A 56,621-nucleotide genomic window follows, 5' to 3' on the forward strand; every position below is an offset into this window, starting at 1 on the left:
TACTCTATCAACGACGCTCACGACGGCCGCCTTCGCGGTCATCACGTTTTTGCATCTGAACCGACGGGCCTTCTTCGTGCGCGTCAACCTTGATGGTCAGCACGCGCATGACGTCGTCATGCAGACGGCACAGGCGCTCCATTTCCTGAACGGCAGCCGAGGGGGCATCCGTTTTCAGGAAGGCATAGTGGCCTTTGCGGTTTTTGTTGATCTTGTAGGCCATGGTCTTCACGCCCCAGTATTCGGATTCGACGACTTTGCCGCCGTTGTCCGACAGGACCGTGGAGAAATGTTCGACAAGGCCTTCGGCCTGCGCGTTGGACAGATCCTGACGCGCGATGAGGACATGCTCGTAAAGGGGCATGGCTTCTCCTGTTTCATAAGGCGGCTTCATAGGCAGGCACCACTTTCCGCACCCTGCCACGAGAGGCTACGCCGGTTCGATTGAACTGCGGAAGTCCGCGCGCTATACGCGATGGGAGGGTATTTGGCAAGGCTTTTGGTCCTGCCCGCCCTCCACTTACATTTCCAATATGAGATTTCTTCTAATGCGACTTTGGTTCAGACGCCCACCATCTATCCCTCAGCCTTTACACGTTGCGGTAGACAGCTGCCCGCCAAAACCTGAAAGCGCTGATAGCCTCTACAAAGCAACAAGCGACAAAATAAATTGCTTCTCAGATGGGTTTACTCTCGCGTCAAAAACAATCGCAGGCTGCGGCGCGCTCCTAACCGGACTTTCTGTATTTCTGGTATTACAGCATTCTCACTATAAACAGTTTGAATTCCCCATTCCTTCGCCAAGCGAAAGTTTAGCGTTGTTGGCGGCTGGTTTTTTCGCCTCGGTCGTTCTGATTTTTGTTTTTCTTGTCTCAATGTTAGGCATGACTGCTATATGCCTCACTATCAGCTTAATTTACTGGCTATGGAAAGACCGCGGCATACGCCGCATAAAATTTGAGCATCTCTTTCTGCTTCCAACCTCAGGCTACTTTTTATTCCTATTGGGAGTAGCCGGTTGGGGGAATATTTCTGCATCCATCAGTATCTCGATTTACGCTCTAGGTGCTTTTATTAGTGCCGTCGGTTTCACAGGCTTATTCTGGGAGCAGCGCGAGTATCACGCAAAATTTGTGCTAACAATCGTCTTAGGTTTTGTCGTTTTCCTATTTTCCTTATGTTTTTCGCCGTCAGACGAAAGTTCCTCTGTCCGAAATTCTCTATTTCAAGGCTTAGGCTTTACTTCAAAAACTGGCGACAAAATTTTAATTAACAACGACGTTCTGGCACAGCTTCAAGCAGTAGGAGCACACCCTCCTCTAATCGATAAAAAAAATGAATGGGCCGAAGTAGAAGGTGAGATCCTCTGGCAGCTCCCTCAAGGAACGGCAGTGTTTCGCTACACAGAAAAGAAAGCAGAAGAAGTAGGCGACAAAATCGTAACGAAAACCGCTGAATACACGTTATCAGTGCCGGCGGAGGCAATTCGCAAGTTACACGTCAGCGAGCAGGTGGAAGAAACTACGTCTCCCCTAAGCAGCGATCTTTGCCAAATTCTGCATGGCCTTCGCGCCGATCTCGAAGCTTTTTAGCCGCGCGTTGTGGTCGAAGATCTGGCCGTTGAGGATGACCTCATCGGGGCGGTAGCGCGCGATATAGGCGGCAAGCTGGCGCTCGACCGTCTCGGGGCTGCCGACAACCGACATGGACAGCTGGTGCGAGGCTTGGCGCAGCTCGGGCTCGGAGGCCACGGTCGACAGATCGGCCACGGGCGCGGGCAGCGGGCCGGTCTGGCCTCGGCGCAGGTTCACAAAGCCCTGCATCATCGACGAGCGCATCAGATGCGCCTCTGCATCGGTCTCGGCGGCAAAGAGATTCAGCGCCAGCATGAAATGCGGCTTTTCCGTCAGGCCGGGCTGAAAACGCTCGCGGTAGATCTGCGCCGCCTGATCCAAAGCATCGGGGGCGAAATGGCTGGCAAAGGCATAGGGCAGCCCCAGATGGGCCGCCAACTGCGCGCCGTAAAGAGACGAGCCCAGAATCCAGACCGGAATATTGGACCCCGCCCCCGGCACCGCCATCACCGGCTGGCCCTCCTGCACCGGCCCCAGAAAGCCGATCAGCTCGACCACATCTTCGGGGAAGCGATCCGCCTCCAGCCCGCGCCGCAGCGCCTGCATGGTGCGCGGGTCGGTACCGGGCGCGCGCCCCACCCCCAGATCGATCCGGTCGCCATAAAGCGCGTGCAGCGTGCCGAAGGCTTCGGCCACCATCAGCGGCGCATGGTTGGGCAGCATGATCCCGCCAGAGCCCACGCGGATGGTCGAGGTCTTCGACGCCACATGGCCGATCACCAGCGCCGTTGCCGCCGAGGCGATGCCGCGCGAATTGTGATGTTCGGCCAGCCAGTAGCGCGTATAGCCCAGGCGCTCGGCATGGGCGGCCAGCTCGCCCGAATGGCGCAGCGCATCCGAGGCCGTCTGCCCCTGCGCAATGGGCGACAGATCAAGAACGGAATAAGGGATCATCGGCTATCTCCTACAGTGCTCTTTAATCTGTGCAGGCAGGGCCCGCGCGAAAACCACCCGTACTGCGGAGAGATCACGAGTTCTGCGCAATTCCGCACAAAACACCTGTCGCGCCTATTTCGCCCCCTGCACCATCGGCTGTGCCGGTTTGGGACTGCGGGCGGCCAGCATAATACCGCCAAGGATCAGCGCAAATCCCGCCAGATGGTAAAGATGCAGGCTCTCGCCCAGAAACAGCGTTGAAAGGATCACCCCGTAAAGCGGGATCAGGTGGATCGCCTGCGAGGCCCGCCCCGATCCGGCCAGCTTGACGGCCTGCATATACAGCAAGAACGCCCCGAGCGAGGGCACGATCCCTACAAACAGCACGGCAAAGGCCGCTTGCGGCACCAGAACCGGCTGATGGCCCAGCAACAGATCCCAAAGCCAGAACGGCGTCAGCACGACAAGCCCGATCACGATCTGCACCGCAAGAAGCCCGACGCGGCTGATCTCGGCGGGCAGGCGCGTCAGCCAGAGGGTATAGAACGCCCATGCCACCATCGCCGCGAAAATCAGCAGGTCGCCCTTGTTGAAGGCCAGTTGCGCCAGACGCTGCGGGTCGCCGCCCATGATCACCACAGCCACCCCGACAAGCGACAGCGCCAGCCCCGCCGCCTGCCACAGCCGCAACCGTTGCCGGAAGACCAGCGCCCCGATCAGCATGACCAGCACGGGGATGGTCGAGTTCAGCAACATGCCATTGGTGGCCTGCGTGTAATGCAGCCCCCAATAGATCAGCGTATTGAAGGCAATGACCGAGGTTACACTGGTGCCCAGCACCAGCCACGGATAGCGCCAGTAGCTTTGCCAGTCACGCCGGACATGCCGCGCGGCAAAAGGGGCCAGCACGATCAGCGCAATCAGCCAGCGCCCCCAGACCAGCGATAGCGGCGGCACCAGATCACGGGCCGCGCGCGCCACAATGAAATTGCCCGCCCAGAACAGCGGCGGCAAGGCAAGCACCGCGATCATCTGCCATTTCTGCGTTTGGGGCTGCTGGGACATGGTTCCTCCGACCTGATATCTTGGCCTGTTCTGCAGCGCACAAAGAAACAGCAAATCCGCGCGACAACAAGATATCAGATGCTTATTCTAAGCCCGCTGAGCAAAATAATCGCGCGACAGGTGCTGCTGCATGATCGGGTCGGGCCTGTCGGCCCCATTCCGGCGCACGCTCATGCCGCCGTCACCGCAAGGATCCGGCCCAGATCCAGCCAGCCATAGGCACGGTCCTGCAAGGTGGCCTCGGGGCGGATCTCGATCTGCGTACCGCAGATCTCGCCGCCCATCGCCTGATAGAACCCGCAAGCGGACTGATTGGCCTCCAGCACCCACAGGGCGGCGGCGGCAATATTGGCCCGCATCAAGCCCTCGGCCGCCATCTGCAAAAGCCGTCTCCCCAGCCCGCGGCCTTGCACCGAGCGGTCGAGATAGAGCGCCTCGATCTCGCCCGCATAGCCCTTGCCGCGCAGATCGGATTCACGTTGGGGGCCATAGGACACAAAGCCCAGAAGCCGCGCCCCGTGACGCGCCAGAACAACCGCGCCTTCCGCCTGTCCGGCCTTGACCGCAATCACCCGTGTCCACAGATCGGTGCGCTGCCCGTGATCGAGACTGTCCAGCATATCCTGTGGCAGGATACCGCGATAGGTGTCATGCCATGCCGCAATGTGAAGGGCCGCGATCTCGGGCGCATCCTGCGGCGCGGCTTCGTGAAAACGGATATCGGCGTCGCGCATCTCTCTCCTCCCTCGCGCTTCTCGCAAGCGCGCTCCCTGCTGCGGCTGACAGAACGGGCGGGGGCTGGCCCGCCCGCAAGCGTCAGCACGCGGTCAAAGGGCCACAACCTCGTGGCGTTGCCGGCCCAGCCCCTCGATGTCCAGCTCCACCACATCGCCTGCCCTGAGGAATTGCGGCGGCTTCATACCGGCCCCGACCCCCGGAGGTGTGCCCGTCAGGATGACATCGCCCGGTTCCAGTGTGACGAACTGGCTGAGATATTCGACCAGAAACACCACCTTATGGATCATCGTGGCGGTGCTGCCGGACTGCCGTGTCTCACCGTTCACGCTCAGATGCATCGACAGGTCCTGCGGGTCGGCGATCTCGTCACGGGTCACAAGCCACGGCCCCAGCGGACAGAAGCTGTCATGGCTTTTGCCTTTGACAAACTGCCCCGCGCGATCTTTCTGCCATTCGCGTTCCGAATAGTCATTGGCCAGCACGTAACCGGCAATATGCGCCAGCCCCGTCCCCGCCGCGATTGCCTTGGCGCGTGTACCGATCACGAAGCCCAGTTCGACCTCCCAATCAAGCCGCGTCGAGGACGGCGGCAATTCGGTCACGTCATTCGGACCGCAGATCGAGGTGACGGCTTTCGAAAACAGCATCGGTTCTTTCGGCGCCACAGCCCCCGTTTCGGCAGCATGATCGGCGTAATTCAACCCGATGGCCAGCACCTTGCGCGTGCCCGCGACCGGCGCACCCAGACGGGTCTGCGCCGGAACCAGCGGCAGGGCGGCTGGATCAAGTGCCGCCAGACGCGCCAGCGCCTCCGCGCCAAGCTGCTCGGGCGTCAGATCGGGGATTACCCCGCTCAGGTCGCGGATCTGTCCGTCCTGATCCAAAAGCCCGGGTTTTTCCTGCCCGTCGGGCCCGTGTCGTAGCAGCTTCATGGTCTTTTCCTCATATGCGGCCAGCGCCTGAGGCTACGAAACCCCTGCGGGGGCAAAATGGCAAGAGCCGCTCCCGAAAGAAACCCCGCGTCACTGCGCGGGGTTTTGCCAAAATCTCCTCGGGCCGGAGGCAAACCGCCCATCGGAGGGGGGGCCGGTTGAAACCCTCAGGGTGTTTTCCGAAGATGCCGACTTTCGACAAACGTGTTCCGGCAGCTGCCGGAAAGGGACCGTTCCTACGGCAGCGGCTCTGTCGTGGCGGGGGCCGCCAGACCGGATATCCACGCCCCCAGCCAGTCGCGCAGATCAAGATCAAGCGGCAGGATCGCCGATTGCGGCGGCAGGCTCTGGTCCCAATGCTCGGGGCACCATCGATGCAGGCTCTCGTCGAAACAATCGATACAGATATACTGCCCGCCATCCTCCTCGCAAATCGGCAACAGCCCTACCGGCCAGTCACGGGCGGGATTGCCGTCGTCGGGATCGGCGTAAATCTGGTGCAGACGATCGGCAGTATGGCCCGCCCTGTCGGTCGCGCCGCCCCCCAGCCCAAGAAGGCCCAGAAACGGCCCGAAGCCCCCATTGGAAATCCCGCGATAGAGCTTGAGCAACAGCATCGGCGGCACCATACCAATGCGCGCCTCGGCCTCGGCCAACTGGCTGTCACACAGCTTCAGAACCTCGGGCGCAGGCTGTTTGCCCGCCGCAAGGAGGATCTCGCCGATCCTCGTGATGAAATCGTCATCCGTCATGGCTTCCCCTCGGTTGCCCCGATAGCGTCCAACGCCCGGGCCAACATCCCGGACAGGATCGCACGCCTGCCCGCAGCAGGCTATGTCTTTTCACGTAAAAACCCGCAAACATTCCGCTGCCGCTATTCCGCAGCGCGGGCGAAAAGCTGCCGCATCATCGCCTCGGCCTCGCGTAGGTGATCGGTCAGCGCCGCCGCCGCTCCTTCGGGGTCGGCGGCAATCACACGGGTCAGGATATGTTCATGCGAGGCGGCAATCCGGCGCGGACCATCCTCGACACGTCCGGTCTGGTTGATGCACAGCTTCACCTCATTGGCGATCTGCTCGAACACCTCTGCCAGCCGCGGATTACCCGAGAGCCGACAGATCAGACGATGGAATTCCAGATCGGCATCGACAGAGCGCGACCGTGCCACCCCCGTGCCCGACAGACCATATAGAAGATCAAGCTGGTGGCGTAGCTGATCGGCCAGATCGGGGTCCTCGCGCGCCACAAGCCGCCGGATCGCCGCCGTCTCGATGACGATCCGCAGATCATAAAGCGCCGCGATCTCGGCAAGATCCATCTGGTGCACGATAAATCCGCGATTGGCGCGGTAATCCACCAGACGCGACCGTTCCAGAAGGCGCAGCGCCTCGCGCACCGGCGCACGCGAGAGCGACATCCGGCGGGCGATGGCCGATTCCGCCAGCCTCTCGCCCGGTTTCAACGCGCCCGACAGGATCGCGGCGCTCAGTTCGCGGGCGATTTTCTCGACCAGATGATCGCCCGCCTCGGCTTTCGTGACAGGCGTTCCGCCCTTGACAGACGAGGCCGCGACACCGGACGGAAGGGCCTGTTTTTTCTTGTCGTTCATTCCTACCCCTATAAGGCCGGCCCCAAGACCGGACATTCCGGCGCTGGCCTGCGGATAGGGCAAATCTAGGGGGAAGGCGAGACAGGCAAATAGAAACCGCCGATTTTCATGCGGTTTCGGAATTTTTCATGACGATAGCGGGCCTTGCGGACCAAAACTGCCGAAAAGCCGTGCAGAATACGGACAGACCCGCTTGCTAGATGTGGTGCAGCACCAAGGGGCGGTCCGCATAGCGCAGAACCTGCACATCGGTCTCGTAAAGAGCCGCCAGCGTCTGCGGCGTGATCACCTCGTCCGCATCGCCTTCGGCCACGATCCGGCCGTTCTTCATTGCGATCAGATGATCGGCCCAGGCGGCAGCATGGTTGAGATCATGCAGCACGATCACCACCGACCGCCCCGCATCGCGCAGATCCGACAGCCGCCTCATCAGCGCGCGCGCATGCGCCATGTCGAGATTGTTCAACGGCTCGTCCAGCAGCATCCAGGGCGTGTCCTGTGCGAAGGTCATCGCCAGATGCGCCCGCTGCGCCTGCCCGCCCGACAGCTCGTCCAGAAAACGGTCGGCCAACCCCAGAAGGTCGAAATTGCGCAGCGCCGTCTCGCAGATCTCGAGATCTTTCGGACCGGGACGCCCATGACAATGCGGCCAGCGCCCGAAGGCCACAAGCTCGCGCACCCGCAGCCGCGAGGCCACGGCAAGGTTCTGGCTCATAAAAGACAGCTCGCGCGCAAGCCGCCCCGAATGCGTCTGCGCCAGATCGAGACCGTTGATCTGCACCCGCCCCGTCTGCAATGTCTCGATCCGGCCCAACAGCTTGAGCAGGCTGGACTTGCCCGCCCCGTTCGGCCCGATCAGCGCCGTCACCTGCCCCGAAGGAATGGTGCAGCAGACATCGCTCAGGATCGCGTTTCCATCGATCTGATAGGAGAGGTTTTCCACACGGATCATCGGATTTTGCCTTTCAGCAGAAGATAGAGGAAGAAGAGGCCGCCCAGAAATTCGACCACCACAGACAGCGTGGCCTGTTGCCCGGCCACCCTCTCGAACAGGGTCTGGCCAACCACCAGAATAGTCATGGCCACCAGCATCGACACGGGGATCAGATAGCGATGGCGCGCGCCCCCCGCATGGCGTTGCGCGATGGCATGGGTCAGCCCCGCCACGATCAGCCCGAAAAAGGCCACCGGCCCGACCAGCGCGGTCGAGACCGCCACCAGAACCGCCACCAGCACAAGCGCCCCGATCACCACGCGCCCGTGGCGCAGCCCCAGCGCGATGGCGCGGTCACGCCCCAGACCCAGAATGTCAAGCCGCGGCCCGATCCACCATGCCGCAAGGCAGGCCAGCACCGTTATGGCGCCGCCCAGCCCCAGAACATCGGTCTGCGCGCGCGAGAAATTGGCAAATGTCACAGATTGCACAGTGGCATAGGCATTGGGGTCCAGAAGCCGCCCCACAAGGCTTGCCCCCGCGCGAAACAGCGTGCCAAGGATCACCCCCGTCAGGATCATTCGCGCGATGTCACGTGCCCCGCGCCGCAGCAAGGTGCCAAACAGCATCAGCGCCAGCAGCGTCATCAGCAGCGTCTCGGTCAGAAATTTCGGCGTCGCCCCCAGCATGGCAAAGCCTGTTACCCCGAGCCCCGCCACCAGAAGCGACTGGATCAGCGCGTAGAGGCTGTCGAACCCCATGATCGAGGGGGTCAGGATGCGGTTGGCCGACACCGTCTGGAACACGATCGTGGAGACCGCCACCGCCGCGCCCACCGCCAGAAGCGCGCAAAGCTTCTTGAGACGCAGCATGAGGATAAACTGGTAATTTCCTGTTAACCCTTGAAAAAGCCAGATCGCGCAAGCCCCCAGCAACAGCAGCGACAGCCACAGGACAGGCGCGCGCAGGATCTGCCATCGGGTCAGGGACCTGCGCGGATCGGAGAGAGCCAGATCAGACATTCGCGTTCTCCGGCACAGGTTTACGCCGCTTGGGACGCTGCGGTTTCCAGAGCAGCCACAGGAAGACCAGTGCCCCGACCACCCCCAAAATCGTGCCCGCCGGAATTTCGTAAGGGGCCACGATCAGGCGTCCCAGAATATCGCAGGCCAGCACAAGCCCCGCCCCGCCAAGGGCCACAACCGGCAGGGATTTGCGCAGATTATCGCCCATCAGACGCGCCGCGATATTGGGCACGACCAGCCCGACAAAGGGGATCATACCGACAGAGACCACCACCATCGCGGTGACCACGGCCACCACCACCAGCCCCAGCCGCATGACCGCGCGCGGGCTCAGCCCCAAGGCGGTGGCCGCTTCGGGGCCAAGACCCAGAATGGCGAAACGGTCCGCGGCGAAAAAGGCCACCACAGCGGCAGCACCGGCAATCCAGAGCAATTCGTAGCGCCCCGCAATCACGCCGGAAAATTCGCCCGTCATCAGCCATGCCGCGATATATTGCATCATATCGGCTTCCCAGCCGACCCAAATCACCGCCGCCCCGATCACGCCCGAAAGCACGATCCCCGCCAGCGGCACCAGAAGCACCTCGCGCGGCGGCAGCCTGCGGATCATCTTCACAAAGAGCCATGTCCCCAGCAACGCCGCCACCGCAGCGGCCAGCATCTTGGCCCAGATCGGGCTGTCGGGCCAGAAGATCGAGGTCAGCAAGATCCCCAGCGCGGCGCTTTCGGCAGTTCCGGCTGTGCCCGGCTCGACAAAGCGGTTGCGCACGATCTGCTGCATCACCACCCCCGCCACCGCCAGCGCGGCGCCGGTCAGCAAAGCCGCCAGCGTGCGCGGGATGCGTGACACGGTCAGCACAAGCATCCCCGACGGATCGGCCAGATCCATGCGGGCCGCCCCGATACATACGGAGAGGCCCGACAGCACCACAATCGCCATCACACAGGCCAGAAGTGTCTTCGTGCGGGACATGGTGCCGTTACCGCCTTAGTTTGCGGAGGTTTTCGCCGAAGACGCCTCGAAGGCCTTGTCGACCTCGGTCAGCATCTCCATCATCGCCTGATAACCACCACCGGCGATATAGGCATCGGAAGCATTCAGATAGACGATATGGCCCTCTTTGGCCGCCGAGGTCTGTGCCACAAGCGGATTGTCCAGCGTGTCGGAGGCTTTCTGTTCATCCGCGCCGATCGCCTGACCGCGATCCACCACGAAGATCCATTCGGGATTGGTTTCGGCAATGAATTCGAAGCTGATCGCATCACCATGCGGCGCCACCGAAAGATCCTTGGCCGCAGGAGCCATGCCGATTGCCTGATGGATCCAGCCGAACCGCGAGCCCGGACCGAAGGCCGAGATTTTCGGACCATTGGTCATCACGACCAGCGCATCGCCCTGCCCCTTGGCATCGGCCTGCACTTTCTCCAGCTTGGTCTCCAGCGCCGCATCCAGCGCCTTGGCTTTATCCTGCAGGCCGAAGATCTCGCCATAGGCTTTCAGCCGTGCACGGCTTTCATTGACGATATCGGTGCCGATGGTCATATCGATGGTCGGTGCAACCTGCGCAACCTCGTCATATTTCGTCGAGGACCGCCCGCCCACAATGATCAGATCGGGGTTGAGACCGGCCAGCGCCTCCAGATCGGGCTCGAACAGCGTGCCCACAGGGGTGGCGCTTTGCAGATGCGAGAGGCGCTTGAGATAGGTCTTGTCGGGACGTCCGGCGGGGGTGACACCCAAGGCATCCAGCGTATCCATCGCCGCCATGTCAAAAACCGCAACCGTCTTGGGCTTGGCCGCAACCGTGGCCTCCCCGCGGGCGGTCTCTACCGACACATCGGCGGCAAAGGCCTGTGCCAAGGGGGCCAGCGCCAAAGGCAGGGCAAGGCCCAGAACAGATAGGGACTTCGTGAATGTCATCTCAGGCTCCTGATTGTCCAACCGCCCCCGCGCGTCGGGAGGTCGGGCAAAGTACGGACCTCACTCCCGCGCCGTTACCGGCGGTTCGCCCCTCACTTAAGCGAGCTTGGCAGGTCCGTCCAGACCAATGCCGATAAAAATAGTCGGATAACGGAATTAAGGGCGTGGCGTCGGGCGGATTTCACGCTATTGTGCGTTTATCCGCAGACCCCTCTGTCAGAATTCCCAATACAAACTGTCGGGTTCTATATTGTAGGTTAATTCATGCAGCATCGATCTGCCCAGTTTGCTCACATTTTCTCTTTCCGGGGCCGCGCGGCCATATCTGCCCGTCTCCGGCATGCTCCGTGCCCCCCAGCCCATAAGAAACGAAAGACAGGACCCGTGCCGAACGTCATTTCTTCCCCCACCTTTTCGATGACCGCACTCGCTCTTGTGCTCGGGCTTGTCTGCGCCCCCTCCGCAGTGCTGGTCTCGGCGGTCCCCGCTGCGGCACAGGCCGCCCCCGCACAAGGCCCCCAGAAGGTCGGCGTGATCACCGTCGCCGAAAGCGACGTGCCTTTCGTCGTCACCCTGCCGGGGCGCGCCGTGGCCTATGAGCAGGCCGATATCCGCCCGCGCGTCGAGGGGGTGATCACCTCGATCCCCTATCAGCGCGGCGCGTTCGTCCCCAAGGGCACCGTCCTTTTTACCATCGAACCAGATACTTACGAGGCAGAATTTGCCGCAGCCGAAGCCTCTGTCGCATCCGCACAGGCCGCTGTCGAAACGGCACAATCCACCTATGACCGTTATAACCGCATCCGCGATGTCGGGGTGACGCAGACCACGCTGGAAGATTCCGCCTCGACGCTGGCTTCGGCCAAGGCCACGCTGAAATCGGCACAGGCCAGCCTGCAGACGGCGCAGCTCAATCTGGACCGCACCTCGATCGAAAGTCCGATTGACGGCATCGTAGAGGTGCCCGAAACCTCGATCGGCACCTTGGTCACCGCCAACCAGACAGATGCGCTGACCACCGTCACGCGGCTGGATCCGATCTATGTGGATGTGTCCGAAAGCTCGGCCCAGATGCAGCGCACGCGGGATCTGGTCGAGGCGGGCATCCTGAAGCTGAATTCCGACGTGCAGACGACGGTCACGCTGGAGACCGGCGAACCCTATCCCCGTGACGGCAAGCTGATCACCCCGTCTTCGGTGGTGTCCGACACAACCGGCACCATTGATTACCGTGTGCAATTCGACAATCCCGATGCCAAGATCCTGCCCGGCCAGTTCCTGCGCGTGACCATGACGCTGGGCACCTCCAAGGCGATCCTGATCCCGCAAAACGCCACCTCGCGCGCCAGCGACGGCACATTGACCGCCTATATCGTCGGCGACACCTCCACCGCAGAGCAGGTCACGCTGACCACGCATGGCTCCTACCAGAACCAGTGGATCGTCACCAACGGGCTCAAGGATGGTGACAAGCTGGTCGTGGACGGGCTGATGAAGCTGCAAAACGGCGCCGAGGTCAGCACCGTTGCTGTCACCATCGACAAGGAAGGCGTGGTGCAGGAGACCCCTGCCACGGGGACCCCTACCACAGAAACACCGGCAGAGAGCGCAGCCTCCGGCGCGGCAAGCGAGTAAGGGCTGATGGTCAATTTCTTCATTCACCGCCCCATTTTCGCATGGGTCATCGCCATCACGATCATGCTGGCGGGGGCGCTTGGCCTGAGCCAGCTTCCGGTGGCACAATATCCCGAGATCGCGCCGACGACCGTGCGCATTCAGGCCACCTATACCGGTGCGACGGCGGAAACCGTGCAGAACTCGGTCACCGAAACGCTGGAAGATGCGCTGACGGGGCTGGACGGGCTTCTGTATATGGTCTCGCAAAGCTCCGAAGGCCGGTCGAGCATCACGCTGACCTATGATGAATCCATCGACCCGATCGATGCGCAGAACGATGTGCAGAACAAGATCAGTCAGGTGGAAAGCCAGCTGCCGGATTCGGTCACCCAGCAGGGCCTGACGGTGCGTCGGTCCTCGACCTCGATCCTGATGGTTGCGGCGCTGGTCTCGACGGATAACCGCTACACCCAGATCCAGCTCGGCGATATGGTTGCCAACCGGATCGAAAGCCCCGTGCAGCGGGTGCAGGGGGTCGGCTCGATCAACTCCTTCGGGTCGGGCTATGCGATGCGGATCTGGCTCGATCCGCTGAAACTGCGCCAGTACAACCTCACCGCCACCGATGTGACCGACGCGGTTCAGGCGCAGAACACCAATGTCTCGGTCGGCTCTCTGGGGTCGCAACCGACCACCGAAGGCCAGACCTTCACCGCCACAATCACCGCCCAGAGCCAACTGAGCACGGTCGAACAGTTCGAGAATATCCTGCTGAAGACCGATAGCAGCGGCGGCACCGTTTTTCTGGGCGATGTGGCGCGCGTGGTTCTGGGGCAGGAAGATTACGGCACCCGCTCGCGCTTCAGCGGGCAGAACGCTTCGGGTTTCGCGGTCAATCTGGCGACCGGCGCGAATGCCGTGGATACCGCAACCCTCGTGCGGGCGCAGATCGACCAGATCGCCAAAAGCCTGCCCGCCGGTGTCGAGGTGCGCTATGCCTATGATACCACGCCCTTTGTCGAGGCCTCCATCGGCAAGGTGGAGCATACGCTGTTTGAAGCCATCGGTCTGGTATTGCTGGTCATTCTGGTCTTCTTGCAGAAATGGCGCGCCACCCTGATCCCGATCATCGCGGTGCCGGTGGTGCTTCTGGGGGCGTTCGGGATTCTGTCGCTCTTTGGCTATTCGATCAACACGCTGACCATGTTTGCTATGGTGCTGGCCATCGGCCTGCTGGTCGATGACGCCATCGTGGTGGTGGAAAACGTCGAACGTGTGATGGAAGAGGACGATCTCTCGCCTCTGGAGGCGACCATCAAATCGATGGGGCAGATCGTGGGCGCCTTGGTGGGCATCGCGCTGGTACTGTCGGCGGTGTTTCTGCCAATGGCCTTCTTCGGGGGCTCGACGGGGGTGATCTACCGGCAGTTCTCGGTGACGATCATCTCGGCCATGATCCTGTCGGCTGTGGTGGCCATCATCATCACGCCCGCGCTTTGCGCCACCATGCTGAAGAAAAGCCACGGCGCGGCCCGCTTTGCTCCGGCGCGCTGGTTCAACCGCAATTTCGACCGCATGAACCATTTCTATACCGGTGCGGTCACCAAGCTCCTGAAAGCGCCGGTGATTGCGCTGGCGCTGCTGGCGGCGGCGATTGCCGGTGTGGTGGTGCTTTACAAGACCCTGCCCAGCTCGTTCCTGCCGACAGAGGATCAGGGGGCGGTGATGGTGATGATCACCCTGCAGGAAGGCGCCACGCAGGCCCAGACGCGCGATGTCATGGAACAGGTCGAGAGCTACCTGCTGAATGACGAGAAAGACATCGTGGTCTCGACCTTCGGGGTGCTGGGCTTTTCCTTCACCGGCACGGGGCAGAACAATGCGCTGCTTTTTGCCAAGCTGAAGGATTTCGACCAGCGCACCGACGCCAATGCCGCCGCATCCGCGCTGGCCGGTCGGGCGATGGGCAAATTCGGTGCCAGCCGCGCCGGACAGATCATCTTCCTGCTGCCGCCCGCCATTCAGGGGCTTGGCAACTCGAACGGGTTCTCGATGTATCTTGTCGATCAGGGCAATACCGGCATCGACACGCTGCGCAAGGCGGCCAACACCCTTGTGGAAACCGCCAATAAAGACCCGCGCCTGACGGCGGTACGCGTCAATAACAACGATGACGAAGCGGCGCTGAAGATCAATGTGGACCAGCAGAAGGCGGAAAGCTTCGGGCTGACCATCTCGGCGATCAACTCCATGCTCTCGACAATCTTCGCCTCCAGTCAGGTCAATGACTTCAATCAGGATGGCAACCTCAATCCGGTGATCGTGCAGGGCGATGCGCAATGGCGGATGCAGCCCGAAGACATCGGCAAATGGTATGCACGCAATACCGATGGGGACATGGTGCCGTTTTCGGCCTTCATGACCACCAGCTGGCAAAGCGTGGCCCCGTCGCTGTCGCGCTATGGCGGCACTCAGGCCATCGAAGTGCAGGGCAGCGCCGCCGAGGGCTATTCCTCGGGCGAGGCCATGATCGCGATGGAGGAGCTGGTGGCCGATATGGATGGCGGCTATGCCACCGCATGGACCGGCATGTCCTATCAGGAACGCCAGTCAGGAAATCAGGCCCCCATGCTTTACGCCTTGTCGGTTCTGGTGGTCTTCCTGTTCCTTGCGGCACTTTATGAAAGCTGGTCGATCCCCTTCTCGGTCATGCTATCGGTGCCGATCGGGGTGCTGGGCGCGCTGGCGGCGGCCAAGTTCTTCGGCCAGTCGAATGACGTCTACTTCAAGGTGGGCCTGCTGACTACAGTGGGGCTTGCCGCGAAGAACGCGATCCTGATCGTGGAATTCGCCAAGGATCTCGAAGCCGAGGGCAAGGGACTCTATGAAGCCACGATCGAGGCCGCGAAGATGCGTCTGCGTCCGATCCTGATGACCTCCGTGGCCTTCATGCTGGGCGTGTTACCGCTGGCGCGGGCGTCCGGAGCGGGGGCTGCGGCCCAGAATGCCATCGGCATCGGCGTGCTGGGCGGGATGATCGCCGCCACCTTTATCGGCGTGTTCCTTGTGCCAAGCTTCTATGTGCTGATCCGCAAACTGGCGGACCGGAGCGCGCGTAAGGAACGGCTCTAGGCCCGCCCGGCCCGAACGAGATCAAGGCTCCGGCATGTCCGGAGCCTTTTTCATGGCGCGACCCGAAGATGGCGCCGCTATAAACGAATTCTGAAGATCTCGCTGCCAAAGAGGAAGGGACATCCAGAGCTTCGGGATCTCTTCATGCGCCAGAACGGCCCCTTGCCTATCGTCCTGTCCCTGCTTCTTGCTGCGGGGGGTGCGGCCTCGTCCGCCACAGCGCAGCCGGTTTCGCTTCTGGCCGCGCAGGGGGCTTTTGTCGAACGCTCGCAGGCCCTGATCCCCGCCTTGCAAACACGCAAGCAAGCCGCCCAGCCTCTGGTGCAACTGGCCAGCCTGCCACGCGAGGACAGCGCCCCCGCCCCGACCGGTGCCAGCAGCAGCGGCAGCCTGTTTACCGGCGCGCAGGGCAGCAGCTTCTTTGCACCAAGCCCCGCCCGCCCCCGCGCCCTGTCCCCACGGGGTCTTTCTCCGCAGGCCCTGCCCGACCCTATGGCCCCGATCGCTTCTATGGCCCCCTTCCTGCGGCAGGGCTCGTCCGAGGCCGAATGGATCCGCCATCTGATTGCACAGGCCGAGGCGGGCCCGATGGGCTATGATGCGGTGCAATACGGGGCCAAACGCCGCCCCGCCCGCGTGCCCAGCCAGATGACGCTGGGCGAAATCTACGCATGGATCGAAGCCACGCCGGGACAGCCGCATGCCATCGGGCGCTACCAGTTCATTCCCACCACGCTGCGGCGTCTGGCCGCCAGCCTGCAACTGGGGCCAGAGGTGCGTTTCAGCCCCAATGTGCAGGACAGGCTTGCCGATCTGTTGCTGGAAGAGGCGGGGCTGAGCCAGCTTCTGGCAGGGGATCTGACGCGCAGACGCTTCATGAACAATCTTGCCAAAATCTGGGCGGGGCTGCCAACCTCGAATGGGCAGTCGCATTATGATGGCTATGCGGGCAATAAGGCGACGATGAGCTGGGCCAAATTCGACCGCGAGATGGCGCGCATCTTCCCGGGGTAACGCCCCGCGGACCGCCCCTACACCGACATAGCCATATGAAAAAAACGCGCAAGGTCAGGGGACCTGCGCGAAGAAACATGACGCTGACCTGATGTCTGGAAAAAAACGGACCGTATCGCGCCGCGCCTGTCCTCCCCGATCAGGGGCACGATACGGTCCTTAATGACCTGCCTTGCAGATCCACAGCAATCACACCGAAGGTCCTAGAACCACGCACCAACTCCCCTCCCCGAGAGCCAGCACAAATCCGGCATCATTGTCGTTCCTCCCACTCGATCCGGACCCAAGCACGACAGGTCCGAACCGTGTATCAACTTTGAAACAGATGCCGAGGGGCACGTCCAGAGATGTTCGTCACTTAATCTGATTTACCTAGCGGAAAGAAAAGCCGGTTTTTGCGCCCGAAACCTTGCGTCACAACACAAAGCGCGCCCGTGATGCGCGGGTCGCGTTCTGCAAATATTCCGATACAAGCCGCACCCTTGCCAGATCTTCCGTCGACTGGTGCGACAAGATCCACATGGTCCGTTTGAGCACATGGCGCGGTGCAAGGATCGGCACCAGATCGGGGTCGTCATGGATGACATAGGCGGGCAGAACCCCGATCCCCGCGCCTTCGCGGATCGCCTCGCGCTGCGCCAGAATGGAGTTCGACCCGAAGAGCACGGGATTGGTGATGCCCAGCTCGACCTGATAGCGCATGGCATCGGTGGGCAGCAGCTCGTCGACATAGCCCACATAGTTATGGTCCTTCACATCCTCCAGTGTCTTGGGGGTACCATGCTGCGCGAGATAATCGCGCGAGGCATAAAACCCCAAGTGGTATTCCGTCATCCGCCGTGCCAGAAGCCGCCCCGATGTTGGCAAAGCCATTGAAAACGTTAGATGCGCTTCCTGCCGCGACAACCGGAATGTCCGCGAACGCACCAGAAGCTCGATCTGGATATCGGGATAGTCTTCCTGAAACCGCGTCAGCACCGGCGCCACGAAGTGGATGCCCAGACCGTCAGGTGCCCCGACCCGTACTGTCCCCGAAAGCTGCCCCGCCTCGCCGCCGATCTCTTCGCGCGCACGGCCCGTGGCACGCTCGACCTCCAGCGCCAAGGGCAGGATACGCTCGCCCGCAGGGGTGATCTCGTAGCCCTCGGGGGTCTTGGTGAAAAGCTGCGCGCCAATGGATTTCTCCAGCTGGCGCACACGCCGTGCGATTGTGGTCTGGTCGATGCCGAGCGTATGCGCGGCCATCACCATGCGTTTGGATCTGTAAAGCGCCAAAAAGAACTTCAGATCATTCCAGTCGAATTCATGCTGCATATCTGCAAGATAGCTCTGCATATATATGCATGTCAATTTGTCGCAGGCAGGTCTTTTCCTGTCCGGCGAACGGGTGTTGACTGCGACTCAAGGGGCAAGTCGGGACAGGCCTGCCCCGCTCTTGCCGCGTCCAGCCCCTCTTCGACGGAGACAAAGATGTCCATTTTGCCACAGATTCCCGTATTTGACGGCCATAATGATTTTCTACTGCGCCTCCTGAACCACCCCCTCAGGCGGGAGGAGATATGGAACGGGCAGGACGGAACGGGGCATATCGACCTGCGGCGCGCGCGGGCCGGCAATTTTGCAGGTGGCTTCTTCGCGATCTACACGCCCTCGCCCATGTCCGGCGATCTGGGCCAGATGTTTGCCGCGATGGATACCCCGCCCTATTGCCTTGATCTGCCGCCGATGATGCCGATGAGTGAGGCGGTAGATGTGGCCTTGGCCGAGGCAGGTCATTTGATGCGGCTAGAACGCAAGGGCGATCTGCAAATTTGCAGGACATCCGCCCAGATTCGCGCCGCCATGGCCGCCGGAAAGATCGCGGCGATTCTGCATATGGAGGGCGCCGAGGCGATTGGTCCCGATCTGGATGCGCTGCATGTCTGGCATGCGGCGGGCTTGCGGTCTTTGGGGCCGGTCTGGTCGCGGCCTACGGTCTTCGGCCATGGGGTGCCCTTTGCCTATCCCTCCTCGCCCGATACCGGCGACGGGCTGACCAAGGCGGGCAAGGATCTGATCCGCGAGTGTAATGCGCTGAAGATCATGATCGACCTGAGCCACCTGAACGAGAAGGGCTTTGACGATGTGGCCCGCCTGAGTGACGCGCCTTTGGTCGCCACCCATTCCAACGCCCATGCCGTCACCCCTTCGGCGCGTAATCTGACCGACCGCCAGTTGCATCAGATCAGGGACACCGGCGGCATGGTCGGGTTGAATTATGCCACGCAATTCCTGCGCCCCGACGGGATGCGCGGCGATTGCGGCTGGGACGAGATGCTGCGCCATATGGACCACCTTTTGTCGATCCTGGGCGAGGATCACGTGGGGCTGGGGTCGGATTTCGACGGGGCGGATATTCCCTCCTGTCTGGGCGATGTCTCGGGGCTGCCGAAGCTGTTGCAGGCGATGCTGGATCATGGCTACGGGCAGGATCTGGTGGTGAAGATCGCTCATGAGAACTGGCTGGCGCTTCTGGAGCGCAGTTGGGGGATGTAAATTCCGGCCCCCGCGAAACTTATCGTCCAGCCGCAACGTTGCTGAGAGGATAGCAAAGGAACCCCCATGATCCAGATCCTCTCGGCCTATGTCGCCACAACTATCGTGTTTCTTGGCCTCGATATTCTGGGGCTGAAGTTCATCGTGAAGCCGGTCTTCGACCGCCATATCTCGGATCTTTATGCCGATCCTTTCCGGATGGGTCCGGCGGCGATCTTCTATCTGGCCTATGTCGCGGGGGCGATCTATCTGGTCAGCCTGCCCGCGCTGCGCAATGACGCGCCGCTTCAGGCGCTGGTGAATGGGGCGGTGCTGGGGGCGCTGGCCTATGGCACCTATGAGTTCACCTCGCTTGCGGTGATGCGCGACTGGTCGTGGGAGCAGGTGATCACCGACACGCTTTGGGGCACTGTGTTGACCGGTGTCTCGGTCTGGGCAGGCGTCATGATCGCCCGCTGGATCGGCTGAGGCCCGACGGCCCCAGCCATTGTTCAAGCCATCGCCATCGCGCGCTGCGTTTGCGGCAGCCGCCGCCCCGTCAGGGGCTCAAACAGATGCAACCCGCCCGCCTGAAGGGTGACCTGCATCTGCGGCGCGATCTCGGTATCGGGGGCGACTTGGGCGGCAAAGGGCTGGCCGCCCAGCATCCCATGGACAAGGCGGCTATTGCCCAGATCCTCGACATAGGAGGTCCTGAACCCTGCACCCGCACGCAAGCCGATGGTCTCAGGGCGCAGGCCCGCCACCACCTCGCCTCGGCCCGCCACATCGGGCAGCAGCATAAGATCATCCACCATCAGCGCGCCATTCTCGATCCGCGCATCGATCAGGTTCATCCCCGGCGAGCCGATAAAGCCCGCCACGAAGACCGTCTGCGGGTTGCGGTACAGCTCCAGCGGCGTGCCCACCTGTTCGATCTGCCCGCCATTCAGCACCACCAGCTTATCGGCCAGAGTCATCGCCTCCATCTGGTCATGGGTGACATAGACCGAGGTCGTGCCAAGGCGCTTTTGCAGCTGCTTGATCTCGCCGCGCATGGACACCCGCAGCTTGGCATCAAGGTTCGACAGAGGCTCGTCGAACAGAAAGACCGAAGGCTCGCGCACGATAGCTCGGCCCATAGCCACCCGCTGGCGCTGCCCGCCCGAAAGCGCGCGCGGCTTGCGGTCGAGGAACGAGCCGATCTGCAGGATGCGGGCGACCTCTTCGACGCGGGACGCGATCTCGGGCTTGGGCATGCGGCGGTTCTTCAGACCGTAGGACAGGTTCTGGCGCACCGTCATATGCGGGTAAAGCGCGTAATTCTGGAACACCATGGCGATATCGCGGTCCATGGGTTCAAGGTCATTCACGACGCGCCCGCCAATGGCAATCTCGCCCCCTGTCACCGTCTCAAGCCCTGCGATCATCCGCAACAGCGTGGATTTCCCGCAGCCCGAAGGCCCGACCAGCACGCAGAACTCGCCATCCTCAATGCTTAGATCAACGCCCTTCACCGTCGGGTCCGTGGCGCCCGCATAGGTCTTTACGACCTTGGATAAAGTAATTCCGGCCATCTTATTTCTCCGTCTCGACAAGCCCTTTGACAAAGAGCTTCTGCATTGCGACCACCACCAGCACCGGCGGCAGCATCGCCATCACCACCACGGCCATGATCTCGTTCCAGCGCGGCATATCATCGACCACCGAGGCCATCCGCTTGATCCCCATGACGATGGTGTAATGAGCCTCATCCGTGGTCACGATCAGCGGCCAGAGATATTGGTTCCAGCCATAGATAAACAGGATCACCGAAAGCGCCGCGATATTGGTGCGCGACAAGGGCAGCGCGTGATCCCAGAAGAATTTCAAAGGCCCCGCCCCGTCAATCCTTGCGGCCTCGGTCAGCTCGTCTGGCAGCGTCAGGAACACCTGCCGGAAGAGGAAGGTCGCCGTGGCCGAGGCAATCAGCGGCACCGACAGCCCCGCGTAAGAGTTCAAGAGCCCCAGATTGGCCACCACCTCGAAGGTGGGGACAATGCGCACCTCGACGGGCAGCATCAGCGTGATGAAGATCATCCAGAAAGCCAGTTGCCTGCCCGGAAAGCGGAAATAGCAGATGGCAAAGGCCGAGGAGATCGAGATGGCGATTTTGCCGATGGTGATCGTCATCGCCATGATGAGGCTGTTCCAGAGCATCAACCCGATGGGCGGCGTCCCCGAGGTTGACACCCCCTCGCCCAGCATCCGCGCGTAAGACGACAGCCCCTCGGGGCCGAACCACAAGGGCACGGTGCCGGACACGAAGGCGGATGTAGGATGGGTCGAAGCCACAAGTGCCAGCCAGACAGGCAAGGCCACAGCGGCCACGCCAAGGATCAGGATGACATGCGACAGCACGGTCAGAAGCGGTCTGTTCTCAACCATCTTAATACTCCACCCGACGTTCGATATAGCGGAACTGGATCACGGTCAGCGCGATCACGATGCCCATCAACACCACCGATTGCGCGGCAGAGGCCCCCATATTCATCCCCACGAAACCGTCCTGATAGACCTTATAGACAAGGATATTCGTGGCCTGCGCCGGACCGCCTGCGGTTGCGGCATCAATCACCGCGAATGTGTCGAACATCGTATAGGTGATATTGATCACCAGCAGGAAGAACGTGGTGGGAGACAGAAGCGGGAAAACCACGCTCCAGAAGCGCTTCATGGGGCCTGCGCCGTCAATGGCCGCCGCCTCGCGCAGGCTGGCCGGAATGGCCTGCAGCCCCGCCACGAAGAACAGGAAGTTATAGCTGATCTGTTTCCAGCTGGCCGCCAGCACCACGAGGATCATCGCATCTGTGGCATGGGTAGCATGGTTCCAGTCATAGCCCAGCTGACGCAGCGCATAGGACACAATGCCGATGGTGGGGTTGAACATGAACCACCACAGCACGCCCGCCACCGCCGGTGCCACCGCATAGGGCCAAACCAGAAGCGTGGTATAGGCGCGATTGGCCCGCAGCACGCGATCGACGCAGGCGGCAAACAACAGCCCCGCCCCCATCGACACCGCCGCCACCGAGACCGAAAACACCGCTGTCACTTTGAAGGAGTTCAGATAGCTCGGGTCCTGAAACAGCGCGAGGTAATTCTCCAGCCCCACGAATTGCGTCGAAAACCCGAAGGCATCCTGACGCAGGAAACTTTGCCACATCGCCTGACCCGCAGGCCAGAGAAAGAAGACAATGGTAATCGCCAGCTGCGGCGCCAGCAGAAGATAGGGCAGCCCGCGTGACCGGAAGAGGGTCTTTTTGCTTTGCATATCGGATCCTTATCCCCCCGAAACACCAGAAGGCCCGCACGCGCGCGGGCCTTCTGCCAAGGGGGACGCCGTTACTGGTTGGCTTTCTCGAATTCGCGGATCAGCGCATTGCCGCGGCTATCCACCGATTGCAGAGCCTCCATCGCGGTTTTCTTGCCGCCCAGAAGCGCCTCGAATTCCTCGTCGATGATGCCGCGGATCTGCACGTAATTGCCAAAGCGCAGACCTTTGGAATTCTCGGTGGGGGTGTTCAGCGAGACCTGTTTGATCGCCACATCCGCGCCGGGGTTCTTGTCGTAATAGCCCTGCTCTTGGCTGAGCGCATAGGCTGCTTTGGTGATCGGCAGATAGCCCGAGAACTGGTGCCAATCGGCCTGCACTTCCGGCGAGGACAGATAGGTGAAGAAATCGGCCACGCCCTTATATTCGGCCTCGTCATGGCCTTGCAGCACCCAAAGCGTCGCGCCACCGATGATCGAGTTCTGCGGAGCACCTTCAACATCGGCGTAGTAAGGCAACATGCCCACACCCACCTCGAAGTCCGAATTCGCCATCAGACCCGCGCGCGAGCCCGAGGAATTCATCACCATCGCGCAGGTGCCCGACTGGAAGGCGGGGTTGGCATCATCGCCACCACCCGGACCCGCATAGCGGAAGAGGCCCGCTTTCTGCCATTCGGCCAGATTGCCCCAGTGACGGGCGCGCAGGTCATCAGCCAAGGTCAGCTCGGTCGAAAGGCCACCAAAGCCGTTTTCCAGCGTGCCGATCGCGCGGTTATGCCATGCCGAGAAATTCTCGGTCTGCGCCCAAGAGATCCAAGCCGAGGTAAAGCCGCAATCTGCCGCGCCGGACTCGACGATCTTTTTGGAAAACGCCTCCATATCGGCCCAAGTTTTGGGCGGCGTATTCGGGTCCAGCCCCGCCTTGGCGAAAACGTCCTTGTTGTAATAGAGAACGGGGGTCGAGGAGTTGAAGGGCATCGACAGCATATTGCCCTGCGTGTCGGTGTAATAGCCCGCGACCGCCGGAAGATAGGCATCGGGGTCGAAATCGGCGCCTGCGTCCTTCATCAGTTGATAGACCGGATAGACCGCGCCTTTGGCCGCCATCATGGTGCCGGTGCCCACCTCGAAGACCTGCACGATATCGGGCTGCTGCTTGGCACGGAAGGCCGCAATCGCCGCCGTCATGGTCTCGGTGTAATTGCCTTTATAGGTCGGGATGACCTCATATTCATCCTGGCTGGCGTTATAATCGGCCACGATCTCTTCAAGCTTCTGGCCCAGCTCGCCACCCATCGCATGCCACCATGTCACCTGCGTCTTGGCGGCAGCCATACTGGCGGAGGCTGCCACAAGTGCGGTGCCCATCAACAGCGTCTTCAACATCTTCTATCCCCTTCGTGAGGCTATCGTGATCTGTTGAGGGCAGCGCTAATGCAGTTTTGTGACAGCTTCTTGCAGGTTCCGTTAAGCTTTTTTGACAAGCCGGCTTATTATGTCCTGCGCAGTCTGTGCAAGAAACAGGGCCCGCGCATGAAAAAGGGGCCCCGAAAGGCCCCTTTCCCGTTCGTTCCAGCTAGATCAGCCGATGATCGCATTCAGCGTGGCCGAGGGGCGCATCACTTTTGCGACCTTCTCGGGGTCGGCATGGTAATAGCCCCCCAGATCGGCAGGCTTGCCCTCGGCGGCCTTCAGCTCGCCAAGGATCGCCTCTTCGCCTTCGGCCAGCGCCTTGGCGATGGGGGCGAAATGCGCCTTCAGCTCGGCATCCGCATCTTGCGCGGCCATCGCTTCGGCCCAGTAGCGCGCGAACCAGTAATGCGAAGAACGGTTATCGGGCTGGCCGACCTTACGCTCGGGCGAGCGGTTGTCTTCCAGCACCTTCTGCGTCGCATCTTCCACAGCCGCGGCCATGACGCCCGCTTTGGCATTGCCCTTCTCGGCGAGGAACTTGAAGCTCTCGCCAAGCGCACAGAACTCGCCAAGGCTGTCCCAACGCAGGTGGTTTTCTTCAACCAGCTGCTGCACGTGTTTGGGAGCCGAGCCGCCGGCACCGGTCTCGAACAGACCACCGCCCTGCATCAGCGACACGATCGACAGCATCTTGGCCGAGGTGCCCAGTTCGAGGATCGGGAAGAGGTCGGTCAGATAGTCGCGCAGCACGTTGCCGGTGATGGTGACCACGTCATTGCCCTTGCGCATCTCGACGAAGGTGAAGCGGGTGGCTTCGCGCGGGGCCATGATCGGGATCTCGATACCGGCCTCTTTCAGCGCGGGCTCGACATATTTGATCAGCTCTGCGTCATGGGCGCGGTTGGCATCGAGCCAGAAGGCCGCAAGGCCGGTGGCCTTGGTGCGGCGGATCGCGAGACGGATCCAGTCCTCGATCGGGGCTTTCTTGACCGTGGCCGAACGCCAGATATCGCCCGCTTCGACATTATGCGAATGCAGCACGGTGCCATTGTCCAGAACGATCTCGACCTTACCCTTACCCGCGATCTCGAAGGTGGTCGGGTGCGAGCCGTATTCTTCCGCCTTCTGCGCCATCAGACCAACGTTGGACACGGCACCACAGGTGGTGACATCCAGCTTGCCGGTCTCTTTGAAGTAGTTGATCGTCTCGTCATAGACGCCTGCATAGGAATTGTCCGGAATGCAGCATTTGGTGTCTGCGGCCTTGCCATCCGGACCCCAGCCGATACCGCCTGCGCGGATAACGGCGGGCATGGAGGCGTCGATGATCACATCCGAGGGCACGTGCAGGTTGGTGATGCCCTTGTCGGAATTCACCATATACATCGGCGGCTTGGCGGCGAGGGCGGCCTTCAGGTCGGCCTCCAGCTCGGCATTGCCTTTGATGCGGGCTTCCAGATCACCGATACCGCCATTGGGGTTGAAGCCCAGTGCCTTCACGGTCTCGCCATGCTTGGCAAGGAAGTCTTCCAGATAGACGGAGACGAAATGACCGAAGATGATCGGGTCCGAGACCTTCATCATCGTGGCTTTCAGGTGCACCGAGAACAGCACGCCCGGCTCCATGCTCTCGACTTCTTTCTTCACGAAGTCGCGCAGCGCCTTTGCCGACAGGAAGGTCGCATCGACGATCTCGCCCGCCTGATATTTCAGGCCCGATTTGAGAACGGTCTCGGTGCCATCTTCTGCGGTAAAGACGATCTTCGCGCCGGTGGACTCCGACAGGGTGGCCGATTTTTCATTGGCAAAGAAGTCATTGCCCGACATGGAGGCGACGGTGGTCTTGCTGTCGGATTTCCACTCGCCCATCGAATGGGGGTGCTTCATCGCGTAGTTCTTGACCGCCTTGGCCGAACGACGGTCCGAGTTGCCTTCGCGCAGCACAGGGTTCACGGCAGACCCCTTGATGCTGTCATAACGCGCGCGGACGTCCTTTTCGGCGTCGGTTGCGGGCTCTGCCGGATAGTCGGGCAGCTTGTAGCCCTGCGATTGCAGTTCCTTGATCGCGGCGGTCAGCTGCGGCACCGAGGCCGAGATATTCGGCAGCTTGATGACATTGGCCTCGGGGGTTTTCACCAGCTCGCCCAGTTCGGCCAGATCATCCGAGATTTTCTGGTCGTCGGTCAGGTAATCGGGGAAGGTCGCCAGAATGCGCCCTGCGAGTGAAATATCCCGCGTTTCCACACCCAGACCTGCCGCACCGGCGAAGGCGCTGATAATCGGCAGAAGCGAGCCGGATGCCAGCTGCGGCGCTTCGTCAACGATGGTGTAGATGATATCGGGGGTCTTATTTGCCATGAAGAACGGTCTCCGATCTGGACTTGGGCAAATGCCCGTTTTGAAATAGATATGCGCAGACTGTACCCGTTGCGCAGGTTTTGCAAACGGGTAACCTGCACCACGTTGCAAGTCAATGTGTGCGAACGTATACCAAAGATCGGTGGGCAATCCACGTGTGACGGAGCGGCACAAGAAAACTCTGACAGGCACGGCCTGATAGACAAAATGTCGCGGCGCCGTTATCCTTGGCATGCCCCCGAAGGATTTAGAATTTCAAGCTTTTCTTCTGCACAGCCCTTTCATTGCCCGCAGACCCAAGACGTGGCCAAGGCGTGCATCTATCGTAAGGCACATATGGATAACACGACAGACCCACGCCGCATTTCAACCCGGGAGCGCATGCTGGAGGTGGCGCATGACCATTTTTCCGCCCGCAGCTTCGATGCCTGCAACCTGCGCGATATCGCGGCGGATGTCGGCATTGATGTGGCCTATCTGCATCGCTCCTATGGCGGCAAGCTGAAGCTTTTCCAAGCCGTGATCGACCGCGCCATCGACATGTGTTTCGAGGATGCGCGCCGCTGCCCCTCCTTCACGCGCTTCATCATCGAACGGATACGCAATGGCGATCTGCGCGGGCTCAATTACGGGCCGCTGCCGATCATCAGCCATTCGCTGGCCTGCCAGTCGGTGCAGGCGGAAATCCAGAGCGCCATCAAACGGCTTTTCATCGATCCGCTGATCGCCGAACATGGCGAGAAATTCCGCGTCGAGATCCTGATGGTGGCGATGCTGTTCATGGGCATGAAGATCGCCTCGCCCGTGGTGCCTGCCGTGCTGCTAACGACCAAAGAGGAAGAGCTGCTGGATGAAATGGCGGTGGGCATTCTGGTTGCATTGCTTGGCGATACGCCCTCGCAGCCCTCCAATTTCGGGGAGAGCCCCCAAGTCTAGCGGCTCTGTCGGCGGTTTCTGGCGGAATGTTGACAGATTCCCTCGACCATCCCGACGGATCGAATTATAAAATTTGGCCAGAGAGAGCAAAATTCTGGTGCAGTGATCACCGGAGGCCTGCGCAGGCGTAAATCCGGAGAGCACGGAATGGGGGACCTCATGGAGGCTGGCGACTTTATCGGGCAACGCCTCGGCGTGAACCATACCGGTGTGCGCGCGCATAATGAACGGCTGGTGCTCAGCCTGATCCATCGCGACGGGGCCCTGCCCGGGGCCGAGATCGCCAAGAGAATCGACCTCTCCGCCCAGACCGTCTCGACCATTCTGCGCAAGCTGGAAACCGACGGGTTCCTGCTGCGCGGCACACCGCAGCGCGGGCGTGTCGGCAAGCCGTCGCTGCCAATGGGCATCAATCCCGACGGGGCCATCAGCTTTGGCCTGAAAATCGGCCACCGCACTTCGGATCTGGTGATGATGGCGCTGGACGGGCAGGTTCTGGCGCAGGGCCAGTCCACCTATGCCGCCCCGACGCCGCAGCTGATCCTGCAATTCCTGCGCGACGGCATCGCGAAGATGTCCCAGCAACTGTCCCCCGCACAACGCCAGCGTCTTTGTGGCATCGGCATCACCGCGCCGCTGGATCTGTGGCGCGCCGTCGACAACCAGCCGCTGGCGGCGGCACGGTTTCCCGAATGGGTCGGCTGCCAGCTTATTGACGATGTTGCGCGGTTCAGCCCCCTGCCCGTCAGCCTGATCAATGACGGCACCGCCGCCTGCTGCGCCGAGCAGAATTACGGGCGCGGGCGCGAGGTCGCCGATTTTGCCTATGTCTTTCTCGGGTCGTTCCTGACCGGAGGCATTTCCCTTAACGGCACCGTGGTCGAGGGCAACCGCCACAATGCCGGCATGCTGGGAGCGCTGCGCATTCTTTCGACACAGGGCACATTGGCGACGCTGCGCGATGAAGCATCGATCTTCCTGCTGGAGGCGGCCATCCGCAGCAACGGGATGGATGCGGGCGCCATGTGGCAGATGCCGCAGGACTGGACCCCCTATGACACGCTTTTGGGCCCTTGGCTGGACCGCAGCGCCCATGCCATTGCGCAGGCGGCCCGCGAATCCTGCGCGGTGGTGGATTTTCAGGCCATCGTCATTGACGGCGCCTTCCCCGAAGAGGTCCGCGCAGAGCTGGTGCGGCAGGTTCGCGAAAAGCTGGCGGCGCTCGATATGAACGGCCTGCTGCCGCCCGATGTGCTGGAAGCCAGAACCGGACATAACGCGCGCGCCATCGGGGCCGCCGCCGCGCCTATTTTCTCGCGCTTCTTCCTGAACTGAGCCCTACCGGCGCCATAGGCGGAACAGCAGGAAAGGATGTGTTCGTCTGCGCACTTTACGAAGCCGTTGCCAATCCTTATATCATCACTCAACTATTCGCATCCATATCGGGGAAACGCCAATGACGTCCGAAACCACGCAAGACGCACCGATGGAAGGCACCCCTCTGATCAAGCCTTCGACCATTGACCACCCCATGTATGATTCGGTCGTGGCGGCCTGCCGGACCGTATTCGACCCCGAAATTCCGGTGAATATCTATGATCTGGGCCTGATCTACACGATCGAGATCACCGACGAGGATGACGTGAAGATCATCATGACCCTCACCGCACCCGGCTGCCCGGTGGCAGGCGAGATGCCCGGTTGGGTGCAGGATGCCATTTCCTGCGTCGAGGGGATCAAATCGGTCGATGTGGAAATGACCTTCGATCCGCAATGGGGCATGGATATGATGTCGGACGAGGCGCGCCTCGAACTGGGCTTCATGTAACCCGATACGCAAGCAAAATCACTTGCACAAAGCCAAAAGCAAGCGATAATGCTTGCAGATGGATTATGCGGTTCTCACAGGTGATATTGTCGGCTCTTCCGACCTGCCCCCCGCCTTGATCGAGACGGGGCTTGCTGCTTTGGAATGCGTGGCCGAGGCGGTTCCCGAAGCGGTCTGGATCAGCCGTCACCGAGGGGATGGCTGGCAGATGGCCTGTGAGGCCGCGCTTCTGGACCTGCGCTTGGCGCTTTTGGTCCGCGCCAGCCTGCGCGCGGTGAACCCGATGCTGGACACCCGTATCGCGATGGCGCGGGGCGCGGGCGTGATCCCCGAAAATGGCGATCTGAATGCCGCACAGGGGGCGGGTTTTGTGGCCTCGGGGCGGTTGCTGGACGCGATAACGGGGGCCGAACTCCACCATGCTGCGGGGGGCGCATGGTCGGCTGCGGTGCGGCTGGCCGATGCGCTCAGCAAGAGCTGGACGCAGAAACAGGCCGAGACCCTGCGCGAGATGCTGGCCCTGCCCGCGCCCTCGCAACAGGCCACGGCGGAGGCCTTGGGCAAATCCCGTCAGGCGGTGGCGCAAGCCCTGCAAGGCGCGGGGTTCGGCCCGATATCCGAGGCCTTGGCCCAATGGGAGGCCGCATGATCGCCGCCAGTCTCGCAGCACTTCTCCTTGCCCATCTGCTGGGGGATTTCGTCTTTCAAAGCGCAAAGATGGCCGAAAAGAAAGCGTCTGGCCCGCTGGCCCGCCGCCTGCCCGCATTGGCGCGCCACATGGGCGGTTCATGCGCTTTTGCTCGCCCTGCTCTTGCCCGCGCCTGACGCGCAGGGCGCGCTGGCCTTCGTCGCCATCTTGGCCAGCCATTTTCTGATCGACGCCCTCAAGCCCAGGCTGCGCGGCACGGCACTGCGGGTCTTCTTGGCCGATCAGGCCGCGCATTGGCTGGTGATCTGCGCCTTGGCACTAACCCTGCCCGATCTTTGGGCACACACGCTTTGGATGAAAACCCAAAGCGGTTTGGCACCCTATTTGCCGACGGTTTTCGCGCTTGTGGCGGGGGCGGTGCTGACCGTGCGCATGGGCGGCTTCGTGATTGGCGCGCTGATTCAGCCGCTCGCCGAACGTGCACCCCAAGGGGGGCTGCCGAAAGGCGGTCAACTGATCGGCCTTCTGGAACGCGCTCTGATTTTCGTGCTGATATTGACCGGCCAGCCACAGGGGATCGGCTTTCTGATCGCCGCCAAATCCATATTGCGCTTCGAGGCCAAGGGCGGGCCGGACCATAATGCTGCCAATGAATATGTGATCATCGGCACGCTGGCCTCGTTCGGCTGGGCGATTGCCTGTGCATATCTGACGCTGGGCCTGTTGGCGCATCTGCCCCCTATCGGCATTCCGGCCCTTGGAATCCCGCAGCATAGCCCTTAAATTACAGCTTCATCGAAGGAGCATCCCATGTTTGGTATTCCCGGGCAGCCCGCTGTCACTATGACCCCCGCCGCCGTCAAGCACATCGCCAAGCTCATGAGCCGCGAGAATGCCGCCGGTTTCCGCATCGGCGTGAAGAAAGGCGGCTGTGCAGGCATGGAATATACGATGGAAATCGCACAGGAAGCGGGACCGATGGATATGGTCATCGAGGAAGGTGCGGCCCGTGTGCTGATCGCGCCCACCGCACAGATGTTCATGATCGGCACCGAAATCGATTACGAAGCGGGCCTTCTCGAATCGGGGTTCAAATTCCGCAATCCGAATGTGGCGGAAAGCTGCGGCTGCGGAGAATCCATCAAATTCAAGGACATTGGCGAACTTAGCGCCGAGACACAGCCCGAGGATGGCGTGCCGCGCCTGAAAGGCTGACGCTTCTAGCGCTAACCGCGCCGATCCTGCCGCATGGCCCCTTTCCCCTGCCCGCGCCCTGACCTAGTCTGGGCGCGACTTGCGTTATCGAGGAGGACAGCATGCGGAAACTAGCCGCCGGAAACTGGAAGATGAACGGGCTGAAGGCCGATCTGGCCGAGATTGCCGCGCTGGTGGAGGCGCATTCGGGCGCGGACTGCGATGTGCTGATCTGCCCGCCTGCGACGCTTCTGGCGCCGATGGCCGAGGCGGCTGCGGGCCGGATCGCGATGGGCGGTCAGGATTGCCATGCGAAGACCTCGGGGGCGCATACGGGCGATATCTCGGCACAGATGCTGAAAGACGCCGGCGCCTCGGCCGTTATTCTGGGCCATTCCGAGCGCCGCGCCGATCATGGTGAAAGCGATGCGGATGTGGCGGCGAAATCTCTGGCGGCCTATGCGGCGGGTCTGACGGCGGTGATCTGCGTGGGCGAGACCGAGGCCGAGCGCGATGCGGGTAGCACGCTGGAGGTGATTGGCTCGCAGCTTGCGGGATCGGTCCCCGAGGGCGCGACGGCTTTGAACACGGTCATCGCCTATGAGCCTGTCTGGGCCATTGGCACCGGTCGCACGCCGACGCTGGAGCAGATTGCCGAGGTGCATGATTTCATCCGCGAGACGCTGGGCAAAGCCTTTGGCGAAGAGGCCAAGGGCATGCGCTTGCTTTATGGCGGCTCGGTGAAGCCGTCGAATGCCGAGGAGATTTTTGCGGTGTCCAATGTGGATGGGGCGCTGGTTGGCGGCGCGAGCCTGAAGGCCCGTGACTTCGGCGCGATCATTGCGGCTTTGGAGACGGCGGGCATTGAGGCCTGATCGGGGGCGCTGAAAATGGGGGCTCTGCCCCCTTGGCCTGCGGCCAATTCCCCCGGGATATTTTCAGCAGCTGGAAAGCGAAAATGTGAGAGCCGCCCCGAGGGGCGGCTTTCTTCGTTGGGTGGAGGCTCTATTTGATGACCGTTTCAGGCCCCATGAAGGTGGTGGGCAGATAGGTCGAGAGCCACGGGATATAGGTGATCATGATCAGGAAGATGAAGAGCACGCCAAGGAATGGCAGGGCCGCCTTCACCACCCGCATCATCGACATGCCCGCCACGCCCGAAGTGACGAAGAGGTTGAGGCCGACCGGCGGGGTGATCATGCCGATTTCCATATTTACCACCATGATGATGCCCAGATGGATCGGGTCGACGCCCAGTTCCATTGCGATCGGGAAGACCAGCGGTGCGACAATCACGATGAGCCCCGAGGGTTCCATGAACTGGCCACCGATCAGCAGGATCAGGTTGACGATCACGAGGAACATGATCTTGCCGAAGCCTGCCGAGAGCATCGCATTGGCGATTTTCTGCGGGATCTGCTCATCGGTGAGGACGTGTTTGAGGATCAGCGCATTGGCGATGATGAACATCAGCGTGATGGTCAGCTTGCCTGCCTCGAAGAGAGTTTTGCGGGTGTCCTTGTGCCACAGAGCCGTGACCAGCGCATAGGGGCGGTGCAGGAGGTCGGCTTTCTTGGTCTCGCCGTCATTGAGCGGGCCCATGTCCTTATAGATGAAGTTCGCGACGATCCATGCGTAGATAGAGGCGACGGCTGCGGCCTCGGTCGGCGTGAAGATCGCGCCGGTCACGCCGGGGATACCGTAGATACCGACCATGATGATGACGATCAGCATCAGGCCCCAGAAGGCGTCTTTAAAGGCCGAGCCGATCTCGCCCCAGCCGGCGAATTCGCCTTTGGGCATTTTGCGGATACGGGCGAAGATATAGATCGCGACCATCAGCATCAGGCCCGCGAGGATACCGGGGATGACGCCTGCAAGGAACATGCGCCCGACCGAGACTTCGACGGTGGAGGCATAGACCACCATCACGATCGACGGCGGGATCAGGATGCCCAGCGTGCCCGCGTTACAGATGACACCTGCGGCGAAGTCCTTGGTATAGCCCATCTGGTGCATCGCCGCGATCACGATCGAGCCGATGGCCACAACGGTTGCGGGCGACGAGCCCGACAGGGCCGCGAAGATCATGCAGGCAAAGACCCCCGCGATTGCCAGACCACCGTGGAAGTGGCCCACACAGGCGATGGCAAAGCGCACGATCCGTTTGGCAACGCCGCCGGTGGACATGAAGCTGGAGGCGAGGATGAAGAAGGGGATTGCCAGCAGCGTGTAGTGACCGGCCATCGCCTGATAGAGCGATTGTGCGACCGAGGCCAGCGAAGTTTCCGAAAAGGCCAGCAGGAACAGGATCGAGCTGAGGCCCAGCGAGACCGCAATCGGCACGCCCAGCAAAAGCAGGCCCACGATGACCGCAAAGAGCAGAATGACTTCCATTGGGGTTACTCCTTACCGGCAGCGGTGGCGTTCATCTGTGCCACGCGGTCGACGTCGTCTTCGGCTTCATGGCTGACGATCAGGCTGTCTTGGGTGCCTTTGATCACGCGGATCAGGGCTTGAAGGATGCGCAGGGTGATCAGCGCCACACCGAAGGGAAGGATGAAATAGGGGATGACGCGGGGCAGCTTGTCATAGGCTTCGCCCTGATTGATCAGCGGCTCGAGCCAGCGGAAAATCTCCAGCATCGGCACTTGATCGGTTTCATACCACGCGCGGTCACGGGTTTTCTCGAAGCCGGTGGGGAACCAATGGCCCGAGGTCTGGTCAAGGCCCGCATAGGGAGCCCAGTAATCCCACGCGCCTTTCAGCAGGAAAATCGCGTAAAGCAGGCAGCACAGCGCCGAGACCACCGCCAGCAGGCGTTTGCCGCGCGCAGGCAGCATATTGGTGATCACATCCACCCCCAGATGCGCGGTTTTCTTGAAGGCATAGGACACCCCCAGAATAACCAGCCATGCAAAGAGGATCAGCACCACTTCAAGCCCCCAGATCAACGAGGCGTTGAAGACATAGCGCAGCACGACATTGACGAAAGTGATCAAGGTCATCGCGCCCAGAATAAAGGCGATCGCGTTTTCTTCCAGCGCGTCGATAAAGGCGCCAAACGGGCCTTTTGGCGTGGTGTCATGGGAAGACATATCCCTGCCCCCTGTTGAATTGGTGATGATCGGGTGATCGGGCATGGCCCGAGAAAGGCCCCGCACATGGCGCGCGGAGCCTTCGCTGGAACCCGTGAGTGATGGCCGCTCGGGCCGTTCCAGCTTAGTGCTTGGCGTTGATTTCCTGCGCCAGCGCGATGTTATCGGCGCCGACATCGCCCTCGAACTGCGCCCAGACGGGTTTCATCGCATCCACCCATGCCTGACGCTGCTCGTCGGTCAGTTCGCGCACCACGGCCCCTGCATCGATGACCGCCTGACGGTTATCGGCATCGACCTGCGCGATGGCGGCATTGCGGTCTGCCGAGACTTCGGCCATGATGGTGGCCAGCTGGTCGCGGATATCGCCATCGAGGCTGTCCCACCAGTCGGTCGAGACGACAACCATATAGTCAAGCAGACCGTGGTTGGTTTCGGTCGTGCCATCCTGCACTTCGTAGAACTTCTGGCCGTAGATGTTCGACCAGGTGTTTTCCTGCCCGTCCACAACGCCGGTCTGCAGCGCGCCATACACTTCCTTGAAGGCCATCGGCTGCGGGCTGGCATCCAGCGCCTTCATCTGTGCCACCAGCACGTCCGAGGGCTGCACACGGAATTTCAGACCCTTCGCATCGCTCGGCAGCAGAAGCGGCTTGTTGGCCGAGAACTGCTTCAGACCGTTATGCCAGAAGGCCAGTCCCATCAGGCCGCGGCGTTCCATCGACGCCAGCATATCCTGACCGGCTTGCGATTGCTGGAACTCTTCCACGGCATCCATATTCTTGAACATGAAGGGCAGATCGAAAATGCGGAACACCTTGGTGAAGGTCTCGAATTTCGAGAGCGACGGTGCCGCCATCTGCACATCGCCCTGCAGCATCGCCTCTAGCACCTGATCGTCGTTATACAGCGTCGAGTTCGGGTAGACCTCGACACAGACCTTCCCGTTCATTTCCGTGTTCACGCGCTCGGCAAAGGCCGCCGCCGCGATCCCCTTGGGGTGTTTGTCGGCATTGGTCACATGGCTGAACTTGATGACCATCTCGCCGTCATCACAGGCAGCATTAGCCAGACCTGCGGTGGCGATAATGGCAGTCGATGCCAGCGCGAAGGCCTTGACGGCTTTGGTAACTTTCATGGGGGCTCCTCCCAGATCCATATGGCGCGATGTCGCGCCCCTCTCCATGAGACACAGAATGGAGATTGCCATGCACCCTTCGCAATACAGATATGCATAAAACAATAAATCACATAAATACAGATACTTGCGGCAAATATCCCCAAGCATGCCCATGAAGTTGTGCGACAAATCGCACAGCCTCGTTTCAGAGTGGTGCGAAATTCCGCACATCCGCGTGATCTGTCACAGCCGATAATCCTCGGGCTTTAGGCCGTGGCGCGCGAGCTTGTCATAGAAGGTCTTGCGCGGCAGTTTCAGGGCCTTGGCCGCATCCGAGGCCCGCCCATTATGGCGCTCCAGCGCATTGACCAGAATGCCGCGCTCCAGTTGGGCCATCTGCTCGGTCAGGCCCGGCTCGGCCTCGGCCTGCTCGGTGCCGCTCAGCCCCATGGCAAAGCGCATCGCCTCCGACATCAGCGCGCGGGCATTGCCCGGCCAATCGCGCGCGGCAAGCCCTTGCAGATAGAGCTGCGGGATATCGGGCATGGCCAGCGACGAATTCTCGCAGGCCAGTCGCACATAATGGCGAAACAGCACCGGAATATCCTCGGGCCGCTCGGCCAGCGCGGGCACCCGCACCCGCAGCACATCCAGCTTCCAGTAGAGATCGGGGTGGAAACGCCCCGCATCGCGTTCGGCCTCGAGGTCGCGATAGGTGCCCGCAATCAGCCGCGTGGCGGGCTGGGTTTCCAGAAGCTGTAGCAATGTGAACTGCACCGGCTGCGGCAGATCCGCGATCTCGTCGAGATAGAGCGTGCCGCCATCGGCTGTGGCAAAGGCCTGTTCCAGCGTCTCGGGGGCAAGCCCCGCCGCCGAACGTTTCTCGAAGGGGCGCTGTGCCGCAGCCGAGAGCAGGTGGATCACCTCGGCAGCCTTGGAATTTCCGGCCCCCGGCGCGCCCGTCACCAGCACCTCCGCGCCCGAACGCGCAGCCAGACGGCAGGCGTCGCGCAGGCGTTCGGCCACCTCGGAATGGCCCACCAGCATCCTTGCGGCCGCATCGCCCTTGCGGGCCTCGCGGTGCAAGGCGCGGTTTTCCATGACAAAGGCACGGGTTTTCATCGCCTTCTCGACCACCGCCAGCAGGTCGCGCGGCGCACAGGGCTTTTCCAGAAAGTCGAACGCCCCCCCCGTCATACCGCGCACAGCCGAGGGCACATCGCCCTCGCCCGTCAGCAAGATCACCGGCAATTCGGGGTCGAGCCCGCGCACATATTCCAGCAGGAAGAACCCGTCGCGCCCCGGCATGCGGATATCGCTGACCACGATCCCCGCGAACTCTGGCGTCAGATGGTCTTTCGCCTCGATAAAACTGCCCGCCGCGACCGGCTCCAGATCGGCCAGTTCGATGGTCTGAGACAGAGCCTCGCGTACGGCACGGTCATCATCGACCAGAAGCACCTTATTGACCGTTCCCATTTCCGTCCTCCCTATCGGTCTCCGTATCAGGCTGTCGCAGGGTCAGCGTAAACATCGCGCCCCGCGCCGGATCCGGCAGATTGGTCCCTGTAAGCGTGCCCCCGAAACTCTGCACGATGCGGTAAGAGATCGACAGCCCCAACCCCATTCCTTCATTCGTCCCCACCTCTTTGGTGGAATAGAACGGGTCGAACATCCGCTCGGGATCGGCAATGCCCGGCCCGTTATCCTGCACTTCCAGCCTGACCAGACCGCCTTGCGCGCACAGTCTCATGCGAATCTGCGGCCGGTCCTGCCCCGCACAGGCATCGACGGCATTCGACAGCAGATTGACCACCACCTGTGCCAGCCGCGTCTCGCCCCCCATCACCCAGACCGGCTGATCAAGCCCCGCCCAGTCCAGCGGCACCCCCGCCAGCCGCGACGCCGCAATCTCGAGCGCCGTCTCGATCACACGCGCCATATCGACGGGCGAGGCAGGCTCGGTCTCGGGGCGGGCAAAGGCCCGCAGATTGCGGATGATGCGCCCCATCCGGTCCGACATCTCGCCGATGCGGCGCAGGTTGTCGCACGCCCGATCCTGTTGCCCGCGCGCCAGAAAAATCCCGGCATTCTCGGCAAAAGAGCCAATCGCCATCAAAGGCTGGTTCAGCTCGTGACTGATCCCTGCCGACATCTGGCCCAAGGCCGACAGTTTTCCGGCCTGAACAAGTTCGGCCTGTGTGCGCAGCAGCGCAGCATTGGCCTCGCGCAGCTCTGTCGTGCGCAGGGCCACACGGCTTTCCAGCGCGGCATTCAGCGCGGCCTCGCTGGCCAGACGGTCGGCCAGCGCCTGCCTGCGCGCCCAAAGCGTGACAAACAGCGCCCCGATCGCCAGCATGGCCAGCGCCACGACAAACATCTGCACCCGCGCCTCATGCAGGATCGGGTCCACCGGCACCTCGGCATGCCCCGTCAGCCCGATCACCGGCAGATCCAGCACCACTGGCAAGGCGCATTGCGGGGTGCAAAGAATGGTCTGCCCCGCAATCACCCGCTCGCGGACAGGCACCGTCACGAAAGGCACATTGGCAGGATAGATCCGCGGATCGGCGGGCCCCGCATCTGCCGCCCTCCGGAAAATCAGCCCCGCACGGTTGGCCGTGAACACCACCCCCTGATCATCGCTGAACCAGACCGGCAGCGGATCGCCCCGCCCCGTCGCCTCGACCGTTTCGGCATCAAGCGTCAGCCGGACGATGCCCACCACCTGCCGCCCCCGCGCGGGGCGGGTGGCAAAAACCGGTGCGGCAAAGGCGAAGATGCGATGTGTGCCGCGCCCCTCCACGCCGTGGAACCGCCCCAAAGCCCCCTGCGCCGCCCGCGCGACATCTTCCGTCATCGGCAGACGGTCAGGGGTGCCTTCGGGCGCGGCCAGCACCCGCCCGTCGGGACGCAAAAGCACCAGATGCTCGGCCCCCGCCAGATCGGCAAACCGTTGCAGGGTCTGCGCCACTTCCTGCGCCGACCAGACCCCGTCCCCCGCCGCCAAGGCCCGCACATAGGGATGATCCGCCGCCAGCACCGCATCCTCGCGATATTGCGACAGCGCGGCCACCAGCCGGTCGGAGGCCAGCCGCAGATCGGCCTGCCCACGGGCGCGGGCCTGCGCCATGCCCCGATCCGCCGCGTGATACCAGACCGAGACGGATGCCCAGATCAGGGCCGTCACCGCCAGCAACAGCCCTGCCCCCCGACGCAGGTGTTTCTTCGACAAAAAAGGCGCGACTGTGTTTTGCATGAATCTGTCATCCGGCGCAGAAGGGCATGTGTCAACCGTTTGCATGGCTTGCCATTTCCCCGAAGCCCGCGCTTAATGGCCCGATGACAGCGCCCAGCTCCCTGCCCAGCTCTCTGCCCCGCCTCCAGCAATCGCCGCGCGATCCCGCCTTCGTGCAGGCGCCCTACCTGTTTTACGACCGTGTCAGGCAGGCCGGACGGGTGGTCTTCTGGGAGGATTGGGGCCTGCCGGTCACCGCGCATTCCACCGTGGTCGGTGGCTGTTTGCGCGACCGACGTCTGGGCCGCGCGGCCCCTGCCGGTTTCGGCACCACGCCCGCCGCCCATCTTGCGCCCTTCTATGATCTCGAAGCGCATAGCATGCTGGAACTTGACGGCCCGCCCCATGCCAAATTGCGCGCGCAGGTGCTACGGGCCTTCACCTCACGGCGGATCGCGGCCTTGGCCCCCGAAATCGAGGCGCTGTGCCATCAGCTGATCGACGCGCTGCCCGAAGGCGGGTGCGACCTGCTGCCCCATTATGCCCAGCATGTGCCCGCCATCATCATCGCCCGCCTTCTGGGGCTGGACGACGCCACCGCCCCCGACCTGCTGCGCTGGTCGCATGCGATGGTGGGGATGTATCAGGCGCGCCGTAGCCCCGAGGTCGAAACCGCCGCCGTCGCGGCCAGTCTGGAATTTGGCGCCTTCCTGCGCGGGCAGATGGCCAAACGCCGCCTCAGCCCCGCCGATGACCTGCTTTCGGCGCTACTGGCAACGGAAACCGATGAGGATCGCGGGCTGAGCGAGGCCGAAATCCTGTCGACCGCGATCCTGCTGCTGAATGCCGGACACGAGGCGACGGTGCACTCGCTGGGCAATGCGCTGGCACAGCTTTTGCGCCAGCCCCAGCTTTGGGCCGCCTCACAGGAGGCCGCAGACAACGCGCCCGCCCTTGCCGCGCTTGTGGAAGAGGCCCTGCGGTTCGACCCGCCGCTGCATCTGTTCCTGCGCTGGGTGAAAGAGGATATGGAAATCGGCACGCAGGTCTTTGCCCGCGGGGAGCGGATCGGGCTTTTGCTGGCAGGGGCCAATCGTGATCCCGCCATCTGGTATGACCCCGACCGCTTCGACCCACAGCGTCCGGGCAAGCCGCATCATGCCTTCGGTGCGGGCGCCCATTTCTGTCTGGGAGCCCCCTTGGCACGGATGGAGATGCAGATTGCGCTGAAAGTGCTGATCCAACGTCTGCCCCGCCTGACGCTGACCGAGCCGCCTGCCTATGCCGACCTCTATCCCTTCCACGGGCTGAATACGCTGAAGGTGCATTACTAGCGCCAGAACCGGCAAATGCGGGATCGCTTTGCCGCAGGAAAAAATCCGGCGCAGGAAACCTCCCCGCGGGCCGGCACCTATGTAACGGCCCCCTGATTATAAAGGCAGCATGGTGGTATTCTTGATCTCTTCCATCGACAGGAGGGCGGTGACATTATGCACCTTCACCTCGGAGATCAGCGCCTGATAGAAGGCGTCATAGGCACGGGCGTTCTGCACGCGCACCTTCAGGATATAGTCGATATCGCCCGCCAGCCGGTGGGCCTCCATCACCTCGGGGCGCGCCCGCAGGGCGGCCAGAAACTTCTGCTGCCAGTCGGCCTCGTGTTCCGAGGTGCGGATCAATACGAAGAAACAGGCATCGAAACCAAGGGCTTCGGGGTCCAGAATGGCAGTCTGCTGGCCGATGATCCCCGCCTCGCGCATCTTGCGGATACGATTCCACACGGGCGTCTTCGACGAGCCGACCTTGCGCGCGATATCATCCAGCGATTGGCTCGCATCCAGCTGGAGCTGAGAAAGAATTTTCCGATCCATGTCGTCAATACGGACTGACATTCGCCCAACCTCCGGTGAACGGAACATACGTTCCAAGTTTATTTGGCTTACGAACATACATCCTTATTCGCAAGACCCCATAGCGCCACAGGGGAATAATTTCCTATATTACAGCCTGAAAGCCAGAGGTCTATGCAAATGTCTCACAGCCCGTCAAACGCCCAGATGCCCCCCCTTGTCACCTTTGCCGGTGCGGGTCCGGGGTCTGCCGAGCATGTGACGCTGGCGGTGGCGCGGGCACTGGCCGAGGCGGATGTTGTCTTGCATGATGCGCTGGTCGGGCCGGAGGTGCTGGCGCTGATCGGCCCGCAGGCCACGCGGATCGAGACCGGCAAACGCGGCTTCGGCCCCAGTATGGATCAGACCGATATCACCAGCCTGCTGCTGGGGTTTGCCCTTCAGGGACGCAGGGTCCTGCGGCTGAAATCCGGCGATCCGTCGATTTTTGGCCGTATGAACGAGGAAATCACCGCGCTCGAACTGGCCGGCATCGGCTTCAGGGTTCTGCCCGGCATCACCTCGGCCTCTGCCGCGACGGCGGCGATCGGCCAGAGCCTGACAGAGCGGGGCCGCAATTCCGAGCTGAACTTCCTGACCGGCCATGACACCAAAGGCTATACGGATTCCGATTGGGCGCGTCTGGCCCTTCCCGGCGCGGTCGCAGCCATCTATATGGGCAAGAAAGCCGCCCGATTCATTCAGGGCCGCCTGATGATGCACGGGGCCTCGGCCCGAACGCCCGTGACACTGGTCGAGAATGTCGCCCAGACCGAACAGAAAATCTGGGCCGCGACCCTTGCAACCCTGCCCGAGGTGGCCGGGTGTTGTGTGGGGCCCGCCATTATCCTTCTGGGCCTTGCGCCCCGCCTTTCGACAAAGACCCACACCCTTACCGATCTTCACCAGCCAGATCATCACGCCCGAGAGCAAGCCCGTGAGGAGGCATTCTGATGGCACGTAAATTCACGCCGAAAGTCCTGACCGCCAATGATCTGATGGAAGGCGATGTGATCTATCTCGCCGCCGACGGGTCTTGGGTGCGCGACCATGCGCAGGCCGAATTCATCGAGGACGAGACCATCGCCGAAATGCGGATGCTGGTGGCCCAAGGCCAGCCGGAGATCGCCGTCGGCCCCTATCTGGCCGATGCGAAGATGGGGGAGAACGGCCCCGAGCCCACCCATTTCCGCGAAGCCTTCCGGACCCGCGGTCCGTCGAACTACTTCCACGGCAAGCAAGCCGAAACAGCCAGCCAGTAACAGGAGCGCGCGATGTATACCTATTCCGATTTCGACGAAGCTTTCGTGCGCGAGCGTTGCAAGCAGTTCCGTGCTCAGGTGGCCCGCCGCATCGACGGCTCGCTGACCGAGGATGAATTCAAGCCGCTGCGCCTGATGAATGGCGTCTACCTGCAGTTGCATGCCTATATGCTGCGGATTGCGATCCCCTATGGCACGCTGCGCTCGGACCAGATGCGCCAGCTGGGCATGATTGCCGATCGCTTCGACAAGGGCTATGGCCATTTCACCACCCGTCAGAACATCCAGTTCAACTGGCCCAAGCTGAAGGATATCCCCGATATCCTTGACGCGCTGGCCGATGTGCAGATGCATGCGATCCAAACCTCGGGCAATACGATCCGCAACACCACTGTGGACCATTTCGCCGGTGCTGCCACCGACGAGATCGCCGACCCGCGCCCCACAGCCGAGCTGATCCGCCAGTGGTCCACCGACCACCCCGAGTTCCAGTTCATGCCGCGCAAGTTCAAGATTGCCGTTGGTGCCTCGACCCATGACCGCGCGGCGCTGAAGGTGCATGACTTGGCGGTGGAGCTGGTCGAACAGGACGGCCAACAGGGCTACCGCATTCTTGTGGGCGGCGGTTTGGGCCGTACGCCGATGATCGGTCAGGTGATCACCGATTTCATCCCCAAGGCCGATCTGCTGCCCTATCTGGAGGCAGTGGTCTCCACTTGGAACATCATCGGTCGCCGCGACAATAAATATAAGGCCCGCATCAAGATCACCGTTTTCGAGAACGGGATCGAGAAGATGCGGGAGCTGGTCAATGAGGAATTCGCCAAGATTCGCGCGAAATTCTCGGGCTATGACCAGAAGGTTCTGGCCGATCTCGAACGCCAGTTCGCCCCGCCCGCCTTCAAGAACACCGACCCTTCCTCACTGGAGGCGGCTGTGGCGGTTGATCCGGCGCTGGCGCGTTGGGTCAACCGCAATACCAATGCCCATAAGGTCGAGAACCATCTCTCGGTGGTGATCTCGCTCAAAGAGCACGGCAAGACGCCGGGCGATGCGACGGGCGAGCAGATGCGCCTGATGGCCGATCTGGCCGATCAATATGGCTATGGCGAGCTGCGCATCAGCCACGAGCAGAATGTGATCCTGCCGCATGTCGCCAAGGGCGATATTCCGGCGCTGTTTACCGCGCTTGCCAAGGCGGGTCTGGCGACGGCCAATGCGGGGCTGACCTCGGATATCATCGCCTGCCCCGGCATGGATTACTGCGCGCTTGCGACAGCCCGCTCGATCCCCGTGGCCGAGCAGATCGCGCTGCGCGTCAAAGAGCTGGATCTGGAAGACGAGATCGGTCTGATGAAGATCAAGATCTCGGGCTGCATCAATGCCTGCGGTCACCACCATGTGGGCCATATCGGCATCCTCGGGCTCGACCGTGCGGGCGTCGAGAACTACCAGATCACGCTGGGCGGCGATGCGACCGAAACCGCCGCTATCGGCGAGCGCACCGGCCCCGGTTTCGCCTATGACGAGGTGGTGCCTGCGGTCGAGCGTCTGTTGAAGACCTATCTGGAGAAACGCAACTCCACGGACGAGACCTTCCTCGCGGCCTATCGGCGCCTTGGTGCCGAACCTTTCAAGGAGGCGCTGTATGGAGACGCAGCTAAAAAGAATGCCGCGTGACGGCTGGGCCTCGATCGAGGACCGCGTTGCAGGGCTGAACAGCCGCTACAAGCACCATGCCGCCATCACCGTGATGGAAAAAGCGCTGGATGACCATGACACGGGCGATGTGGCGATGGTTTCGTCTTTCGGGGCGGAATCGGTGGTGCTGTTGCATATGGTGTCGCTGATCCGTCCGGCGACGCCTGTGCTGTTCATCGACACGCATATGCTGTTTCAGGAAACGCTCGACTACCAGAAAGAGGTGGCCGAGAAGTTGGGTCTGACCGGTGTGCAGGTGATCACGGCCGACCAGAAGGACCTCGATTTCGAGGACCCCGATGGCACGTTGCATCAGTTCAACACCGATGCCTGCTGCACCTTACGCAAAACGGTGCCGCTGGAACGCGCACTCAGCAAGTTTGACGCATGGATCACGGGGCGCAAGCGCTACCAGTCGGGGACCCGTGCGGCGATCGACTTCTTCGAGGTAGAGACCCCTACCCGCATGAAGATCAATCCGCTGGCGCATTGGACGCGCGAGGATCTGCAGGAATATATGATCCAGAACCGCCTGCCGAAACATCCGCTGGTGGCCAAGGGCTATCCCAGCATCGGCTGCGCCCCCTGCACCAGCCCCGTGAAACCGGGCGAAGACCCCCGCGCTGGCCGCTGGCGCGGGCAATCCAAAACCGAATGCGGGATCCATTTCATCGGCGGCAAGGCCGTGCGTGTGGGCCCCGATGGCAAGGTAATTGACGAAACCTCCAAAGGAGAAACCGTCGCATGAGCAAGATTGTACGCGATGACGGCTTTCATGCCGATGATTTCACGGGCGCGCCGGTGGTGCTGCCCTCGGATACCGATCCGGCGCAGCTTGCGGCCCTGACCCAAGGGGCCGAGCTGGTGATCTGCGAGTTCCCGTCCTTTGCAGATGGGCGCGGCTTTACCCTTGGCCGCCGGTTGCGCGATCTTGGCTTTGCGGGGCGGCTGCGCGCCCGTGGCCATGTGATCGCCGACCAATACGCCATGGCGCGTCGGTCCGGTTTTGACGAGGTCGAGATCTCGGACGAGCTGGCCACCCGCCAACCGCAAGACCAATGGATCTTCCGCGCCGACTGGCAGGAGCATTCCTACCGCCGCCGTCTGATGGGCTAAGATCAGGCTTTGCCATAGGCGCGGCTCTGCGCTATGGCAGGCCCCAGCACGCTAACGCCATCTTTTTCGGGTTCAGCCTTTCGCCATACCCGTTCGATATGTTCTTTCCGGACGCCTCCTTGATGCCCTCCGGACCAAACACGAGACCGCCATGACCGAATCTGCAACCAAAACCCCGCCCGTCAAAACCCTTCCCGATGCGCAGACCGTGACCTCGGTCAAACATTGGACCGACAGCCTGTTCTCCTTCCGCGTGACGCGCCCGCAATCTTTGCGCTTCCGCTCGGGGGAATTCGTGATGATCGGCCTGATGCAGACCGACGAGAAAACCGGCAAGGAAAAGCCTCTGCTGCGCGCCTATTCCATTGCCTCGCCGAATTGGGACGAAGAGCTGGAATTCTACTCGATCAAGGTTCCGGATGGCCCGCTGACCTCGCGTCTGCAGCACATCAAGGAAGGCGACGAGATCATCCTGCGCCCCAAACCCGTCGGCACGCTGGTCCATGATGCGCTGCTTCCGGGCAAGCGCGTGTGGTTCTTGGCCACCGGCACCGGCCTTGCGCCTTTTGCGTCCTTGATGCGCGACCCCGAGACCTACGAGAAATTCGACGAGGTCATCATGATGCACACCTGCCGCACGGTTGAAGAGCTGGAATACGGCAAGCAGCTGGTCGAGGGTCTGCAAAATGACGAGCTGATCGGCGAGATGGTCGAGGGCAAGCTGAAATACTACCCGACCGCGACCCGCGAGGAATTCCACCATATGGGCCGCATCACCGACAACCTGAAGTCGGGCAAGGTCTTTGAGGATCTGGGCCTTGCGCCGATGAACCCCGAAACCGACCGCGCGATGGTCTGCGGGTCTCTGGCGTTCAACAAGGACGTGATGGAGGTGCTCGAAAGCTTCGGCCTGCGCGAAGGTGCCAATTCCGAGCCGCGTGAATATGTGGTCGAGAAAGCCTTCGTCGGCGAAGGCGTCTGATCCCGCTGACGGTCTTTCAGGGCCCTCCGCGCTGCGGGGGGCCTTTTTCATTTCCCATCGTCGTCCCGCCCCCTACATCTCGACACCATAGGGCGCGATCTTGGAGCCCCCGGCACGGAGGGCGGTCTGCGCGTGGAAAGAGCCGGTCCCGGCGGCTATATGGCGCATAGACCCCTATGGGCCTGCAAAACGCAAGAGCGGGTGACGATCCGCCCCGCGCGCCCTAGATGTGAAAAACCAGAAAGGATTTCCCAATGGCACATATTTTTCTCATCGGTGCGACGGGCGGTATTGGGGCGCGCCTTCTGCCCATGCTGATCGCGGCCGGACACGAGGTCACGGCCCTGCATCGTACCCCCGAACAGGCCGCAAAACTGACCGCCCAGGGGGCCAGCCCCGTTTTGGGCGATATGATGGAGCTTACCGCACAGGATCTGACCCCGATGATCGAGGGCCATGACATCGTCATATTCTCGGCGGGGGCCGCAGGATCGGGGCTGGATCGCACCTCGCGTATCGATGGCGAGGGCCCGCGCGAGGTGATGGCGGCAATGGGACGTGCGGGGGTGGACCGGTTCTACCTTGTCTCCGCCTTTCCCGAAGCAGGGCGGTGGAAAGAGCCGAACCCGAATTTCGAACATTATATGCGCGTCAAGAAAGAGGCCGATGCCGCCGTGGTGCGCAGCGCGCTGTCTTGGGTCATCCTGCGCCCCGGCACGCTGGTGACGGAAGACGAGGACGGCAGGATCGCGGCAGGACTGGCCCTGCCCTATGGCACCGTCAAACGCGGCAATGTCGCCCGCGCACTGGCCACATTGGTCGATATGCCCGACATCCGCCATGAGCTGATCGAGCTGACTGATGGTGAGTCTCCCCCCCTTGAGGCCCTGCAGGCCCTGCGCCGCAGCGCCTAGGCACAGGGACCGCCCAGAAAAAGCGCATCCGTCACAGGATGCGCCCCGGTCCGCCGCCAACCCCCCGATCCGGCTTCCCGCCTTGGCAGAATCTGGGGTTTCTTGGACCGGCGGGTGCGTTTGCGGTTGAAACCGGTCGCGCGCGGTCCTATTTTATGCGCCAACTGATTTTAGGCTACAGAAGGATTAACGCCATAGCCCGCAGACCCCATAATGCCCCGCCGACCCGCGACACTGGTCCTCGCGTGAACGGACGGATCCGCGCCCCTGAAATTCGTCTGATCGGCGCGGAAGGTGAAAATGTTGGTGTAGTGACCCCGTCGAAGGCGCTTGCTATGGCCGAGGAAGCCGGGCTTGACCTCGTCGAGATCTCCCCCAATGCCAAACCTCCGGTCTGCAAGATCATGGATTTCGGCAAGTTCAAATACGAACAGCAGAAACGCGAAGCCGAAGCCCGCAAGAAGCAGAAGATCATCGAGGTCAAAGAGGTCAAGTTCCGTCCGGGGACCGATGTCCATGACTACGAGGTCAAGCTGCGCTCGGTGAAGAAATTCCTTGAAGGCGGCGACAAGGTGAAAGTCACCCTGCGGTTCCGCGGTCGGGAGATGGCACACCAGAATCTGGGTCTCGAACTTCTGAACCGCGTCAAGGATGACGTGGGCGAGCTGGGCAAGATCGAGAACATGCCCAAGCTGGAAGGCCGCCAGATGGTGATGATGATCGGGCCGAAATAAGGTCCGACACGATCAAGGCTGTGCATTGGCCATAGCCAGCAGGGTTGCCCTCCTCGTGTTTCGGGGAGGGTTTTTCGTGGAAGGTAGATGTAGGAGTTGCATTTACATCACCTCTGCGAAGATCGCATCTGCGTGAGCAGGCGTGAGTTGAGCGAGCGGGGTCTTTCATGCGACTTTGCTCATATTCAGAATTCTGAACGGGAGTTCACACCATGTCTCAAGACCGTTCCGGTCACCTTTCGCGGCGCAGCGCCCTGCTTTTGGGTGGTGCGGCGCTTTGCGCCCCCGCGATTGCACGTGCCGCGACGCAAGACATTCCTATGGCGCAGCAACCGGCCATCGTGGCCGCGCCGTCGCGCCACAATATCTCGGCGTTCCGCGAGATCCATTGGCAGGACCATTTCGACCGGCTCGATCGCGTGACGCTGATCGCCGACACCCATTCGAAAGCCCTGCACTACTGGGCCGTCGACGGTGCCGATTACCGCCTCTATCCGACCTCCGTGCCGATGACCGATGCGCTGACCAAGCGCGGCTATACCGAGATCGTGCGCAAGAAAGTCGGCCCCGACTGGACGCCGACCAAATCGATGCTCGAAAAGGATCCCTCGCTGCATTACATGCCGCCCGGTCCCGACAACCCCTTGGGCACCCGCGCGATGTATCTCAGCTGGCCCGCCTATATCATCCACGGCACCCATGACACCCGCAAGATCGGGCGTCGCAGCTCGTCGGGCTGTATCGGGCTTTATAACGAACAGGTCGAGCAACTCTTCGAGCTGTGCCCCGTGGGATCGCAGGTCAAGATCCTCTGATCCCACCATAGCCTACCGGTTCTACCAGCGCCCCCCCAGACGGGGGCGCTTTTTTATTGGCGCAGGGGGGGGCATTAACCAAGAGTTAGGGCCGGATATGCGAACACAAGGAACTTCAAGAGGATAGATTTAGCTGAAAGGTTCATTATGGCCCTTCCCGACACACTTTGCGCCCGTTTGATCGAGACAGTGAAGACCCATCGCCTTTCCGGCAATTTCGTAATGCTCGGTCGCCAGCGATGGATCGGCTCGCGCAAGGGGGCTTCGGCCCAGCTATTGACCGACACGATTGCCAGATATCTTCCCGGCCTGAGCGAGGCCGATCTGAAAGACCCGCAATCGATCTATTCCGAGCATTTCATCCGCAAGCTCGGCTTCGATACCGTTGACTCGATGGATATGTCGGATTTCGAAGGGGCCTCGCTGGTGCAGGATCTCAGCAAGCCCCTGCCCGAGGCGCTGCACCACCATTTCGACGTGGTCTATGATGGCGGCACCTGCGAGCATATCTTCGATCTGCCGACCGCGTTCCGCAATCTCAATACCATGCTGCGCCCGGGCGGCACGCTGATCGGGCATTCTCCCTGCAATGGCTGGATCAACCACGGCTTCTACCAGATCACGCCGGAAATGGTGTTCGGCTTCTGGCAGAGGACATTGGGCTATGAGGTGCTTGATCTGAAATTGCAGCCGATGCTGCCCAATTTCGCCAATGCCTTTGCCACCACCACCAACCCCAATGACACCGGCAAGCGCCCGCGCCTGAGCCGCCAGCTTCCGCTGAATTCGCCGGTCATGCTGCTCTATGTGGTGCGCAAGCCGCTGGAAGGGTCGCTGGGCGATGGCAGCGTCTACCAGACCGACTACATGCGCAAATGGGATGACGCGCAGCCTGCCCCCGATGCAGATACGGGCACAGGCGCAGGCATGGGCACCGAATAAGCGGCGCTCCCTCCCCGACAGGTATGTTGTAGAGCGGGCCTGCTGCAAGACCGGCGCGCGGCCAGACGGGGCACGCCGCCGAGCGATGCGCGACCGGCCTTTGACTGCCGCCCGAGCAAGAGCCGCCCTTGTGCCGCAAACCTTGTGCCGCAAAGCCGGAGCACCGCCGCCGACCATCGTCCCTCGGACCACAGACACGCCGCACAACCACCACCGCGTCCGAAATTTGAAGCGCCACGAAAATTTAAAGCGCCGCAGGAGGGAGACCCGCGGCGCTTTCTTCGGATCGGGCAAGGGAGAATGCCCGTTGACCCGCAATGGGTGGATCTTGCCGGAACCCGGCTAGAGGGAGATAGATCCACCTGACCTTTGTCTAGTCCCACAGGAGACGGAGGACTTTGACACATATCAATCTGCACGCGGGGCGCGAAAACTCAAATCAGGTTTTCGGGAGATCGCGCAGAGCTTTCCTCACCGCCGCGTTATCATTACGTTTGAGAACCCACGCGCCCAGCCGTCGCGCCAGCGAGAGATGGCCCTTGGCCACGCAGCGGTTGAAAAGCTCCTTCTGGTAGCGCGGGAAATTCCGCCGCGCCCGCAGCGCCATATGGAAGTCATTGGGGCTGAGTTGCCCTTCCAGCGCCTTGAGGATGATCGGCTGCAAGATCCCCATCTGGCTGAGTGACGACCCCAGCCTGTGCCCCATCAGCGGCGCGCGCAGCTTCACCACATTCTCGCCGGTGAAGCGCGCCACATGGCCCGCATCCAGCGGCTCATAGGGGTCATAAAGAATGCTCACACGGTTTGCCGTCAGGCTCGCCTGCGCCGCATCGCCATATTTGCCGGAAAAATCCTGCCCCCAAACGGTTTTATAGCGCGTCTCCCACGGCACAACGGTTTTATCCAGCGTGGATTGCGGCGAGATCGCCACCACATCCGCCCCCGGACAGGCCGCCGCAAAGACACAGGCCGCATAGCCGCCCATCGAAGCACCGTAAAACACCACGCGGTCGAATTGGGCAAAGAACCCCTCGGCGGCCAGCCGGTCGAATTCGGCCATCACCCAAGGGTCGCGATACCATGTCCAGCCGCCCGCCATAGCCCCCAGCATCGACCAGCCCTGTTTCTCGATAAAACTATAGCCCCAAGGGCGGCGGTCCTCGCGCTTGCCCATCGCGATATCAAGATTGTCGAAGGTCACCACAAGGGTGCGCCCGCGCGGCACGTAGAGAAAGCTATGCTGGCCGTTATCGGTATAGAACCCCTCGGGGCCTGCCAGTTCGCGCGCGATCTTTGCCCAGGCCGGATCGCTTTCGGCCTTAGGGGCAAAAGGGCTGAAGAGCACCCGGCTGATCTTGCCCTTGCCCCTTCCCGCCTGTTCCTCGATCAGCTCGTTCTCGCCATAGGGCTTGAGGAAAGGAAAGGCCCCGCTACCGGCGCGGATATCCATCAGCATCCGGCTATCGGCATGGAACAGGCGCCCCATCAGCGGCTCTAGATGTTTGACCTTGGACAGATCGCCAAAGCTTGCCAGTGACAGCACCAGATCGGCGGGCTTCACCTCTGCCGCTTGGGTCACGATACGGATGCGCGCGCCATCAATACCGCCGGCCACCAGCTGCGCCTTCACCCCCTGCGCGTGGGGCGTCGCCAGAGCGGGCCAGCTTCCATCGGGGGCAAGGTCGATCAGGTCGATATCGCAATCGAAACGGCTCTGGGCGGCCTGCAGCAGATCGGGGGCGGTGGCCCCCAGATCGGCAATCCGTTCCACGCGCGTCTGTCCGGTTTTCGCAAGCAGCGCCTCTGCTGCCGCACCGCTGGCGCCTTCGGGGGCCGGAACCGGCGCGGGGGCCGCAGCTGTCAGGATCGACCCGTCGGGCAGCACGCCATGTTTGGTCATCAGCATGCCGACACAGCTGCGCGGCTTCGGGATGCCGCCATGCTTGTCATTAATCCGTGCCCGCAAACGGCGGCCATAGAAATGGATCGAATAGGTTTTCTCGGTGATATGCTTTTGCCAGTCATAGCCCGGCTGGGTCATCTTGGCGCGCCATTTGTAGTCGATGGGATAAAGCGCCTCTTGCGGCATCGCATGTTTGATCTCGCCCGTTTCCTTCAGGAAATGGGTCAGGCCATGCGGGCCCCAGACGCCCCAAGGCTGGTCACCGGCATGGACCGGCTCGCCACGGTCGCGGGCCGCTTCCAGCTCGCGGGTGTAGTCATCGCCATACCATGTGGGGATCGCATATTCGTCATTGGTGAACTCGATCAGCCGCCCAAGCGCCTCGCTGTCCTGCGGCAGACCCAGCACGCCGCCATTCACCCCTTCCTTGCTTTCCCACGCAAAGAAATGCCCCGTGGGGGTGGTGAAGGGTTTGACGCAATAGGCATCGGTATCGGCCCAGATCATATGGTCATGCTTGGCCAGCAGGTGATAGCGGAAGCGGTCCGAATGCAGCGCCGGCGAATTGGTGCGGCCATGACGCAGGAACTGGTCCGCCGAGAGGATCTCGTTGGCATCGGCAATCGCCACCCCTTCGGGGACATTGGGGATCGGCTCGTAGGAATACAGCGTGATATGCTGGCCCGCATCGACAAAGCTTTTCAGGCACAGCACCTCCAGAAAGCTCATCTTGCCGCCGATCCAAAGCGCCGCAACCTGATAGTCTTTGCTCATCTTTCCTACACTTTCCTGGCCACCGGATGCCGGTCTTGTTAATGCATATTAACGCAAAGGCAGCTGCCTTGGTAAATGCGGTCATCATGCGAAGCACGTGCGACATTTCCAAGGCATTTCTGCCCCAACGCCCCGTCAGAACGTAAAAAATTTCCTAAATCTCATGAAGTTGGCGCTTGCGGCGTGAAAATGGCCCGCGTGATGGCGGCGTCCGGCTCCGGCTCTGCCGCCTCCAGCCGCCGCAAAGCCCCCTGCTTGCGCAGATAGGGAAACCCGCCCGATCCGCGCCGGATGTCGATGACCAGCACCCCATCGGGGCGCAACAGACGCGGCAGAAGCGGCCCTAGCGCGGTCACCGGCCATTGGTCGCCATAACTGCCGGTGGCAAGGGCCAACCCGTCCGGCTCCAGAAAGAACGGGTCAAGAACGACGCGCACCAGATCCCGCCGCACCCCCTGCGAGACAAGCCATTCCACATAGGGCGCAACCCAGGGCGATGGCGTGGTTTGCGCGGTCCCTTCGGGGGTCAGATCCACCAGTACCACATCGCAATTATGCCGCCGATGCGCGGCCAGCGCGAGGCCCGGTGCCATGCCGCCCAGATCATAGCAGGCCCGCACCACCCCGACCCCCATTTCGGCCAGCACTTGCGCTGCGATCCCTGTTTCCTCGAAGGTCAGCTTGGCGCGTTCTGTGATCGGGGCAAATTCGGGACGCAGCCCGTGCTTGCGGCACAGATGTTCAAGATAGCTGCCGTTCGCAGGGGCGCTATGGGGATTGCGCCCGAGGCTGCGCTTGTTCGAGGCCCAGAGATGCAGCCCCGTGGTCTGCGCGGAAAGACGCGCCTGCATCGCCGTTTCGCTGCCCAGCAGCTTGGCCCGCTCGGGGAACGGCACAGGGTAGAACGCCTCCATCGGCTGCACCTGCCCGCCAAGGCCCAGAGCATGGGTGAAATAGGTCACCATCAACGGCCCCCAGATCCCCCAAGGCTGCTGGCTGACATGCACAGGCGTGCCCCGCGCAGCCGCCTCGTGATAGCTGCTGGCAAGATGGGGCGGCAGGAACGGCGCGATGGAAAACCGGTCCTTGGTGAAATCGAGCATGGTCTGCAAAAGAAGAGACCCCGCCGGCAGCGCCAGCACCGCATTATTGACCCGCGGGCTGTCGGGCAGCTCGTAGCCCAGCACATAGGGGCTGTCGTATGTGAGCGGGCGGTGGCAATACACATCGGTATCCACCCAGATCATGCCCGGACATTTGGCCAGCATATGCAGCCGGAACAGATCGGCAAACAGTGCGAAACTGTCCTTGCGCTCGTATTTCAGAAACCCTTCCTGCGGGTCTGGGGCAAGGATCTCGCGCCCGTCGCGCAAGATGACCCCGTCAGGGACATTCTCGATCGGCCCGTAGGAAAACAGCGTGATTTTCTGTCCCTGATCGACAAAGCTTTTGAGACACAGGATTTCAAGCCAGCTCAGCCGGCCGCCGATCCACAGCGTTCCTATCTCGCGCATGATCCCCCCACACACCACAGGCCAGTCATTCTACGGGCCATATCACACCCGAAGGCCAAGTCCGGCGGGGCCTTGCCCCAATTTGGCGCCCCAATTTGGCCTCAACTTGCCCGAAATCGTGACATTTTCCAACGGAATACGAAAAAAAACCGAAATGGCCTTAACCAAATCTGCGGCTTGTGCTTTCACAAAGACAACAGACTGCCCCGAAGACAGGGCGGGCCGCGGAAACCTCCGCCGGAGACGCAGGATAACGACGACATGGCATCAGTGATCAGACGCAGCCTTCTGGCAGAAGACCCGTGCGAAGAGGCGGGCACCGGCCCCGTCCTTCTGGATGCGGTGACGTGGGAGGCACAGGGCTGCCGCCATCTGCGCGCGATGTTTGCCAACCCCTCACAGGCCGCGCAGATCACCCATCTGGACGGCGGCACGATCACCGAAACGCGCGATGTGGCTGGCGGGGCGATGCTCTGCGCCACGCTCGACGGCCCCCTGCCGGTGCAGATCACGACCCAGACCGATGCGACCACCCCGCCCCATATGCGCCCGCTTGCAATGGCCGAGGCGGAATGGGATCTGCTGCGCGATCGCAACTGCCTGTTCGGCCAACGTTTCGAGGAAAGCGCCGAGACGGTGCTGGACTGGCTCAGCTGGCATGCCGACCAGCATGCCGCCACCGGCGCGGTGATCCTCAACCGGTTTTCCGATGCGCCTTTCGTGGCGCAGCTGGCCAAGGGGCTGGATGACCGCGATCTGGAGATGGTGGTGATCGTCCTGGACTGCCCCGTCGCGATGGGCAAGCCCGGCATGGGCCCCGAAAGCCACCCCTTCCTTGCCCCCGACGCCCCCGGCAAGGACCGGATGGAGCCTCCCGCCCCCGATCCGTGGCGCGCGCCCCTCGGGCAGGGTCTGGTCTTCGAAATTGCGAAATGGCGGTTTCTGGCCGAAGCCCGCGCCGTACTGACGCTGGATGTCACGGACCTTCTGGCCCCCGTGGCCGATGGCAGGATGGGCGCCTTCGATGCCTGCCTCGAGGCCCCTTCCGGGGTGATCATGCTGGTCGGGCGGCGGATCTATCCGTGGCGGGTGCGCAATGGTGCCGCGGAATGTTTCGCCGACCATATCTGCCGCCAGTTCGATGCGCGGCGCGGCACCGCACGCTGGGGATGTGCGCCCGCAAAGGCGGGGCTGGAGGCGACATGGCGCATGGTGCGTGTGGCCTATGCCAAGCCCGATCCTGCGCATGTCTTCCCCTTCTGGCGGGCAATGGCGCTGCGCGTGCCGGGGCGCAAGGCGGCAGAGCTGGCCCCCAAGACCTCGCTGGTAGAGGACGAACAGCTTCTGGCGCTATCGCTGGATGTCTGGGGGCACAAGCCCGTGCGGCCTCCGGTCTCCAAGGTCAAACCCGCCCTCAAAGCGGCCCTGCGCGCCGGTCGCACCGCGATTGTCACCACGATGAAAAACGAAGGCCCGTTCATTCTGGAATGGCTGGCCTATCACCGTGCGATCGGGGTGGATGATTTCCTGATCTATACCAATGACTGCACCGATGGCACCGATACGATGCTGGACATGCTGATGGCCAAGGGGCTGGTCCAGCACCGCGAGAACCCGTGGCGTCCGGGGGGCGAGCTGAAGCCCCAGCATGCCGCCCTTCAGGCCGCCGAATCCGAACCCGTCATCCAGCAGGCAGGTTGGGCGATCTGTATGGATGTGGACGAGTTCATCAATATCAAGATCGGCGATGGCACCCTGACCGACCTTTATAAGGCGATGGGCGAGGCGAATATGATCTCGCTGACATGGCGGCTGTTCGGTAATTGCGATGTGCATGACTATGAGGACCGCTTCCTTCTGGACCAGTTCACCACCTGCGCGCCGGAAGTCGTGCGCAAGCCGCATCAGGCCTGGGGGTTCAAGACCCTGTTCCGCAATATGGATATCTACAAGAAGATGGGGGTGCACCGCCCCAAAGGTCTGGTGCCGGACCTGTGGGATCAGGTGAAATGGCTCAATGGGTCGGGCCAGCCCATGCCGCGCGAGATGTTCCGCAATGGCTGGCGCTCGACGCTGGAAACCTATGGCTATGACTGGGTGCAGCTCAACCATTATGCTGTGCGCTCTGCCGAGAGCTTTCTGGTCAAGCGTGACCGCGGGCGGGTGAACCATGTCGACCGCGATCAGGGGCTGAACTACTGGTTCCGGATGAACCATAATTTCGAGGAGGAACGCTCGATCCAGCGGATGATCCCCGCGCTACAGGCCGAATATGACCGCCTGATGGCCGATCCCGAGATCCGTGCCGCCCATGAAGCCGCCGTGGCCGCGCATCGCACCAAGATTGCCGAGCTGCGCGCCACCGAGAATTACGAGAACTTCTATGGCGACCTGACCAGTGCCAAATACGAACGGCTCTCGCGCATGCTCCAGCATTTCGGCTCTGCGGTGTTCAATGCCGGCCCCGACTGCCTGCCCGAAGACATGCATCTGCGCGACGTGGCCCCCGATTTTTTCTTCACGGTCGAACATGAGGGCGAGGCGGAGCACTAATGGCAAACCGCTGGAAGAACACGCCAGTTAGGGTCGCGAGGATCCGCAGGCACGCGCGCAAAGCGGTCAACAGCCAGACAGACGGGCTGCCCCCCCCCCTCCGCGCCCAAGGCCGCGCCTGCCGGAGCCCCCTCGCAGGGACAGTGCAGGAGGCGGCCCCATGAATATCCTCGGCATCAGCTGCATGAAGAACGAGGGCGCTTTCCTGCTGGAATGGATCGCCCATCACCGTGCCATCGGCATGGACCATTTCCTGATCTATTCCAACGATTGCGAAGATGGCACCGATCTGATGCTGGACCGGTTGGCACAGATGGGCTGGCTCAGCCATGAACGCAATCCCGGCCCGTGGCGGCGTGGCCCGCAATGGGAAGCCCTGCTGCGCGCCGACGAGCATCCGGCACAGCAGCGCGCCGATTGGGTGCTGGTCTTCGACGTGGATGAATTCGTGAATATCCATCTGGGGGCGGGACGGTTTTCGGACCTGATCGCCGCCCTGCCCGACGCCGATGCCATCGCCCTGACATGGCGGCTTTTCGGCAATAACGGCGTGATCGACTATACCGACACCCCCGTAACGGACTGTTTCGACAAGGCCGCCCCCCCTGCCATGCTCTGGCCGTGGCGGGCCTCGCTGTTCAAGACGCTCCTGCGCAGAACCGGAGATTACCGCAAACTGGGGGTGCATCGCCCCCGTGGCCTGACACAGGGCGCGGCGCCGCGCTGGTTTGACGGCGCGGGCACTCCGCTCCCCGATCTCTACCAGAAAAACCGCCTTTTCACGCCACCCGATCGAAACTGCTGGGGCATGGTGCAGCTGAACCATTATGCGCTTGGGGCAATGGAAAACTATGTTGTCAAATGCGACCGCGGACGGGCCAATCGCGATGTCGGAGGGTTCGACCTGTCCTACTGGGTGGAGCGCAATTTCTGCCAGGACGAGGACCGGAGCATCCAGCGCACAGCCCCGCTACGCGGACCGCTGTACCAGAGCCTGCTGGACGATCCCGTGCTCGGTGTCTTGCACGCGCAGGCCGTGCGCTGGCGTCACGAGAAGATCCGGTCCCTGCTGCGCGAAGAGGCCCCGCGCGCCATGTTCGGGCGGCTTCTGCTGACCCCGCCGACGCGCCCCTTGTCAAAGGCCGATGCCCAGCGCATGCTGCGGCTGGCACATTTGGCACAGACCAGCCAGACCAAGCCGGATTTGTAAACAATACCGTATCAATCACAGCATTGTTTACGCAATACCTTGTGGCCATTGCATTTTCTTGCGTTCACCATGATTTTGTCATTTTAAAATAGTGATAGGTTAACTGAAAATCGCAGATACTCTCTGCGCCGGTCCGGCACTGTGTCCGGCCA

General features: G+C 61.8%; 51 protein-coding genes. 26 read left to right on the forward strand and 25 right to left on the reverse strand.

Annotated elements, in window-relative coordinates:
* Positions 1–7: 7 nt before the first annotated feature.
* Positions 8–364, reverse strand: a complete 357-nt coding sequence (gene rpsF, locus WDB88_RS09855; RefSeq protein WP_339107498.1) for a 30S ribosomal protein S6 — start codon at positions 362–364, stop codon at positions 8–10.
* 184 nt (positions 365–548) lie between these two features.
* Between rpsF and WDB88_RS09860 the strand changes: the two genes are divergently transcribed.
* Positions 549–1,592: a hypothetical protein gene (locus WDB88_RS09860; protein ID WP_339107499.1), complete on the forward strand. Its 1,044-nt coding sequence runs from the start codon at positions 549–551 to the stop codon at positions 1,590–1,592.
* Here WDB88_RS09860 and WDB88_RS09865 read toward each other — a convergent pair.
* From WDB88_RS09865 to WDB88_RS09910, 10 genes are all read right to left on the reverse strand, one after another.
* On the reverse strand, positions 1,533–2,528 hold the full coding sequence (locus WDB88_RS09865) for an LLM class flavin-dependent oxidoreductase (RefSeq protein WP_339107500.1): 996 nt from the start codon (positions 2,526–2,528) through the stop codon (positions 1,533–1,535). The two genes, WDB88_RS09860 and WDB88_RS09865, sit on opposite strands and share 60 nt — an antisense overlap.
* Before the next feature lie 114 nt (positions 2,529–2,642).
* A complete protein-coding gene (locus WDB88_RS09870) occupies positions 2,643–3,575 on the reverse strand; it encodes a DMT family transporter (RefSeq protein ID WP_339107501.1) in 933 nt (310 codons plus the stop codon).
* A gap of 170 nt (positions 3,576–3,745) precedes the next feature.
* Entirely contained in the window at positions 3,746–4,309 is a 564-nt protein-coding gene (locus tag WDB88_RS09875) for a GNAT family N-acetyltransferase (protein WP_339107502.1), read from the reverse strand.
* A gap of 93 nt (positions 4,310–4,402) precedes the next feature.
* A complete protein-coding gene (locus tag WDB88_RS09880) occupies positions 4,403–5,245 on the reverse strand; it encodes a fumarylacetoacetate hydrolase family protein (protein WP_339107503.1) in 843 nt (280 codons plus the stop codon).
* Between the two features lie 236 nt (positions 5,246–5,481).
* Entirely contained in the window at positions 5,482–5,997 is a 516-nt protein-coding gene (locus WDB88_RS09885) for an SMI1/KNR4 family protein (protein ID WP_339107504.1), read from the reverse strand.
* Between the two features lie 122 nt (positions 5,998–6,119).
* On the reverse strand, positions 6,120–6,854 hold the full coding sequence (locus WDB88_RS09890; RefSeq protein ID WP_339107505.1) for a GntR family transcriptional regulator: 735 nt from the start codon (positions 6,852–6,854) through the stop codon (positions 6,120–6,122).
* Positions 6,855–7,050: 196 nt separating this feature from the next.
* The gene (locus WDB88_RS09895; RefSeq protein ID WP_339107506.1) at positions 7,051–7,806 is read right to left on the reverse strand and encodes an ATP-binding cassette domain-containing protein; all 756 of its coding nucleotides are present in this window, start codon (positions 7,804–7,806) and stop codon (positions 7,051–7,053) included.
* Entirely contained in the window at positions 7,803–8,810 is a 1,008-nt protein-coding gene (locus WDB88_RS09900) for an iron chelate uptake ABC transporter family permease subunit (RefSeq protein WP_339107507.1), read from the reverse strand. Before WDB88_RS09900 ends, WDB88_RS09895 begins: the two co-directional genes overlap by 4 nt.
* Complete coding sequence (locus WDB88_RS09905; RefSeq protein ID WP_339107508.1) at positions 8,803–9,786, reverse strand: iron chelate uptake ABC transporter family permease subunit; 984 nt, start codon at positions 9,784–9,786, stop codon at positions 8,803–8,805. Before WDB88_RS09905 ends, WDB88_RS09900 begins: the two co-directional genes overlap by 8 nt.
* A 15-nt stretch (positions 9,787–9,801) precedes the next feature.
* Complete coding sequence (locus tag WDB88_RS09910; RefSeq protein WP_339107509.1) at positions 9,802–10,734, reverse strand: siderophore ABC transporter substrate-binding protein; 933 nt, start codon at positions 10,732–10,734, stop codon at positions 9,802–9,804.
* 417 nt (positions 10,735–11,151) lie between these two features.
* On the opposite strand from WDB88_RS09910, the gene WDB88_RS09915 reads away from it, so the two are divergent.
* The 3 genes from WDB88_RS09915 (at position 11,152) to WDB88_RS09925 (ending at position 16,497) form a co-directional block, all read left to right on the forward strand.
* Positions 11,152–12,369, forward strand: coding sequence for an efflux RND transporter periplasmic adaptor subunit (locus WDB88_RS09915; protein WP_339107510.1), 1,218 nt, complete (start codon positions 11,152–11,154; stop codon positions 12,367–12,369).
* 6 nt (positions 12,370–12,375) lie between these two features.
* The gene (locus WDB88_RS09920) at positions 12,376–15,483 is read left to right on the forward strand and encodes an efflux RND transporter permease subunit (protein ID WP_339107511.1); all 3,108 of its coding nucleotides are present in this window, start codon (positions 12,376–12,378) and stop codon (positions 15,481–15,483) included.
* Positions 15,484–15,627: 144 nt separating this feature from the next.
* Positions 15,628–16,497: a hypothetical protein gene (locus WDB88_RS09925; protein WP_339107512.1), complete on the forward strand. Its 870-nt coding sequence runs from the start codon at positions 15,628–15,630 to the stop codon at positions 16,495–16,497.
* A 414-nt stretch (positions 16,498–16,911) separates the two neighbouring features.
* Here WDB88_RS09925 and WDB88_RS09930 read toward each other — a convergent pair whose 3' ends face one another.
* Complete coding sequence (locus tag WDB88_RS09930; RefSeq protein ID WP_339107513.1) at positions 16,912–17,832, reverse strand: LysR family transcriptional regulator; 921 nt, start codon at positions 17,830–17,832, stop codon at positions 16,912–16,914.
* 141 nt (positions 17,833–17,973) lie between these two features.
* Between WDB88_RS09930 and WDB88_RS09935 the strand changes: the two genes are divergently transcribed.
* Positions 17,974–19,032 carry a dipeptidase gene (locus WDB88_RS09935; RefSeq protein ID WP_339109514.1) on the forward strand — a complete coding sequence of 353 codons (1,059 nt, stop codon included), beginning with the start codon at positions 17,974–17,976 and terminating at the stop codon, positions 19,030–19,032.
* Between the two features lie 66 nt (positions 19,033–19,098).
* Positions 19,099–19,500: a DUF2177 family protein gene (locus WDB88_RS09940; RefSeq protein WP_339107514.1), complete on the forward strand. Its 402-nt coding sequence runs from the start codon at positions 19,099–19,101 to the stop codon at positions 19,498–19,500.
* Positions 19,501–19,523: 23 nt separating this feature from the next.
* On the opposite strand, the gene ugpC is transcribed toward WDB88_RS09940, so the two are convergent.
* From ugpC to WDB88_RS09965, 5 genes are all read right to left on the reverse strand, one after another.
* Positions 19,524–20,588: a sn-glycerol-3-phosphate ABC transporter ATP-binding protein UgpC gene (ugpC, locus tag WDB88_RS09945; protein WP_339107516.1), complete on the reverse strand. Its 1,065-nt coding sequence runs from the start codon at positions 20,586–20,588 to the stop codon at positions 19,524–19,526.
* Between the two features lies 1 nt (position 20,589).
* A complete protein-coding gene (ugpE, locus tag WDB88_RS09950) occupies positions 20,590–21,438 on the reverse strand; it encodes a sn-glycerol-3-phosphate ABC transporter permease UgpE (protein ID WP_339107517.1) in 849 nt (282 codons plus the stop codon).
* Position 21,439: 1 nt separating this feature from the next.
* Complete coding sequence (ugpA, locus tag WDB88_RS09955; protein WP_339107518.1) at positions 21,440–22,324, reverse strand: sn-glycerol-3-phosphate ABC transporter permease UgpA; 885 nt, start codon at positions 22,322–22,324, stop codon at positions 21,440–21,442.
* Positions 22,325–22,395: 71 nt separating this feature from the next.
* Positions 22,396–23,712: a sn-glycerol-3-phosphate ABC transporter substrate-binding protein UgpB gene (gene ugpB, locus WDB88_RS09960; protein WP_339107519.1), complete on the reverse strand. Its 1,317-nt coding sequence runs from the start codon at positions 23,710–23,712 to the stop codon at positions 22,396–22,398.
* Positions 23,713–23,907: 195 nt separating this feature from the next.
* Complete coding sequence (locus tag WDB88_RS09965; RefSeq protein ID WP_339107520.1) at positions 23,908–26,097, reverse strand: NADP-dependent isocitrate dehydrogenase; 2,190 nt, start codon at positions 26,095–26,097, stop codon at positions 23,908–23,910.
* 381 nt (positions 26,098–26,478) lie between these two features.
* Here WDB88_RS09965 and WDB88_RS09970 point away from each other — a divergent pair, with 381 nt between their 5' ends.
* The 7 genes from WDB88_RS09970 to tpiA all read left to right on the forward strand — a co-directional run bounded on the left by WDB88_RS09970 (position 26,479) and on the right by tpiA (position 31,579).
* Positions 26,479–27,033: a TetR family transcriptional regulator gene (locus tag WDB88_RS09970; RefSeq protein WP_339107521.1), complete on the forward strand. Its 555-nt coding sequence runs from the start codon at positions 26,479–26,481 to the stop codon at positions 27,031–27,033.
* A gap of 147 nt (positions 27,034–27,180) precedes the next feature.
* A complete protein-coding gene (locus tag WDB88_RS09975; RefSeq protein ID WP_339107522.1) occupies positions 27,181–28,368 on the forward strand; it encodes an ROK family transcriptional regulator in 1,188 nt (395 codons plus the stop codon).
* Positions 28,369–28,489: 121 nt separating this feature from the next.
* A complete protein-coding gene (locus tag WDB88_RS09980) occupies positions 28,490–28,861 on the forward strand; it encodes an SUF system Fe-S cluster assembly protein (RefSeq protein ID WP_339107523.1) in 372 nt (123 codons plus the stop codon).
* Between the two features lie 58 nt (positions 28,862–28,919).
* Complete coding sequence (locus WDB88_RS09985) at positions 28,920–29,510, forward strand: MarR family transcriptional regulator (protein WP_339107524.1); 591 nt, start codon at positions 28,920–28,922, stop codon at positions 29,508–29,510.
* A gap of 27 nt (positions 29,511–29,537) precedes the next feature.
* The gene (locus WDB88_RS09990; protein WP_339107525.1) at positions 29,538–30,293 is read left to right on the forward strand and encodes a DUF3307 domain-containing protein; all 756 of its coding nucleotides are present in this window, start codon (positions 29,538–29,540) and stop codon (positions 30,291–30,293) included.
* A 27-nt stretch (positions 30,294–30,320) separates the two neighbouring features.
* Complete coding sequence (locus WDB88_RS09995; RefSeq protein ID WP_339107526.1) at positions 30,321–30,725, forward strand: iron-sulfur cluster assembly accessory protein; 405 nt, start codon at positions 30,321–30,323, stop codon at positions 30,723–30,725.
* A 101-nt stretch (positions 30,726–30,826) separates the two neighbouring features.
* Positions 30,827–31,579: a triose-phosphate isomerase gene (tpiA, locus tag WDB88_RS10000; protein ID WP_339107527.1), complete on the forward strand. Its 753-nt coding sequence runs from the start codon at positions 30,827–30,829 to the stop codon at positions 31,577–31,579.
* A gap of 130 nt (positions 31,580–31,709) precedes the next feature.
* Here the strand turns inward: tpiA and WDB88_RS10005 are convergent, their stop codons facing one another.
* From WDB88_RS10005 to WDB88_RS10025, 5 genes are all read right to left on the reverse strand, one after another.
* Positions 31,710–33,101 (reverse strand): TRAP transporter large permease, encoded by a 1,392-nt coding sequence (locus WDB88_RS10005; protein ID WP_339107528.1) that lies wholly within the window; start codon positions 33,099–33,101, stop codon positions 31,710–31,712.
* Positions 33,102–33,106: 5 nt separating this feature from the next.
* Entirely contained in the window at positions 33,107–33,802 is a 696-nt protein-coding gene (locus tag WDB88_RS10010; protein WP_339107529.1) for a TRAP transporter small permease, read from the reverse strand.
* A 124-nt stretch (positions 33,803–33,926) separates the two neighbouring features.
* A complete protein-coding gene (locus WDB88_RS10015) occupies positions 33,927–34,940 on the reverse strand; it encodes a TRAP transporter substrate-binding protein (RefSeq protein WP_339107530.1) in 1,014 nt (337 codons plus the stop codon).
* Positions 34,941–35,165: 225 nt separating this feature from the next.
* Entirely contained in the window at positions 35,166–36,401 is a 1,236-nt protein-coding gene (locus WDB88_RS10020; RefSeq protein WP_339107531.1) for a sigma-54 dependent transcriptional regulator, read from the reverse strand.
* Positions 36,385–38,181 carry an ATP-binding protein gene (locus WDB88_RS10025; RefSeq protein ID WP_339107532.1) on the reverse strand — a complete coding sequence of 599 codons (1,797 nt, stop codon included), beginning with the start codon at positions 38,179–38,181 and terminating at the stop codon, positions 36,385–36,387. Before WDB88_RS10025 ends, WDB88_RS10020 begins: the two co-directional genes overlap by 17 nt.
* 26 nt (positions 38,182–38,207) lie before the next feature.
* On the opposite strand from WDB88_RS10025, the gene WDB88_RS10030 reads away from it, so the two are divergent.
* Entirely contained in the window at positions 38,208–39,494 is a 1,287-nt protein-coding gene (locus tag WDB88_RS10030) for a cytochrome P450 (RefSeq protein ID WP_339107533.1), read from the forward strand.
* Between the two features lie 96 nt (positions 39,495–39,590).
* Here the strand turns inward: WDB88_RS10030 and WDB88_RS10035 are convergent, their stop codons facing one another.
* On the reverse strand, positions 39,591–40,052 hold the full coding sequence (locus WDB88_RS10035) for an Lrp/AsnC family transcriptional regulator (protein ID WP_339107534.1): 462 nt from the start codon (positions 40,050–40,052) through the stop codon (positions 39,591–39,593).
* A gap of 165 nt (positions 40,053–40,217) precedes the next feature.
* On the opposite strand from WDB88_RS10035, the gene cobA reads away from it, so the two are divergent.
* The 10 genes from cobA (at position 40,218) to WDB88_RS10085 (ending at position 48,515) form a co-directional block, all read left to right on the forward strand.
* Positions 40,218–41,003: a uroporphyrinogen-III C-methyltransferase gene (gene cobA, locus WDB88_RS10040; RefSeq protein ID WP_339107535.1), complete on the forward strand. Its 786-nt coding sequence runs from the start codon at positions 40,218–40,220 to the stop codon at positions 41,001–41,003.
* Positions 41,003–41,311: a DUF2849 domain-containing protein gene (locus WDB88_RS10045; protein WP_339107536.1), complete on the forward strand. Its 309-nt coding sequence runs from the start codon at positions 41,003–41,005 to the stop codon at positions 41,309–41,311. The genes cobA and WDB88_RS10045 overlap by 1 nt, the downstream gene beginning before the upstream one ends.
* A 12-nt stretch (positions 41,312–41,323) precedes the next feature.
* Positions 41,324–42,991, forward strand: a complete 1,668-nt coding sequence (locus tag WDB88_RS10050; protein WP_339107537.1) for a nitrite/sulfite reductase — start codon at positions 41,324–41,326, stop codon at positions 42,989–42,991.
* Positions 42,960–43,760, forward strand: coding sequence for a phosphoadenylyl-sulfate reductase (locus WDB88_RS10055; protein WP_339107538.1), 801 nt, complete (start codon positions 42,960–42,962; stop codon positions 43,758–43,760). The genes WDB88_RS10050 and WDB88_RS10055 overlap by 32 nt, the downstream gene beginning before the upstream one ends.
* Positions 43,757–44,128, forward strand: a complete 372-nt coding sequence (locus tag WDB88_RS10060; protein WP_339107539.1) for a DUF934 domain-containing protein — start codon at positions 43,757–43,759, stop codon at positions 44,126–44,128. The genes WDB88_RS10055 and WDB88_RS10060 overlap by 4 nt, the downstream gene beginning before the upstream one ends.
* Positions 44,129–44,279: 151 nt before the next feature.
* On the forward strand, positions 44,280–45,110 hold the full coding sequence (locus WDB88_RS10065; protein WP_339107540.1) for a ferredoxin--NADP reductase: 831 nt from the start codon (positions 44,280–44,282) through the stop codon (positions 45,108–45,110).
* Positions 45,111–45,364: 254 nt separating this feature from the next.
* Positions 45,365–46,024, forward strand: coding sequence for an SDR family oxidoreductase (locus tag WDB88_RS10070; protein ID WP_339107541.1), 660 nt, complete (start codon positions 45,365–45,367; stop codon positions 46,022–46,024).
* A 155-nt stretch (positions 46,025–46,179) separates the two neighbouring features.
* Positions 46,180–46,758, forward strand: coding sequence for a translation initiation factor IF-3 (infC, locus tag WDB88_RS10075; protein WP_339107542.1), 579 nt, complete (start codon positions 46,180–46,182; stop codon positions 46,756–46,758).
* Between the two features lie 212 nt (positions 46,759–46,970).
* The gene (locus WDB88_RS10080; protein WP_339107543.1) at positions 46,971–47,573 is read left to right on the forward strand and encodes a L,D-transpeptidase; all 603 of its coding nucleotides are present in this window, start codon (positions 46,971–46,973) and stop codon (positions 47,571–47,573) included.
* A 147-nt stretch (positions 47,574–47,720) separates the two neighbouring features.
* Positions 47,721–48,515, forward strand: a complete 795-nt coding sequence (locus WDB88_RS10085) for a methyltransferase domain-containing protein (protein WP_339107544.1) — start codon at positions 47,721–47,723, stop codon at positions 48,513–48,515.
* A 439-nt stretch (positions 48,516–48,954) separates the two neighbouring features.
* Here WDB88_RS10085 and WDB88_RS10090 read toward each other — a convergent pair whose 3' ends face one another.
* Both WDB88_RS10090 and WDB88_RS10095 read right to left on the reverse strand, forming a co-directional pair.
* A complete protein-coding gene (locus WDB88_RS10090; RefSeq protein ID WP_339107545.1) occupies positions 48,955–51,192 on the reverse strand; it encodes a hypothetical protein in 2,238 nt (745 codons plus the stop codon).
* Positions 51,193–51,353: 161 nt separating this feature from the next.
* Positions 51,354–52,706 (reverse strand): hypothetical protein, encoded by a 1,353-nt coding sequence (locus WDB88_RS10095; protein WP_339107546.1) that lies wholly within the window; start codon positions 52,704–52,706, stop codon positions 51,354–51,356.
* Positions 52,707–52,967: 261 nt separating this feature from the next.
* Here WDB88_RS10095 and WDB88_RS10100 point away from each other — a divergent pair, with 261 nt between their 5' ends.
* Positions 52,968–55,259 carry a glycosyltransferase family 2 protein gene (locus WDB88_RS10100; protein ID WP_339107547.1) on the forward strand — a complete coding sequence of 764 codons (2,292 nt, stop codon included), beginning with the start codon at positions 52,968–52,970 and terminating at the stop codon, positions 55,257–55,259.
* A 160-nt stretch (positions 55,260–55,419) separates the two neighbouring features.
* Positions 55,420–56,469: a glycosyltransferase family 2 protein gene (locus WDB88_RS10105; protein ID WP_339107548.1), complete on the forward strand. Its 1,050-nt coding sequence runs from the start codon at positions 55,420–55,422 to the stop codon at positions 56,467–56,469.
* Positions 56,470–56,621: the final 152 nt, after the last annotated feature.

Source organism: Thioclava sp. GXIMD4216 (assembly GCF_037949285.1).
GTDB classification, from domain to species: Bacteria; Pseudomonadota; Alphaproteobacteria; order Rhodobacterales; family Rhodobacteraceae; genus Thioclava; species Thioclava litoralis.

What these genes read in the sequence shown, in the direction of transcription:
- rpsF (WP_339107498.1), bottom strand. Translation starts at nt 364, where the DNA reads ATGCCCCTTTACGAGCATGTCCTCATCGCGCGTCAGGATCTGTCCAAC.
- WDB88_RS09860 (WP_339107499.1), top strand. Translation starts at nt 549, where the DNA reads ATGCGACTTTGGTTCAGACGCCCACCATCTATCCCTCAGCCTTTACAC.
- WDB88_RS09865 (WP_339107500.1), bottom strand. Translation starts at nt 2,528, where the DNA reads ATGATCCCTTATTCCGTTCTTGATCTGTCGCCCATTGCGCAGGGGCAG.
- WDB88_RS09870 (WP_339107501.1), bottom strand. Translation starts at nt 3,575, where the DNA reads ATGTCCCAGCAGCCCCAAACGCAGAAATGGCAGATGATCGCGGTGCTT.
- WDB88_RS09875 (WP_339107502.1), bottom strand. Translation starts at nt 4,309, where the DNA reads ATGCGCGACGCCGATATCCGTTTTCACGAAGCCGCGCCGCAGGATGCG.
- WDB88_RS09880 (WP_339107503.1), bottom strand. Translation starts at nt 5,245, where the DNA reads ATGAAGCTGCTACGACACGGGCCCGACGGGCAGGAAAAACCCGGGCTT.
- WDB88_RS09885 (WP_339107504.1), bottom strand. Translation starts at nt 5,997, where the DNA reads ATGACGGATGACGATTTCATCACGAGGATCGGCGAGATCCTCCTTGCG.
- WDB88_RS09890 (WP_339107505.1), bottom strand. Translation starts at nt 6,854, where the DNA reads ATGAACGACAAGAAAAAACAGGCCCTTCCGTCCGGTGTCGCGGCCTCG.
- WDB88_RS09895 (WP_339107506.1), bottom strand. Translation starts at nt 7,806, where the DNA reads ATGATCCGTGTGGAAAACCTCTCCTATCAGATCGATGGAAACGCGATC.
- WDB88_RS09900 (WP_339107507.1), bottom strand. Translation starts at nt 8,810, where the DNA reads ATGTCTGATCTGGCTCTCTCCGATCCGCGCAGGTCCCTGACCCGATGG.
- WDB88_RS09905 (WP_339107508.1), bottom strand. Translation starts at nt 9,786, where the DNA reads ATGTCCCGCACGAAGACACTTCTGGCCTGTGTGATGGCGATTGTGGTG.
- WDB88_RS09910 (WP_339107509.1), bottom strand. Translation starts at nt 10,734, where the DNA reads ATGACATTCACGAAGTCCCTATCTGTTCTGGGCCTTGCCCTGCCTTTG.
- WDB88_RS09915 (WP_339107510.1), top strand. Translation starts at nt 11,152, where the DNA reads ATGACCGCACTCGCTCTTGTGCTCGGGCTTGTCTGCGCCCCCTCCGCA.
- WDB88_RS09920 (WP_339107511.1), top strand. Translation starts at nt 12,376, where the DNA reads ATGGTCAATTTCTTCATTCACCGCCCCATTTTCGCATGGGTCATCGCC.
- WDB88_RS09925 (WP_339107512.1), top strand. Translation starts at nt 15,628, where the DNA reads ATGCGCCAGAACGGCCCCTTGCCTATCGTCCTGTCCCTGCTTCTTGCT.
- WDB88_RS09930 (WP_339107513.1), bottom strand. Translation starts at nt 17,832, where the DNA reads ATGCAGAGCTATCTTGCAGATATGCAGCATGAATTCGACTGGAATGAT.
- WDB88_RS09940 (WP_339107514.1), top strand. Translation starts at nt 19,099, where the DNA reads ATGATCCAGATCCTCTCGGCCTATGTCGCCACAACTATCGTGTTTCTT.
- ugpC (WP_339107516.1), bottom strand. Translation starts at nt 20,588, where the DNA reads ATGGCCGGAATTACTTTATCCAAGGTCGTAAAGACCTATGCGGGCGCC.
- ugpE (WP_339107517.1), bottom strand. Translation starts at nt 21,438, where the DNA reads ATGGTTGAGAACAGACCGCTTCTGACCGTGCTGTCGCATGTCATCCTG.
- ugpA (WP_339107518.1), bottom strand. Translation starts at nt 22,324, where the DNA reads ATGCAAAGCAAAAAGACCCTCTTCCGGTCACGCGGGCTGCCCTATCTT.
- ugpB (WP_339107519.1), bottom strand. Translation starts at nt 23,712, where the DNA reads ATGTTGAAGACGCTGTTGATGGGCACCGCACTTGTGGCAGCCTCCGCC.
- WDB88_RS09965 (WP_339107520.1), bottom strand. Translation starts at nt 26,097, where the DNA reads ATGGCAAATAAGACCCCCGATATCATCTACACCATCGTTGACGAAGCG.
- WDB88_RS09970 (WP_339107521.1), top strand. Translation starts at nt 26,479, where the DNA reads ATGCTGGAGGTGGCGCATGACCATTTTTCCGCCCGCAGCTTCGATGCC.
- WDB88_RS09975 (WP_339107522.1), top strand. Translation starts at nt 27,181, where the DNA reads ATGGGGGACCTCATGGAGGCTGGCGACTTTATCGGGCAACGCCTCGGC.
- WDB88_RS09980 (WP_339107523.1), top strand. Translation starts at nt 28,490, where the DNA reads ATGACGTCCGAAACCACGCAAGACGCACCGATGGAAGGCACCCCTCTG.
- WDB88_RS09985 (WP_339107524.1), top strand. Translation starts at nt 28,920, where the DNA reads ATGGATTATGCGGTTCTCACAGGTGATATTGTCGGCTCTTCCGACCTG.
- WDB88_RS09995 (WP_339107526.1), top strand. Translation starts at nt 30,321, where the DNA reads ATGTTTGGTATTCCCGGGCAGCCCGCTGTCACTATGACCCCCGCCGCC.
- tpiA (WP_339107527.1), top strand. Translation starts at nt 30,827, where the DNA reads ATGCGGAAACTAGCCGCCGGAAACTGGAAGATGAACGGGCTGAAGGCC.
- WDB88_RS10005 (WP_339107528.1), bottom strand. Translation starts at nt 33,101, where the DNA reads ATGGAAGTCATTCTGCTCTTTGCGGTCATCGTGGGCCTGCTTTTGCTG.
- WDB88_RS10010 (WP_339107529.1), bottom strand. Translation starts at nt 33,802, where the DNA reads ATGTCTTCCCATGACACCACGCCAAAAGGCCCGTTTGGCGCCTTTATC.
- WDB88_RS10015 (WP_339107530.1), bottom strand. Translation starts at nt 34,940, where the DNA reads ATGAAAGTTACCAAAGCCGTCAAGGCCTTCGCGCTGGCATCGACTGCC.
- WDB88_RS10020 (WP_339107531.1), bottom strand. Translation starts at nt 36,401, where the DNA reads ATGGGAACGGTCAATAAGGTGCTTCTGGTCGATGATGACCGTGCCGTA.
- WDB88_RS10025 (WP_339107532.1), bottom strand. Translation starts at nt 38,181, where the DNA reads ATGCAAAACACAGTCGCGCCTTTTTTGTCGAAGAAACACCTGCGTCGG.
- WDB88_RS10030 (WP_339107533.1), top strand. Translation starts at nt 38,208, where the DNA reads ATGTGTCAACCGTTTGCATGGCTTGCCATTTCCCCGAAGCCCGCGCTT.
- WDB88_RS10035 (WP_339107534.1), bottom strand. Translation starts at nt 40,052, where the DNA reads ATGTCAGTCCGTATTGACGACATGGATCGGAAAATTCTTTCTCAGCTC.
- cobA (WP_339107535.1), top strand. Translation starts at nt 40,218, where the DNA reads ATGCCCCCCCTTGTCACCTTTGCCGGTGCGGGTCCGGGGTCTGCCGAG.
- WDB88_RS10045 (WP_339107536.1), top strand. Translation starts at nt 41,003, where the DNA reads ATGGCACGTAAATTCACGCCGAAAGTCCTGACCGCCAATGATCTGATG.
- WDB88_RS10050 (WP_339107537.1), top strand. Translation starts at nt 41,324, where the DNA reads ATGTATACCTATTCCGATTTCGACGAAGCTTTCGTGCGCGAGCGTTGC.
- WDB88_RS10055 (WP_339107538.1), top strand. Translation starts at nt 42,960, where the DNA reads ATGGAGACGCAGCTAAAAAGAATGCCGCGTGACGGCTGGGCCTCGATC.
- WDB88_RS10060 (WP_339107539.1), top strand. Translation starts at nt 43,757, where the DNA reads ATGAGCAAGATTGTACGCGATGACGGCTTTCATGCCGATGATTTCACG.
- WDB88_RS10065 (WP_339107540.1), top strand. Translation starts at nt 44,280, where the DNA reads ATGACCGAATCTGCAACCAAAACCCCGCCCGTCAAAACCCTTCCCGAT.
- WDB88_RS10070 (WP_339107541.1), top strand. Translation starts at nt 45,365, where the DNA reads ATGGCACATATTTTTCTCATCGGTGCGACGGGCGGTATTGGGGCGCGC.
- infC (WP_339107542.1), top strand. Translation starts at nt 46,180, where the DNA reads ATGCGCCAACTGATTTTAGGCTACAGAAGGATTAACGCCATAGCCCGC.
- WDB88_RS10080 (WP_339107543.1), top strand. Translation starts at nt 46,971, where the DNA reads ATGTCTCAAGACCGTTCCGGTCACCTTTCGCGGCGCAGCGCCCTGCTT.
- WDB88_RS10085 (WP_339107544.1), top strand. Translation starts at nt 47,721, where the DNA reads ATGGCCCTTCCCGACACACTTTGCGCCCGTTTGATCGAGACAGTGAAG.
- WDB88_RS10090 (WP_339107545.1), bottom strand. Translation starts at nt 51,192, where the DNA reads ATGAGCAAAGACTATCAGGTTGCGGCGCTTTGGATCGGCGGCAAGATG.
- WDB88_RS10095 (WP_339107546.1), bottom strand. Translation starts at nt 52,706, where the DNA reads ATGCGCGAGATAGGAACGCTGTGGATCGGCGGCCGGCTGAGCTGGCTT.
- WDB88_RS10100 (WP_339107547.1), top strand. Translation starts at nt 52,968, where the DNA reads ATGGCATCAGTGATCAGACGCAGCCTTCTGGCAGAAGACCCGTGCGAA.
- WDB88_RS10105 (WP_339107548.1), top strand. Translation starts at nt 55,420, where the DNA reads ATGAATATCCTCGGCATCAGCTGCATGAAGAACGAGGGCGCTTTCCTG.